Genomic DNA, 55,667 nt, shown 5'->3' with positions numbered 1-55,667 from the left:
AGTTGCTGAAGGTGAAGCGCTTCTCCACAGGGCCGGTTTCCGTCTCCGTCTGGATACACCGCTCCGAGAGGATGTAGTACTTGCCCACTTTTGTATACAGATCCTCGAATTGGCTGCGCCCGCCCTTTTGCTGGCCCGTTTGGGGATCGTGATAGACGGAATCGTAGCGGTGGGAAAGATAGCCTTCGCCGGTATCGTGGCTGCTGAAGGTGTGGATGGTAACCACCACTCCGTGGATATGCCGATGCACCATGGTAACCTGGTTATCGCGCACGTGGTAGCGATCCCCTTCTGCTTTGCCCCCCACCAGGATCTCCACTGTGCCATCGGGCAGGGTTTGGCCGTAACGGAAGGTGTTGTTCCCATGGGTCTCGTCGAAGCTGCGGCGCACTCGGTGAATGGCAATCTCCCAAAGTTGGTTGTGAATGGCTTTTCGAGCTTCCTCATCTTCTACGCCCGTAACGGTGGCCTTTAGGTCTGCCCCCACTCGCACCTGCCCAACGAATGTGCGCTCCCCATCCCAATAGCTGACCTCGGCGCTGTAGCCTGGGAAAGCGGGATCCCAGGTGTAGCGGTTTTCATAGGCGGCCCGAAACAACTCTTGGGCAGAGACTTGAGTGGCAATCATCGGCTGTCTCCTTCCTGTTTTCCTTGCAAGCACTTCCCCTGAGCATCCATCATACCGCCCCCTGCTGTTGGGCTGCCCCCCAGTTGCCTTCGCTGAGAACCTGCATCTGGTGAACTGGCCTAGCCGCTCCCCTGTCCGCTGCTGCAGGATAGAAGCACAGCCATGGGAACTTCTTCCTCACACCCAATTTGGCTTGCGAGTTTAGCCGCTGCTGTGATCCCCAGAGTATTCTCTGAGAAGGGTTCGCCTATTTTTTGTGGGTGAGGAGGGAGATTGAAAGGTTTTGACAATCGCGTCAGCGGGGCGGATCCCCTAGAGCCTGGCCTGACGCCGCCCCAGACCGGCATGGCAACCGCGCCAGAGATGATGGGGCCAGTGCTGAAAATCATTGGCAAGCAGACCCTGAGTGGCCACATCCCCATTGGCGGGGCAAAAAACTCTGCCTTGGCGCTGATGGCCGGGGCCATCTTGGCTCCTGAGGCCTGTCGAATTCACAACGTGCCGCGTCTGCTGGACATTGAACGCATGGGACAGATCCTGGCCACGCTGGGAGTTAAGGTTTCCCATGTTGGCAATACCCTCGACCTGGATGCCAGCTCCCTGAAAACCTCTCAAGCTCCCTATGAATTGGTCAGCCAGTTGCGGGCCAGCTTTTTCATCATAGGGCCTCTGTTGGCGCGGCTGGGGGTGGCCAGAGTTCCCTTGCCCGGCGGCTGTGCGATCGGGTCTCGTCCTGTGGATCTGCATGTGCGGGGTCTACAAGCCTTGGGGGCGACGGTACAAATCGAGCATGGGGTGGTTCATGCCTATGCCCGTAAATTGTTGGGAACCCGTATTTACCTGGACTATCCCAGCGTCGGTGCCACCGAGACCTTGATGATGGCCGCTACGCTGGCGGATGGAGAAACGGTGATCGAGAACGCCGCCCAAGAGCCGGAGGTGGCGGATCTAGCCCGTTTTTGTCAAGCCATGGGGGCCCGCATTCGCGGTGTCGGCACCAATACGGTTGTGGTGGTAGGGGTGCCCCGCTTGCATGGAACAGAGTACACGGTCATTCCCGACCGCATCGAGGCCAGCACCTATCTCATTGCCGGGGCCATTACCCGCTCTCACCTCACGGTTGGCCCTGTTATTCCCGATCATCTGCGGGCGGTGATCGCCAAGTTGCAAGCGATGGGGCTGCGGGTGGAAGAGGAAGGCCCAAACCGGCTGCGCATTGCCCCGGCTCAACTGAGCTCAGGCTGGCTGTGTCAGGCAACCGATATTCAAACGCTGCCCTATCCCGGTTTCCCCACCGATGTGCAGGCGCCGATCATGGCCTTGGCCGCCTTGAGCGAGGGCAGTTGCACCATTGAGGAGACGGTGTTTGAAAACCGCATGCACCACATTCCCGAGCTGAATCGCATGGGAGCCGATATTCGCCTGAAGAACCGAGTGGCCCTGATCCGAGGGGTGCCGTCCCTTTCCGGCGCTCCGGTGGTGGCTACCGACCTGCGGGCGGGTGCGGCCCTGGTGTTGGCCGGTCTGGCGGCTGAAGGCTGCTCCACGATCCACGGATTGCACTACATCGACCGTGGCTATGAAGCCATTGACGAAAAGCTGCGCAGTGTCGGGGCCAAGGTGTACCGCAGTGAAAGCCCGACAACGCAATTGGGGAAATGAGCCGTTTCACCGCCGTTTGAAGTTTGAAGAAATCGTTGCATCTCTCCCTGCCTATCGCCTGGCCCCAATGCTCGGTGACCGCTTGCCAGGTGAGCTTTCCAGCCGTTTCGCAAGTATCGAGTTGTCTGGTGACTCAACGCAGTCAGGTTGGGTATCGTAGGTCAGAGGTGGTGGGGAGGCAAAGCATGGGGATCCTGACAGGCAGCAAACGACGCTGGATAAGATGGGCTGCCGGTGTGCTGGCAGCGGGAGCAGCTCTGGGTGGGGCCGTCTGGGGCTTCTACACCTCATCCTGGGCAGAAACCGCGGAGGTGGCCTCTGCACCAGAAGACAGGGATCCGACGCAACTGCCCCAAACTTCCACAACGGCCTTTCTGCGGGCCTACGCAGCGCTGCAAGCCGGCCAAGCGCAATCTGCCTTGAAGGATTTGCAAGGGCTGGAAGAGAGCCTGCCGGTTTTGAGGGAAGAGATTTGGAAGCTCAGGGCCCAAGCCTATGAACAGTTGCAGGATAAGGAAACAGCCCAAGGGATCTGGTGGCCCCAGATTTTGCAGGAATATCCCCACAGTCCTGTGGCCGCCTACGCCCTCTGGGGGATGGGCCAGGTGGATCGGCTGCGGCAGCAATTTCCCACCCACCCGCTGACTGGACGTGCCCTCAAGCATTTGCTGGAGCTGGATCCCGACCGCTATGACCTGCTGCGGGATTTGGCCCAACATCACCCGCAAACCCCTGGGCTAACGCCGTTGCTGGATCGCTGGCGGCAGGCTCAAGAGGGATCCCTCACGGCTTCCGACTGGCAGATCCTCGCCGATGCCTACTGGGAGCAACGGGAGTACGGCAAAGCTGCCCGGGCCTATGGGCGTGCCCCCGCCACCTCTCAGAACCTCTACCGCTGGGGCCGCAGCCACCAGATCTCGCGGGAGTTTCCCCAGGCCAAAGCGGCTTACCAAGCGCTGCTGGCACAGTTTCCCGATGGGCCAGAGGCTTCTCTCACCCGCCGCCGTTTGGCGGAACTGAGCGACCTGCCGACGGCGATCGACTTGCTTCGACAGGTGGGAGCCGGCTCAGATAAAGAAGCTCCAGAGGCGTTGCTTAGCCTCAGCCAGCTTTACGATCGCAACGCCAGCCCCCAATCGGCCCAGGCTACTCGGCAAGCCCTTTGGGATCGCTTTCCAGCCAGCGAAGCTGCAGCCAATGCCGCCTGGACAGTGGCCTGGAGCCAAGCACAAGCAGGCAATCTCAGCCAAGCCATCGCCCTGGCCCAACAGATCGGATCTGCTCAGCGGGATACAGAAATGGGGGCACAACTGCTCTACTGGGCGGGCAAATGGCGGGAACAGCAGGGGGATGTGGCTGCAGCTCGGCAGACCTATCGGCAGGTACTGCGGCAGTTTCCCCACACCTACTACGGCTGGCGGTCGGCAGTGCAACTGGGCTGGCCGGTGGGGGATTTCTACAGCGGGCGCAAAAGGGTTGAGGTGGATTTTCAGCCGGTGCGCCAACCGTTGCCAGGGGTCTCTGCAGTTACGCAAACCCTGCATTTGATGGGAGCCAGCCAACTGGCCTGGGAACGCTGGCAGGGCGAAACTCCCGTGCAGCGGGATCCCCGCCAGATGAGCGTTGCCGAGCGCTTTGTTACGGGCATTTTGCGCAACAGCGCCGGAGAGCACCTGCGGGGCATTAACCAGGTGGCTGCTTTGCGCTTTAGCGAAGAGCCGGATCCCTTGCTGGAGACGTTGAGGCAGCGCCAAGATTTCTGGCAGGCCATCTATCCGCTGCACTACTATGCCGGCCCAGACAATTCCTGGAGCGGGGATCCCTACGCCCAACCCGGCTTGGCCCACTGGTCACGGCAATTTAACCTCAATCCCTTGATGGTGGCGGCTTTGATCCGGCAGGAATCCCGCTTTGAGCCAGAGATCGTCTCGGCCTCGGGGGCTTTGGGCTTGATGCAGGTGATGCCCGCTACTGGCCGCTGGATTGCCCAGCAGATCGGCCTGGCCCAGTACAGCCTCACCAACCCCGCCGACAATCTCTACCTGGGATCCTGGTACTTCGACTACACCCACCGCACCTATCAAGACAACACCTTGCTGGCCCTGGCCAGCTACAACGGTGGCCCCGGCAACGTGGCCAGATGGCTGAACCGCTTTGGCTTCGAGGATCCGGATGTGTTTGTGGAGCAGATCCCCTTCCCCGAAACCCGGGGCTATGTGAAGTCCGTGTTTGGCAACTACTGGAACTACTGGCAGCTCTACACCCAGGAGGGGCGCACTCTGGTCAGCCAGCGACTGCATAACCCCTCGTCTTCTTCATGACTTCCGGTTTTGTCGCGGGAGTGCTGCCGTAGAGGGAGTGGGCTTTTTTCCCACAGTATTCTGGGAGAGTTACAGTTATTCCAAGATTTGGCAGTCAAGATTTGACAGTGCCGTTCGCGCCGGCAGGACGGAGTTCTATGGTCTCTGGGTCTGAACAACAGGAGAGCGTTCGCGTTAGCAGCGCGGAGCACTATCGCGTTAGCGGTGCGGAGCACTATCAGGGGGCGGCAGAAAAGCAGACTGCCCGACAGGAATTGGCCGTGGATTTTATTCGCCATGGCATAGCCGAGGAACCCCGGCCAGAAGTCGAGGATGCCTTTCGGGCCCTTACAGACGAAGGTCGCAAGCGCTGCCGCAAGATTGCCCGCCAGCTCAAGAACATGGGCTGGAGGTGGGATCTCCTGCTCACCAGTCCCTTGGTGAGGGCTCGGCAGACGGCTGAGATCTTTTTGGACGAGAACCTGGCCGAAGCTGTGGAGGTGTTTGAGCCGCTGGCTCCGGGGGGCAGTTTTGCTGACCTGGTGCGCTGGCAAGCAGAGCGGGAACCTCTGGCGTCTTTGGCTCTGGTCGGTCACCAGCCGGATCTGAGCCTGTGGGTACAAGCGGCTGTTGGTCTAAACCCGGCCAACGCCCACGCGATCACCCTCAAAAAAGCGGGCCTAGCCCAAGTGCGCTTTGCCGAAGGCCGGATTGACTACCGCCAGGGATCCCTGACTTTGTTGCTCTCCCCCAAGGTGGTGCTGCGCTGAGAAGAAGCTGGCTCATCATGATAAACGCCCAACGAGTCGGCCAGAGGTTGTGCCCCTAGGTTCAGCGCTGAGAGGAGGTCAGCCGCTCTCCCAGCAATTGCACACAATAGGCCGCCAGCCCCAACCCCACCATGGCAAACATGAAGGCAATCAGGGAAACGGAACCGACCAGCAGGTAGCGCACCAGAATGCTGATTCCGCGGGCCAACGATCCAATCTCCACCTCAATTGGCGGCAACTTGGCCAACATCGAGAGCAGCAGTTGAAAGAACCCGTAGCCCAAACTGACGGCGATGGCGGCCCCCAAGAGGGCACTGAAAGGGTTGGGGGATCCCTGGGGCGAGGCGGAAGACATGGGGCAGCACCGGAAAACTCACCTTTATTCTAGGCTGCAGGTACAATGTGGAAGTTTCTTTTCTTTCCGGCAAGCCTAGGGGTTATGGAGAGCGGATCGGGAGTGGGATCCCACTACGAAGTTTTGGGCGTTTCCGTGGCGGCGACGGCGGAGGAGATCAAGTCTGCCTACCGTCGTTTGGTCAAGTATCACCATCCCGATAGCCTGCTGGCCAAAAAAGATCGGGCCACCGCTGAGCGCATCCGCCAGATCAACGCTGCCTACGCGGTGCTCAAAGATCCGCAATCTCGCCGCGACTACGACCGGCAATTGCACTCCAGCCGCACCTCACCCTGCCCTCAGCCGACGGGATCCCCCCGTGAAACCGTCAGCCACGAAGCCATCGCCCGCGCAGCCTGGATCCAACAGGTCTACACCCCCCTAAACCGAGTTTTGGGGCCCCTGCTGTCTTCCCTAGAGCCTCAGTTGCATGCTTTGGCGGCGGATCCCTTTGATCCCAACCTGTTGCAGTCTTTTGCTGACTATCTGGAAGAGTGTGCGCAGAAACTGGCCCAAGCCCAGCAGATCTTTGGCCGCCTCCCCAATCCCAGCAGCCTGGGGGGAGTGGCTTCTCGCCTCTACTACGCCCTCAACCACCTAGAGGACGCTCTAGAGGAGCTGCAGTATTTCCCCCTGAACTTCGACGACCGCCATCTGCACACCGGACAAGAGCTGTTTCGCCGGGCAGGGGGGCTGCGCCTGGAAGCTATGGAAGCTTACGCCAAGAGTTCACCCTAGGCCAGAGCGGGATCCCCCTCTGGGCAGAGCGGGGCGGGGATCATAGGGGATAGGGATGTACTGTACAGAAGGACGGCCTATGGTGGCCTGCGGGTACAAGTCCATCAGGGCATAGATTTGGGGTGGCAACTCGGTAGAAATGGGCAGGCCCAACCTTTGGGCTTCTTCGGCGGTGATGGGGTAGTCGTGGGTAACTTGTCCACTGGTTAGGTACTGGATGAGGGGCTCGATGCGTTCGGGGGCAATTTTGCGCTTGGGCACATCGTCCTTCAGGAGATCCCGCACGAAGTTCTGTACCTGTTGCATCGCTTTGCGGGCCAGATCTGCCAGGATCAAGGTTTGGTCATCGATTTCGGCAATGGGTTTATCCGCCACCACCTGCAGAATACTGGCGGCAGCATACCCCCCCAACTGTGGATCCACCGGCCCCAGGACTGCATTGGCATCCATGACGATTTCGTCGGCGGCCAGGGCCAGCATTGTCCCCCCCGACATGGCGTAGTGGGGCACAAACACTGTCACTTTGGCCGGATGGCGGATCAAGGCGCGGGCAATTTGCTCCGTGGCCAGCACCAGGCCACCGGGGGTATGCAAAATCAAATCAATCGGGGTATTGGGTGGGGTAAGGCGAATTGCCCTCAACACCTGTTCGGAGTCCTCGATGCTGATGTAGCGGGAAACCGGGATCCCCAAAAAACTAATCGACTCCTGGCGGTGAATGAGCAGAATCACCCGGCTGCCCCGCTTTTGCTCCAACTCCCGAATGGCCATCAAGCGCCGGAACTCTTGGGCACGACGGTTCAGCAGAGGTTGCAAAGAGCTGAAGATCAGGAAAATCCAGAACAGGCTGCCCCAGTCCACTTTCGCACCTCAAGTGGGATCCCTTTGCTTCCAGGATAGGGGATAGCAAACCTTTGGTGATCTCTGGGCCTCACGAGTTGGGTTCAGACGCCGCGAAAAAGCGATCCAAAGCCTGCAGCAAATCCGGTACGGAAGCTTGGTCAATCCAGGATCGAATATAAGCCTGCTGCTCCGCCAAGTTTTCAATGCGGCCCAACTTTTGCATGGCCAAGTAGCGGGTTTCTGCCACGGCGCGATTGGTTTGCAAGTCCAGCCGCTGCTCCGGGGTCAGCGGATACTCTGTTTGGGCCAACAGGTGATCGGCCACCATCATGAACAGCAGAGGCCCCGCCAATTCCACCTGGGGCTCGGCTTCTGGCTCAGAATCAGCAGCAGCGAGATCTTGGAGATCTTGAAGGAGATCCTGCCCCAGTTGCAGCAGCTCCTCTGCTGAAGCCGCCCGCAGCACCGTCTCGGCAGCAGCCTGCAGCGGCTCTGGGGAAACCCTGTGGTGGATGGCCAATTCCGCCAGAGCCTGTTCCCATTGATCCCGTTGGGCTTGCACCACAGCCCGCTCTTCTGGGGAAAAGTCCAACCGCTCCAGCACCACCTCCAGAGCCACAGCCCCCACCAACAGGGGGGGAAAGCGCAGCACCGTAGAGGCAGATCCCGCCTGCTCCAAAAAGGTTTCCAAATCCGGGCCGGATCCCCTGTCCAGCAAGTCCTGCAAGTAGGCCAGCACCTCTTGGGGCGAGGTCAACCTGAGGATCCCTCGCACCTGTGCCCGCAAGTCTGCGGGGATCCCAAGGAGCTGCACCTGGGCTTCGGCCCGCGCCTGCGCTTCTGCGATCAACTCCGGCAAATCTGCCGTTGCCCGACCGGCCTGCAGCAAAACCTGGCTAGAGTCCTGCAACAGGCTGGCCGCTTCCACAAACAGCAGCACCTGCGGGACTTGCAGCGTTGGCCAAACCATGCTAGCCAAGCTGTGGATCCGCAGGGGATCCCTCCGATTCTGGATTGGCTGGCGCAGCGGGGTGAGCTGAAGTGGGCTTGTGCCAGTGCAGACCGATCAGAGCATCGTACAAAAAGCCCCAAAACTCTCCCTTCTCCCAGATCCCCAGCGTTTGCTGGCAGTTGCGCGCGTCCAGCTCAGGTTTGGCTGCCCAGTAGGCTGCTTGGTATTTGTACCAGGGAACAGAAGGCCAGAGATGGTGGATCAGGTGATAGTTTTGCCCCAACAGCAGAATGTTGGTCAGCCATCCGGGATAGACGCGGGCATTGTACCACCGCTCTTGGGATTGAAAAGGGCGATGGGGCAGGTAGTCAAAAAACAAGCCCAGCAAGAACCCCATGATAAAGGCAGGGGGTAGCCAATAGTTCATGATGTAGTCGGTGTAGCCGAAGTAGCTGGCCAGACCAAAGGTCAGGATAACCACCAGCCGACTCAAGCCCCACTCCAGCAGATCCCAGCGACCTTTCCGCCAGAGCTGCCGCTTAAAGAAAAACACCTCATGGTAGAAAAACCGCGGCGCGATCAGCCACAGCGGCCCTCCCGTTGAGACATAGTGATCGGGATCGTCTTCAGGATGGTTGACGTGGGCGTGGTGCTGCATGTGTACCCGCTTAAAGACGGGATAGACAAAACCCTGCAACAGGGCAGAGCCGTGTCCGAGTGCCTCGTTCAGAAAGCGGTTGCGGTGGGCCGAGCCATGGGAAGCATCGTGAATCACCGTGCCCAGAACATAGAGGGCCACAAAATTGAGCCAGAACACCATCCATTTGGGCCAGTGCCAAAAGGCGTACCCGCCAAAGCAAGAGGCCGAAAGCACCACCGCAGCCAAAAACATCAGCAAGGTGGGATTCCAAAATTCCGAGGGTGGCCCCAACAGCTCACGAGGCAATGCGAAAGGTTTTTGGGCTGGTTCAGCAGTAGCAGCAACAGTCATCGGCAGCCATCCTTAGGTGCGCACAGTGCAGACAGAGAGGATGGGTCGAGGCAGCGCGTCCCAGTCATCACACCGAAAAGAGATCGAAGAGATAAGTTTGTTAACTTTCGTTAGTATACGGCAGAGACCTGCCCAGCTTCTCAGCCCAAGCCTTATTTTCCTCACAACCCCAGCCATGGGGGCACCTTCCTCTCCTGGCCAAGGATTCCTGAAGGATCCCGGCAACGGCAAACTGCCCCTGAAGCCAGAGAAAAGCCGTAGTGTGAGGTTTTGTTGCAATTCATGTGCAGATTGCGAGGGGATCCCAGCAGGAGGGGTAATCTAAGGGTCGGTTAACCTGAGCTGAGGATGGAAACCATGATGCCTGTTGTTGCGCTGTTGGCTCTGACCGCTCAAACCAGCCCCTGGTCCCCCCTGAACGCCGTGATCATTCTGCTCTGCACAGGGCTGGCTTACTTGAGCTTCAAATCCTCCTCTGGAGTGGCCTCAGAGACTGGGCCGGTACTGGGAATGACCTGGCCAGAAGTCATCGGGGTTGCCAGCTTTGGCCATTTGTTGGGAGTGGGGGTCGTTTTGGGCCTCTCTAACATTGGCGTTCTCTAGGTCGCCACTTCCTTTACATTTCTTGAACTTAGTCCGGATCCCTGCTGGATGATGTTAAGCTCTGTTTTAATTCTGAAAGAAGCAGTTTCTTCAGCCGCATTTTCCCCTGAGGTTTGTTGCTATGTCAGCGATGGTGCTCCTGGCCAGTTTGCCGGAAGGCTATGAATTGTTTGACCCGCTGATCGACATTTTGCCGATCATCCCTGTTCTGTTTTTCCTGCTGGCTTTTGTCTGGCAAGCGGCAGTGGGCTTTAAGTAAAGCCATTGCTTTTACTGAGGTCGCAAAGGTCTCAAAGGCCTGGGTGGTCTGGAGAAAACTCAAGCAAACCTAAAGGGCTTCCCCCAGCTTATCTCCCAAGTTGGGGGCTCTTTGCTTTGCCCATTTATGGTCATTTCGATTCAAACTAGGACACTGCACCCACGCCTAAAACGTTAAATGCACCGTGCCAGAAGGCCTTTCAAGGACTCCGTCCCGCTAGCGCGAACAGTAGCTCAGGTGTCTTGCCCTGAACTGGAACGACTGTAAACGACTATAAAAACAACAAGCCGTCTCGCCACTGTCCACATGACTCCCAAAGGTGGGCCAGGGATCCGGCGCTAGGGTTCGCGGTCGAGGACACCGGTAATCCAGAGAACCCCTGCCAAGCAGACAAAGTGGGCAAACGTCACGTTGATGTTGGCGGCCAGCAGCAGCACTCCTGTCACCTGGTTGGCCTGGGTGCGGGAAAACATGCGCGCCAACAGCTCGCCCACTTGGGCTTCCATACCAATCAAAGCAAGGAAGGCCCCAATGAGGCTGACATAGGTGACCAACTGCAACTGCTTGGGCAAATCCAATTGGCTTAGGGCATCAGCAGAAGCTGAGCGGCGCTCCGCGTGGAGCAAGTAGCGCCAGTTGAAAAATAGACCGGCTGCCAGGGTGAGCAATGTAAACAAGGTGAACCAGAAGGCGATGACAGCCCCCAGCGAGTCATCTCGATAGACGGTATTTTGGCCGATTAAAAAGCCAAACCACAGCAGCAGCGCCGTCGCCCCCAAGATTGCCTGGAACCAAAACCCAAAGCGACGAGTCATGCGCAAGCGAGACTTCATCCGCTCGATAGCCGCCCGTACTGACGGCGACATGGGCTCGTTCATCTTTTTCCCCCGCTCGCCTGGATGAACACCAACGTTCGCTTCCAGCCTATCTTCATTCTCCGGCCCCAGTCACCAAATTTTCGGGCTGGAGGCCCGCACCATAGCCGCAGGCTTGGTGTCGGGAGGAAAGCCCTCCTCCATATAGGTTTGCTGGTCAAAAGTCTGGATAAACTACAATAAGCCCATGAGCCAGACTATCTCTGTACGTTGCAAGCTGATAGTCCCTGTAGAGTTGCGTCAAGAAATTGACCGCACTTTGCAGGGCTTTGCGAATGCTTGCAACCAGATTCTCGACACCGCCAAACAAAAGAACTGCTGGAACACCGCCAAGCTGCACCACTTGGTCTATCGGCCGGTAAGGGCAGCAACGGGGCTGAAGGCCAACCACGTCTGTCAGGCGCTCCGTCGGGTGATTAGCAATGCCAAGGCGGTGAAGCAAGTCCACAAGTTCCGCCCCACCAGTCTGACTTTGGACGCGCGTACTTTTAAGTACCGAGAGTCCGACCAGGCCGTGGGCGTGACCCTGATGAGCGGACGGGTTTGGCTCAAGCTCAAGATCGGTGGTTACCAGATAGCGCTTCTGCGAGGCCAGGAGCCAACAAGTGCAACCCTGTCCAAGACCAAGCAAGGGGACTACTACATCAACATCGCTGTTGAGCTGGACACTCCCCCGACTGGCAAAACTCCAAAGGTAATCGGAGTTGACTTGGGCAGGCGGGATATCGCCACCGCTAGCAATGGACGCTCTTGGAGTGGAGAACACATCCAGGCCGTCCGTGACCGGTTCAGCCGTGTACGCGCCAAGGTTCAATCCAAACGCACTCGCAGCTCTAGGAGGCTGTTGAGAAGGCTCTCTGGGAGAGAACGGCGCTACCAGACATGGCTGAACCACAACATCAGCAAAACCTTGGTCAGAGATGCCCAGGCTATTGGTGCGGCACTGGCTTTTGAAGACTTGACAGGCATCAGAGATTGCTTGAATCAGAAGCCTCGGAGCAAGACTGAGCGGCGCAGGACTAACAACTGGGCGTTCTACCAGCTCAGGATGTTTGTAGCCTACAAGGCTGCCATTGCTGGAGTGCCTGTGGTGCTGGTGCCGCCTGCCTACACCAGCCAGACCTGCCATAAATGCCTGCACATCCACCCTGAGCGGGGTAAGTCCTACCGCAATGGTAAGTCGTTCAAGTGTGGACACTGCGGGTGGGAAGGGGATGCTGACTATAACGCTGCTCAAGTGATCTCTCTTCTTGGGGCGACTGTAAACTCGCCTGAAATTCCGAAACTTAGCTGCCCCCTGGGGCCGCTGGGGATTGGGATAAAGCCCGCACTCTGCGCGTAGCGCGGGTGTCGGGTAGTTTACTTTTATCGGACTGGCGGTCGGGGATCCTCGCTTTGCAGGCGGAGAATTTCGGCCTCAATGCGCTGTTGCAAAGCTTTGCCCTCTTCGGAGCGGATCAAGAGTGTAATGCGGTTGTAGTCGGGCACAGTCATACCGTGGCGAGTGATGATCTCGGTCGCGGTGCGGATGAATTCTCGCCGGATTTGATCTTTGCTGGCTGGGTCGTTTGTGGCTTGGGAGCGCTTTTGGGCCTCTTGCCGGTGGGGCTCCATCTCCAAGACGATACGGGCGTACATTGTTACCTGCTCATCGCTCAACACCACAGAGGTGGTGGGGGTTTGAGCCACGGCCAGAGAGACACTGAGCACAGGGATCCAAGTGCAAACCCAGATCAAACCCACCAGCCCTTTTTGGACCACGCTTTGGATTGGAAATGCCGTCCACCGTCTCCGACTTGCTTTGCCTGACACCGCTGATGTCTCCCCACCCGCCAACTGTTGCTCAGGTTGCCTAGAGTTTTTGTGAGCTTTCGGCCCCACGCCGGTTCAACACTCTGATGAACCCCGCGGGCTTCGATCCTATCTGCTCCTCTCTGTGAAAGCCCAGGGCGTCGTCCACGCTGACAACTGAGCTTGCTTTTCCATTTGACCGAAAACTGGTCTTTAGGTTCCAGTTCCAGTCCCTTTCCAGCCTATCTGACACCCAGAAGGGAGTGGCCTCTGGGATAATGGGGATGAATTGTTGGTTATTGCCCCTATGCATTTGGAACGTCGCCCGGTTTTCCCGTTTACGGCCATCGTCGGCCAAGAGGAGATGAAATTGGCCTTGCTCCTCAACGTGATCGACCCGCGCATTGGCGGGGTGCTGATCATGGGGGATCGCGGCACGGGCAAGTCCACCACCATTCGCGCTTTGGCCGACCTGCTGCCCCAGATCGAGGTGGTGAAAGGGGATCCCTTCAACAGCCACCCGCGGCAGCGGGACTTGATGAGCGATCAAGTGTGGGAGCGCCTGCAGGCGGGAGAAACGCTGGAAAGCACTTGGATCCAGGTGCCGATGGTGGATCTGCCCTTGGGGGCAACAGAAGACCGAGTGTGTGGCACTCTCGACATTGAGCGGGCCTTAGCTCAGGGGGTGAAGGCTTTTGAGCCGGGGCTGTTGGCCAAGGCCAATCGAGGCATCCTTTACGTGGATGAAGTCAACTTGCTGGATGACCACTTGGTGGATGTGTTGCTGGATGCGGCGGCCTCAGGCTGGAACACCGTGGAACGGGAGGGCATTTCCATTCGTCATCCGGCTCGGTTTGTGCTGGTGGGATCCGGCAACCCGGAAGAGGGGGAATTGCGGCCTCAACTGCTGGATCGCTTTGGCATGTTTGTCCAGATCGAAACGGTGCGAGATGCCGCCCTGCGGGTGCGGATCGTGGAGGAGCGCAGCCAGTTCGACGCCGATCCCCAGGCTTTTTTGGCCAAGTATGCCGATTCCCAGCAGCGCCTGCGGGAGCGCATCGAAAAAGCCCAACATCTTTTGCCCAACGTGGCAGTGGATCCCGATTTGCGCTTGAAGATCTCCGGAGTATGTGCGGCTTTGGAGGTGGATGGGCTGCGCGGAGACATTGTAACCAACCGGGCTGCCAAAGCCCTGGCAGCTCTAGAGGGGCGCAGTGAGGTCACCGTCGCCGATATCCGTCGGGTGATCAGCCTGTGTTTGCGTCACCGCCTGCGCAAGGATCCCTTGGAAACCATCGACTCCGGCTACAAGGTGGAAAAAGCCTTCAGCGAAGTGTTCCAGGTGAGCTTGGAGAGCGCCGCCTAGCCCTCACCCCCCAGCCCCTCTCCCAGGGGGAGAGGGGAGTAGGGTGGCTGCTAGCTTGTCGGCAATGGCGGCAATCCAGGTTTGCTCCTGCCGGCTGAAGCTGCGTGGGGTATCGCTCCCCAAAATCAAGCACCCTCGCTGGCCGATGGGCTGGCACAGCACGGCCTGGGATCCGGGAGGCAACAGGCCATCGAACTCGGCGCGGGCCGGGAACAGCTTGAGATCCACCAAATACACGGGCCGCCCCGTCTGCAAGACCCGCTGTAAAACGCTCTTGGGCTGAATGGAGGGCATCTGGCCGGGGGTGGCTAGGATCCCCCGTTGCAGGAGGGTTCGCCCACCCACCCAGATCACCACGGTGCGGGCGGCAGTGGTGCTGAGCAGGGTATGGGAGGCCCAAGCCAGCTCCAGTTTCTCGCTTTCGGAAAGATCGGGATGCCAATCACAGCCGGGGATCCCCTGCAGGGGGGCCGTTTGGGGTGGAAGAGGCTGGATCTGCTGCCACAGCAGGCCGGTCAGGATCAAAACGGCGCTGAGGAGGATCCCCAAGGCATCTGAACGGGACTGGCTGGTAAGCAATTCCGGCGTAAAGGCCAGTCGATTAATAACCAAAAGGACGCTGCCCAAAAGGCCGGTCACCAGAGGCAGCCGCCTCACCCAGCGATTGGGATCCCTGGGGGCTGGAGTGGGTTCAACCGTCAAGGCAGGCTAGGCATAACCTAGAGGAAGTAACGGGAGAGAAGGGAGAAGCTCTTTCCTCTCTGCTCCCTTGAAGATTAAAGAACTGAAGTTCAGTATAAAGCCAACTCAGAGACGGCTCCAAATGCCAAGGCGCTCCTGCTGGGCTTTTTCTTGTAGGCCACCGTAGTAGCTGTCGTACTTGATGTTGTGGCTGTAGGGGATGATGCGGGCCAGGCCATTGCGCACCAACATGGCGTTCATCTGATGGCCTTCTAGCCAGACATAAGCCTCCACCAAGCCCGTGGCATCTGCGTTGCGCAGCAGCTTATCCCCTTCCAGCTTGACGGTGCGGTAGAGGATGCGCTCTCGCATCAGTTCAATAGCTTGCTGGTAAAAGGGGTTTTCTCCCGGTCTGAGGCCCTCGATCCCGGCCAACCGGATTAGGCGCATCTTCTGTTCCCCTTCGATTTGCACCACTAGGGTGTCGCCGTTGACCACCCGCACCACAACCGCATCTGGGTAGCGATCGAAGCGGTGGTTGTCGAAGTAGAACGGGGTATCGGGAACGACCCGGGGCTCTCCAAACCCGTGGCTGGGAAGGACGGGTATGGCCAGAAGCAATCCCAATGCAGCAGAGCCGAGAGCAATACGCTGGAACATGACCTTAATCCCCCACTTTGGACGCAGCCCCCTCTTCTTTTCCCGCCGGGGAGTTTCCGGTGGCAACGCTCAAAGTGTAATGGTAGCGGCAACTCTCCAGAAAACAATCCCACCGCAGATTTGAATTGGCCAGCAGTAGATCCGCCGTTGGTTGGGTTGCCCAAGGCTCCCAGGCGACTGAGCCATTCCTGCTCGCTTTTCTTCAGCTAGAAATCGCAGGAGCCCCGCACTGTACCCGTAGGGTCAGTGCCGGGAGGAATGCGCTTTGATGAAGTACAATGAACTTATGAGCCAAGTCCTGACCGTCTCCTGTAAGCTCAAGGCATCCCAGTCGCAAGCCGCCAAATTGGACGCGACGATGGAGGCTTTTGGCCAAGCCTTGAACTGGGTCAACCAGAACACGCCGGAGAAGATCGTCAACGCGGTCAAACTGCAATCCCTTTGCTACTACGAGATTCGAGCCCGGTTCGGCTTGTCCAGTAACTTGGCTCAACAGGTGTGCAGACGGGTGGCAGGCGCTCGCAAAGTGGCGAGACAGCACAACCGTCCGGTTAAAGAGTTCAAGCGTAGGTTCGTTACCTACGACGCACGTATCTTTTCATTCCGCGAGAAAGACTGGACGGTGTCGCTGACCACGGTGGAAGGGAGAGAACGCTTTGAGCTAGCCATTGGTAACTACCAGAGGGGAATGCTGGCTGGCTCTAACCCCAAATCGGCCACCCTAGTCCAGCGGAAGGATGGCTCCTACTACATCCAGATTTGCGTAGAGAAAAAACCACCCAAGCAACAAGATACCGACAAGGTGATCGGGGTGGACTTTGGAAGGACAGATATTGCCCATACGTCAGACGGGGACAACTGGAATGGACAGCAGTTGAACAGAGTCCGAGACCACTACTCCCGGTTGAGGGCGGTACTCCAACGCAAAGCCAGTAAGGGCACACGCAGTTCGCGGCGCAGATGCAGAGAACTGTTGCAACGGCTGGCTGGCAAGGAGAGACGCTTTCAAGTGTGGGTCAATCATCGCATCTCCAAAGCTATTGTCTCTAGGGCAAAAGCTACCAACAGCGCTATCGCCCTGGAAGACCTGACAGGGATCCGGGAAAGGGTCAATCAACAGCCACGCAGCAAAGCCGAGCGGCGTAGGACCAACAGTTGGGCGTTCTACCAACTACGTCAGTTTCTGGAATACAAGGCGAGGGTTGCAGGGGTTTCTCTGATTCTTGTGCCGCCCGCCTACACGTCGCAGACCTGCCACAAGTGTTTGCATATCCATCCCGATCCTGCGCAATCCTATCGCACTGGGAAGCAGTTTAAGTGTGGACACTGTGGATGGGAAGGGGATGCGGATTTGAATGGTGCGAATGTGATTGCGCTCTTGGGGGCTGTCGTAAACCAGCCTAGAGGTCCGGGCTTGTTTTGTTCTCTGGTAGAGCAGAACAGGCTCAGGGCTACTGAAAGCCCGCTCCGTACCGCTTAGCGGTCGGAGCCGGGTAGTTTACAAGACAGAGCAAGGGGGCGATTGAGTCCCTTTGGTCACACTCAAGGCTCATATCCATGCTGGCTTACAAGCTGAGGCAGTTTTGAGGGACGCTCTGTAGCTGCTGTCAACCTGCCGTGAACCTAGGACCGCTGAGATAAACGATGATAAAAACAGCAGCTGCTGTTAACCCTCCGGAGTTCGAAGCCTAGGGATCCCCTCCATGACTTCCCAGATTCAGCCCTGCACACGCGAACAGATCTTGAATGGAATGGGCATCACCACCCTGTTTTCGGCTCTCATTGTGGGTCTCTGGATCTGGCTGGGATCCTCCTTTCCCGTGCCGTTTCGCTGGGATCCCCTAGCCTTGGCGTGGGGGGCAGGGCTGGGACTGGGGGTGGCTCTGCTCAGCGGCGGGGTTTACCGGCTCTGGCCAGCCTATCGTCGGGCAGCCACTGCCTACTTACACTGGGTGGCGGATCCCTTGCAGTGGGGAGACATCCTTTGGGTGGGCCTGCTGCCGGGCTGGAGCGAGGAATGGCTGTTTCGCGGCGTGTTGATGTCCCTGCTGGTGGCCAGCCCCTTAGGGTGGACAGGCGGGATCCTGCTGAGCGGCCTCTTGTTTGGCGCCTTGCATTGGCTGGGATGGCAAGGCTGGCCTTATGCCGTCTGGGCCGGTGGGGTTGGTATCCTCATGGGGATTGGCTTGTGGCTGTCGGGAAACCTGTTGGTCACCATTGTCGCCCACACCCTTGTCAACTGGATTGGGGTTTGTGCCTGGAAATGCTTTTTCTCTCAAGCGGAGCCCTGAAGGCCCTCTCCCCCTGTGGGAAAGAAGTTGAGGGTGGTCGGTAAGCAGCGCAGAACCTCAGGGAAGTCCCCCAAATTGAGGTGACCGTAACTTATGGTCGCTTCAGGTTAGGGTGAGATACCTAGGCTATTGAGAAAAGCCTTTGGTCGCATGTATTATTGCTCCGCAATGCTGACACGACGACGCGACCAACGTTTTGGGTGTGAGCGCATTGTCCTGGTTTGAATTGAAATGACCGTATTTGTCGATGCCTTCTCGTCAATGCCAATCCGAGACCTCTTGCAATTTCCAGTTTTGGGATCCTTCTCGTGGCTGCGCGTGGGGCGATCTTTGCTGCTCGTCGGGCTGGTGGTGTACGGCTACCTGCTCTGGCTGGGCTGGTTTCAATCGGAGCGAATGATCTTTTTGCCTCGTCCCGCCAGCTATCGAGATGGGGACGCCATTCTCAAGCTCACGACCTCTGATGGGCTGCAGATTTCAGCGGTATATCTGCCCAATCCGGCTGCTGCTTATACCCTCCTCTATAGCCATGGCAACGCTGAAGACTTGGGGGATATCCTGCCCCGCTTGGTGCACCTGCAGCAGGCTGGGTTTGCCGTCTTGGCCTACGACTACCGCGGTTACGGCACCAGCGAAGGGATCCCTTCCGAGGCCGGCGCTTACAAAGATATCGAGGCCGCTTACACTTACCTAGTTGCCCAAGGGATCCTGCCGGAGCAGATTTTGGTTTATGGGCGCTCGGTGGGGGGTGGGCCATCGGTTTATTTGGCAGCCCAAAAGCCGGTGGGGGGCGTGATCCTGGAATCCACCTTCGTCACAGCCTTTCGCGTCTTAACCCGCATCCCGCTGCTGCCCTTCGATCGCTTCGATAACCTCAGCCGCATTGCCAAGATCGATTGCCCGCTGCTGATTTTGCACGGTACCCAGGATCGTCTAATCCCCTTCTGGCATGCTGAAGCCCTTTACCAAGCAGCACGGGATCCCAAACGCTTGGTGCCTATCGAAGGAGCCGATCACAACAACTTGCTGCAGGTGGCCGGAGAGCGCTATGTCCCCATCCTGCACCAATTCGTGGCCGAGCTGGTGGATCCCCATGTCGTCTTCCCTCAGTAGCGGCTTGGGTGAGGACAATCTTAAAATCACCTGCAATCCGCTCGGAAAAGTGGAGTTATGTGGCAAGATCGGGAGGGATCGGGTCGAAGGATCCGGATCCCTGTCTCACCGGATTGAACCCTTTTACGGAGGATCAAGAGCGTATGTCTCTCCGACTTGGCGATACTGCTCCCAATTTCACGCAAAAGTCTACCCACGGCGAAATCGATTTCTACTCTTGGGCCGGGGATAGCTGGGTGGTGTTGTTCTCTCACCCCGCCGACTACACGCCGGTCTGCACCACGGAGCTAGGCACTGTTGCGAAGCTGATGCCCGAATTTGAAAAGCGGGGTGTGAAGGTGATCGCCCTCAGTGTGGACGATGTGGAGTCCCACGTGGGCTGGGTGAAAGACATCGAGGAAACCCAGAACGCCACTTTGACCTATCCCATCTTGGCGGATGCAGACCGCAAGGTTTCTCAGCTCTACGACATGTTGGATCAAACCAACATCAACCAAGAAGGGCTGCCCCTGACGGTGCGCTCGGTGTTCATCATCGATCCCAACAAGAAGATCCGCCTCATTCTTACCTACCCGGCCAGCACAGGCCGCAACTTCGACGAGCTCCTGCGGGTGATCGATGCCCTGCAGTTGACGGATAAGTATAACGTTGTCACTCCCGCCGACTGGAAAGACGGTGACGATGTCATCATTCCGCCTTCGCTGAAAGATCCGGAAGTGCTGAAAGAGAAGTTCCCAAAAGGCTACAAGGAAATTAAGCCCTATTTGCGGGTCGCCCCTCAGCCCAACAAGTAGAAGTCTCAGCAATCGAACCTACTTTCGGCTGATCCCTTCTCTGCCGAAGCTGCGCTCCCCTCGATTTGGATCCCCGACCAGGGGATCCTTTTTTATTTCAAGCCAGATTGAGACACTTTCCCTTTGGGAGAGAGGAGTTAGGGATCCCTCATTTTGCAGTTGGGGAAAGTTTATTCTTCAAAGTTTATTCTTCGGGGAAAGAAGCCGCCTCTGTTGCTTTTTTGGCCAGCTCATCTACCATGAAGTAGCGATGAAACTTATCGGTCACCCGCAACCAGGGGGAACGGCTGCCTTCTTTGCGATAGCGGGTAACGAAGCCTTTTTCTACCAGCTCTGCCACGTGCTGATAAGCACCTTGGCCGCGCAACTCCACCAACTCCGCCTGCGAGAGCGGGCCACGCAGAATGATTGTAGCCAGGGTACGGGTAGCACCCACCCCAATTTCAGGGGGTAAAAGCTGGTTGGCCAGCTCCAAAAACGGCTCCCGCAACTGCAGGGCAAACCCCTCCTCCACCTGTAAGACCTCCAAGGCAGAATCTCGATGGGCATAGTCTTCCATTAATTCCAGCAGCGCATCGTAGGCTTCGTCGCGACTGCAATGGGCCAACTGGGCCAGGGCGGATAGCTCCAGGGGCTGCCCTTTTAAGTAGAGGATCGCTTCGATCTGATTTTTCAGGGCCAAGACACGCTCCCTCTGACCTTGCCTTTCCGCCAACAAGGGATCCGAAATCGACGTAAGACGACGCGGGGCCATTGCAACAAGGGATCCGCTCAACTTGCTCCGTAGCATAGCAGCAGTTCTAGGCTGAGGGATCCCTTGGCCAAGCGGGCCGGATCCATCCTCGCCTTCGAGCTAGAACCCTACCCCTGATGCCACCACCATCACCACCACCGCTGCAAAGATAATCAAAGCGTAAAACTGGGCCTTGCCGCTCTCCAGGTATTTCATCGCCTCGCCGCTCACCATGGTCACCAAGCCCGTCAGGTTGACCACACCATCCACGATGCGGCTGTCCACCTCCAGCGCCTCCCGTGCCACGAAGCGGGTGCCCTGCACAAAGACTCGCTCATAGAGGTCGTCAATGTACCACTTGTTGAGGGAGAAGTAGTAGAGCGGTTGCAGGCTTTGGGGGAAGGTGCCCGGGTCGATGCGCTTTTGCCAGTAGATCAAGCTGGCCAAGGTGATGCCGATCAGCCCAATGCCCACGGAGCTACCCGCCATGATTAGAAACTCTGCCCAATCGAAATGGCCCGCCAGCACCTCCTGCCACTCTGCTGCCACCAGCGGCAAAATCGAGCCTGCCTCTGCCACAGACTCAGTCGGTGGGTGGATGAAAGCTTCAAAGAAGTTGGCAAAAGGGGTACCCACCAGGCCAATCAGCACAGAAGGGACGGCCAGAGCCAACAGCGGGAAGGTCATCGACCAAGGGGACTCATGGGGCTCTGAGGCATGGGCATCTCCGTCGTGCAGGTTTTCGTGGGCTTCAGGATGGCTGCTGGGCTGGGGTTTTTCTTGAATGTTCATGGCTCCAGGGCCAAAGGCCGGTTGTTTCCCCGCAAAAACGTAGGCAAAAGCTGGCACAGGACGGCCCTGGCTGATGGCCACCTCCTGCCGCAGTCTCAGGTTGGTGCCGCGAAACTCCCCTTCAAAGGTGAGGAAATAGATGCGAAACATGTAGAAGGCAGTGATGCCGGCGGTGAGGAAGCCCACCCCCCACAGAGCTGGGTTCCGTTCGAAAACAGCGCCCAAGATCTCGTCTTTAGACCAAAAGCCGGCGAAGGGCGGGATCCCACAAATGGCCAACGTGCCGATCAAAAACGTGATGGCCGTAACCGGCATGTATTTGCGCAACCCCCCCATCAGGCGCATATCTTGGGCCAAAACCGGGTCATGGCCGACCACCGCTTCCATGCCGTGGATAACTGAGCCAGAGCACAAAAAGAGCATCGCCTTAAAGTAGGCGTGGGTCATCAGGTGAAACAGGCCCGCCCCATAGGCGCCGCACCCCATGGCCATGACCATGTAGCCCAGCTGGGAAATGGTGGAGTAGGCCAAGCCTTTTTTGATGTCGTTTTGGGTGATGGCAATGGTGGCCCCCAAGAAGGCTGTGCCCGCCCCTGTCCAGGCGATGATGTCCATGGCCGCCGGGATCCCTTCCAGCACCGGGAACATGCGGGCCAAGAGGAATACCCCAGCCGCCACCATCGTGGCTGCGTGGATGAGAGCCGAGATAGGCGTGGGACCTTCCATAGCATCCGGCAACCACACATGCAGCGGGAACTGGGCCGACTTGGCCACCGGCCCCAAGAACACCAACACCGCAAACAGGGCAATCAAGCTGCTGCTCACCGCTCCGGCAGCCAACATCTCCTGCAAGTTGCGCCCGATCTCGTCAAACGCGAAGGTACCGGAAATCCAGTAAAAACCTAAGATGCCCAACAGCAGGCCGAAATCTCCCACCCGGTTGACCACAAACGCCTTTTGCGCTGCTTCTGCCGCTGCCTGCCGGTCGTGCCAAAAGCCAATGAGCAGGTAGGAGCACATCCCCACCAGCTCCCAGAAGATGTAGATCTGCACCAGGTTGGGGCTGACCACCAAGCCCAGCATCGAGGAGCTAAATAAGCTCAGGTAGGCGTAGAAACGCACATAGCCGGGATCGTGGGCCATGTAGCCATCGGAGTAGATCTGCACCAGAAAGGCCACCGTGGTCACCACCACCAGCATCATGGCGCTCAGGTGATCCACGACAAAGCCCATATCCACCGAGAAGGATCCCGCCTGGGCCCAGGTGATGGTTCTGAGGACGGCTTCGTGCCCCTGCACCTGGCTGACCAAAAGGGCAAAGGCATGAACCATCGCCGTCCCGGTCGCGAACACGCTCAAAAAGGCAGCCAAAGAGCGGTTGGCCCTTGTCCAGGCGTTGAACATCAGGATACCTAAGCCGAGGAGAAAGGCTGCCACCAAAGGATAGACGGGGATCAACCAGGCGTACGTGTAGATGAATTCCATGGGAAATGCTTCTGAATGCGTCCTCTCACAGCAACGAACCTGCTCTGCTAGCCCTGCAATTGGCCGGTGGGAGTGTCTGGTGGGCTGGCATTTGCTCAACTGCTTCTGCCATTGTAAACTTTTGCGACAGAGTGCGGAGCCGGATCCCGAGCATCAAGTCCATCACAGCAGAGGCTTTTCCCAGAGATCAATCGGGATCCCCGCAGCTAAATCTGTAAATATCCTAAAGAATCGGCTCTGAGCCCAAGCTGACGGTCGCAAGCCAAAAGATGACAGGGATCCCTTGCGAGCGCTACAACAAAGGCTAGATTTACTGGCGGTCTGGAGAAGCTGCCCATGAGCTTGAACCTGGTGACCTTGGTGGGGCGAGCCGGCATGGATCCGGAGGTGCGCTACTTTGAGTCAGGCAAGGTGGTCTGTACTTTTAGCTTGGCGGTCAACCGATTCCGCAAAGGGGAAGACAAGCCCGATTGGTTCAGCCTAGAGTTGTGGGGCCGCACTGCCGAGGTGGCGGGAGAGTATGTGCGCAAAGGCAGCCTCATCGGGGTAACGGGCAGCCTCAAGTTCAATCGCTGGACAGACAAATCCACCGGAGAAGAGCGCCAGAGGCCCATCATCGCTGTAGATCGCCTAGAACTGCTGGGATCCCGTCAAGACCGCGACTCCAACCTGCCCCCCGAAGAGCCGTTTTGACTTGTCTGGCCGGAGCCGGGCAACCTCAAGGTTTGGCTCTGCCCAAGCATCGCCTGCATTCCTGCACCACCTCTGTCAAATCCTGGCTGCACCAGGGATAGTCCAACGGGGGTCGCCGGATCACCCACAGAGGGATCCCCAGGGTTTTGGCCACTGCCTGTTTGATCCCCAGCCCACCTGCTTCCCCAGAAGCTTTGCTGATCACCACCTGAGGGCTGAACCGCTGCCAAAGCTGCAGTTCTTGCTCAAAGCTGAGGGGCAAGCGCATCCCGATCACCCGCTCGGCAGGGATCCCGGCTTGCACCGCTTGGGGAACCGATTCCGGCAGCACCCGTGCCCACAGTTGGCAGCGATCTTGCCAAGGTACAAACAGGGGCAGGGCCTTCACTCCCACCGTCAGCAGCACCCGCCGCCCCGCCAGCACCGCCTCTGTGAGCACCCCCTGCCAGTCCGGCACCACCTGGACCCAGGGATCCAGCTCCAGAGGAGGGCGTTCGTAGCGCAGGTAGGGGATCCTCAGTTGAGCCGTCACCTGGATGGCCAGTTGCGAGATTTGCTGGGCAAAAGGATGAGAGGCATCCACCACTACGCGGATCCGGCACTCTTGCAGGAATTGTTCCAGAGATGGCGGCGAAAATCGGGTGACCACCACCTGACCGGGCAAATCCTGATACAGTCTTCTGGCCCCTTCGGTGGTGACGGTTGCCACCCAAGGGATCCCTTGGCGGCTGAGGGCGTCGGCCAAGCTGCGGCTCTCGCTAGTGCCCCCGATCAAAGCCACTTCAACTGGACTACCAACTGAGCTCATGGTGTGTTGCCAAACTTTGACGCCCGTAGATACGATCAAGATCACCGGCTGGAGGCAATTGCTCATGATCGAGATGCATGTGGCTGGGATTGCGGTCGATGCCGTCAACCAAAACCCCATTGTCATCCTGCGCGATGGCAGTGAGCGTCGTGCCCTGCCCATTTGGGTGGGAAAAGCAGAGGCCAACGCCATTTTGCAGGCCCTGGACGACCAAAAGCCACTGCGCCCCATGACCCATGATCTCATCCTCAACTCCTGGAAGACGTGGGGGATCAAGCTGGAGCGAGTCATCATTCACGCGTTGCTGGATAACACCTTCTACGCGGTGCTCGTCACCGTGAATGGTGACAAAAAACAAGAGATCGACTGCCGCCCCAGCGACGCCATTGCCCTCGCTCTGCGGGCCCATGTTCCCATCTGGACGGTGGAAGAGGTCATTGCGGAAGCCTCGATCCCCATGAACCAAGATGCCGACGAAGCAGAGCGGGAGGCCTTTCGCAAGTTTGTAGAAAATGTAACCCCCAGAGACTTTATCCGCAGCTACCCCATGACCGACCATCCCACCGAAGCCGACAGTTAAGCAATTCAGGCGGAGCCCGGCAGACAGGCCATGCCCCAGGTTGCCAGGTTAACGGTCTATCCCATCAAGTCCCTGGATGGGATCCCTCTGTCTGAGGTGAGGCTGACGGCAGGGGGGACTTTGGAGGGGGATCGGCGCTACGCCCTGGTGGATGCGGAGGGGAAGCGGGTGAACGGCAAACGCCATGCTGCAGTCCACCGCCTGCGGGCCCGGTTTGATCCCCAGTTGGGCCAGGTGCAGTTGTGGGGGGATGGCAAGGCGGCTCAGTTTGACCTGCAGCAGCAGCGGGATGCTTTGCAGACTTGGCTCAGCGATTGGTTCGGTTTTCCGGTGCAACTGCTGGAGGAGCCTCTCAGGGGGTTTCCAGACGATCCCTATGCCGACGGCCCCACCCTGATCAGCACAGCCACTCTGGAGACGGTGGCCGGTTGGTTCCCCAACTTGACCCTGGAAGCGGTTCGGCAGCGCTTTCGCATGAATATCGAGCTGTCGGAATGTCTGCCCTTTTGGGAGGATCGGCTCTTTGCCCAGGCAGATCAAGGGGTGCGCTTTCGCATTGGGGAAGTGGAGCTCCTGGGCCTCAACCCCTGCGCCCGCTGTGTGGTGCCCACCCGGGATCCCCTGAGCGGAGAGGCCTATCCCGGTTTTCAAAAGCACTTCGTGGCGCAACGGCAGAAAACCTTGCCACCCTGGGCCGAAGCCAGCCGCTTTGACCATTTCTATCGCCTTGGGATCAATACGTGGATCCCGAGAACGGAGGCGGGCAAGCACCTGAGGGTTGGGGATCCCGTCGAAATCCTCGGGGTTGAACCCCTCAGCCTCTACCCTGAGCTGAGTCGAACCCCAGGTTAGTTTCCGACCTACAATCAAGCTAGAGCAGCTCTTTTGGCTTGACCAAGCTATGCAAACCCTGGATCGGCCCAACGCCCCCACCCAGCAGCCCTACCCAGAACCGGTCTATCCCCGTCGCCCCACCCGTACGGTGGCCGTAGCCGATGTGTTGATCGGCAGCCAGCACCCGGTGGTGGTACAGTCCATGATCAACGAGGACACCCTCGACATCGACGCAGCAGTAGCCGGGATCCGCCGTCTGCACGAGGCAGGCTCAGAGATTGTGCGGGTTACCGTTCCCAGCATGGCCCATGCCAAGGCGATGGAGGCAATTCGGGAGAAGCTGATCCAAACCTACAAGCCCGTGCCTTTGGTAGCCGATGTCCATCACAACGGCATCAAGATCGCCCTGGAGGTGGCCAAATACGTGGACAAGGTGCGCATCAATCCAGGGTTGTTCGTCTTTGAAAAACCTCAGCCCGGTCGCACAGAATATACCCAGGCGGAATTTGAGGCCATCCGTAACAAAATCCGGGAAACCTTCACCCCCCTTGTCCAGACCCTCAAAGCCCAGAACAAAGCCCTGCGCATCGGGGTCAATCATGGATCCCTGGCAGAGCGGATGCTCTTCACCTACGGGGATACGCCTGAGGGCATGGTGGAGTCGGCCCTGGAATTTGCCCAAATCTGCGCCGAGCAAGACTTTCACAATGTGGTGCTTTCCTTCAAGGCCTCCCGCCCGCAGGTCATGTTGGCGGCCTACCGGCTGGCAGCCCGTCGCTTCGATGCCCTGGGCCTAAACTATCCCTTCCACTTAGGTGTCACCGAGGCGGGCGATGGAGAATATGGGCGCATCAAGTCGGCGGTGGGGATCGGAACCCTCTTGGCTGAAGGGATCGGCGACACGATTCGGGTTTCTCTTACGGAAGCGCCGGAAAAGGAGATCCCGGTGGCCTACGGCATTTTGCAAGCTCTGAACCTGCGCAAAACCATGGTGGAGTATGTGGCCTGCCCTTCCTGTGGCCGCACCCTCTTCAATTTGGAGGAGGTGCTGCAGAAGGTGCGCGCCGCAACCCAGCACCTGGTGGGGCTAGACATTGCCGTCATGGGCTGCATTGTCAATGGGCCGGGAGAAATGGCCGACGCCGACTACGGCTACGTGGGCAAGACGCCGGGGGTGATCTCCCTCTACCGCGGCAAAGAGGAAGTGAAAAGGGTGCCGGAATCGGAAGGCGTGCAGGCGCTGATCGATCTGATCAAAGCCGATGGGCGCTGGGTGGATCCCCCTTCTTCCCATTAACTCTGCTTCCCCCTCAAGAGGCGACCTGCCCAGCCATCCTGCCGCGCTCTTGCTTCGCTCAGAAACTGGCTAGTGGCGTTTGCCACGCAGGGCTTTGGCGCGGTTGTTCACCTGTCTTACAAATAGAGGCAGCAGGTGCGCCCGGATATATTCAAACGCTGCTTGTAGACCTTCTTTTTCGTAAATCAGGCCGATTTCCGCCTCAACCTGCGTGGGATCCCTGAAGGCCGACAAAAATTGATTGGAGGTCAGCCAAGTGAAGAGTTCTGCGCGATTCAGGTCACAACTGGGCGGGGAAGGCACTTGCCAGTCTTGAGGTGGCCCAAGCAGCCACTGCCGGGCAAACAAGCTCAACACCGCATCCCCCAGCCAAGCCTTGTCGCGACGGGATCCCTCGTCCAACTGGGCCACCTGCTGTCTGATGGTCTGGCCGGTTGGGGAGAGATGGGATCCTGTCGGCATGGAAGTGGCAAGTGCGCAAGGACTGGCAGCAGACAAGCCCGGCGGCAAAGCGCCCCTGCCTCATTTTAAGATAGGGTCTGGCCCGTTGCAGATGGAGTGTGGCATTGTGAGGATCCTTGGAGCATGTTGTTGGAGCTAACCCCAGAAGAATGCGAATCGGTGATTCCGGTGGTGCCAACGCGCCTTCAGTATGCCGCTTACTGGAGCGATGCCCTCAAGAGCACGGGCCGCATCATCACGGCCATTTTGGTGGGCGTGGCGTTGCTGGTTCTTTCCCGCGCTTTCGGCGAGGGATCCTTTCTGGGGGCAATCGCCTTCCTGGTCGGGATTCTCTCGTTGCTCTATCCCTTCCTGTGGGGGCCGCTCTATACCATCTCCCGCCGTCAGCTAGCCTTTCGCGAGATTCCCTATGGGGGATTGTTTTTTGGGCAGGTGTTGCGCACTCGCCGCTACGAGGTGGTGGTGGAAGAGCGAGAAAAGCTGGATGAAGATGGCAACTTCTACATTGAAGAGGTGCGGGAGCGCCAGTTTGAGATGGAAATTGGCGATGAGACCGGAGTCGTCTATCGTGTGCGGGCCAAGGACGATCCCCGCTACAGGCGAATTGTCAAAAAGCAATCGGTGCTCGGGTTGGTGAAAGCCTATTCCCGCGATTTGCAGCGCCGGCCCACCTTGAGCGAGGTCTATGTGGTCAAGCTGGGGGAGTGGGTGGGAGATGTCTCCTATCTGGATCGGGAGGCTTTTTTGGATATGGCAGATGAGCTGTTGGAGCTACAGGCCCAAGGACAAGCTTGATCCCCTGGATCCCTGGTGTTCTCTGGGATGGAGGGGAAGGGATCCCTGCCTTTTTATTCTGAAACCTAAACGGCTGCCTATCCGGGAGCGCCGCTTTTAACGCTGGGTTAGCCGCATTATTGTACTGGCCAGGGGTAGGGTTGGGTAGTTTACTGTGGACTGGCGGGAGCTTTAAACTGAGGGCTGTAAGCTAAAAACAACTGCCATGGGCGATCCTCTCACCCCCCAAGTTAGCGAGCGCATCTGCAAGCACATGAACGAAGATCATGCCGATGCAATAGCCCTCTACGCCAGGGTCTTTGGCCAGGTGGAAGGAGTTACCCAAGCCCGCATGCAGGCCATTGACCCGGAAGGGATGGACTTGCGGGTGCAGGTCGACGGGGCCGTACAAACGCTGCGGATCCGCTTCGACCACCCCCTGCGGGACTCCGAGGACGCCCATCAAACCTTAATTGCCATGGTGAAGCAGGCTCGCGCTCAAGTTAAACAGGCTACAAAGTGATGAGAGATACAGTTGAGGCTTAGCTGGCCTGCTGTAGGAGCAGATCCAACTGGCCGCGAGCCTCTAGCGCGTAAAGATCGTCGCAGCCGCCGATATGCTGGTCGTTGATGAAAATTTGCGGCACCGAACGGCGGCCGTTGGCCCGCTTGGCCATTTCCGCCCGTGCTGCCTCGTCTCCATCGATGGCGTACTCGATATACTTCACGCCTTTGCGATCCAGCAGTTGCTTAGCCCGGATGCAAAAGGGACAAAAACGCCAGGTGTAAATCTCAACAGTCATAAGTAAAGTAACAAACGCTTTTACACACACTAACATTTCCGTGCGGTTGGGATCCCTTTCCTTGCAAACCTGGGGTTTTCTGCCTCCCATGGTCTAGTTGGCTTCCTTCCAATTGTGGCCAATTTGGATATCCACCACCAGCGGTATGGAGAGGGGCACTGCTCCTTCCATTTCCCTTTGGATCAGCGGTTTTAGGGCCTGCCATTCCGAGGGATCCACCTCAAACACCAGCTCATCATGCACTTGCAGGAGCAAGCGGGAACGAAAGTTCTGCAGCTTTTGCCGCAGGCGCACCATTGCTACTTTGATAATGTCCGAGGCGGATCCCTGAATGGGAGCATTCACAGCTGCCCGCAATTCCGCTTGTTTGCGATGGCCTGTCAGACGAGACAAATTGGGAAAATAGCGACGGCGACCCAAGATCGTTTCCACATAGCCATGCTTTTCCACAAAGGCTTCAGTGGAGCGCAGATAGGCAAAAATGCCGGCGTAGCGCTCGTTAAATCGCTGTAAAAATTGCTTGGCTTCCGACAAAGAAACCCCCGCAGTGCGGGCAAAGCGCTGCGCTCCCATGCCGTAGATCACCCCATAGTTAATCGTCTTGGCCAGGCGACGTTCTTCGCTGGTTATTTCTTGTTTTTCCAGGAGCAGGCGGGCGGTTAGGGTGTGCACATCTTCTCCTGAGCGAAAACCTTCCACCAGGGCAGGTTCTTGGCTGAGATGGGCCAAAATACGCAGCTCAATTTGAGAGTAATCTGCTGCCGCCAATAGCCATCCCTCTTGGGGAATAAAAGCTTGTCGAATCCGGCGACTGAACTCGGTGCGAATGGGAATATTTTGCAAGTTGGGGTTTGAGGAGCTGAGCCTGCCGGTGGCAGTAACGGTTTGGTTAAAGTCGGTGTGGACTCTGCCGGTATCGCTTCTTACCAGGGCAGGCAGAGCATCCACATAGGTCGATTTCAGCTTGGCCAAGGTGCGGTATTGCACGATGGTTTCGATGAGAGGATGATCCCCCTCTAGCTTTTCTAAAACTGAGGCATCAGTGGAATAGCCAGTAGCCGTTTTGCGGGTTTTGCGAATGTCCAATTTCAGCTTTTCAAAGAGCAGGGATCCCAGTTGCTTGGGAGAATTGAGGTTAAAGGTTTCTCCAGCCTGGGCATAAGCTTTCTGCTCCAAACTTTGCAGCTCTTGTTCCAGCTCTTGGGAAAATTGCCTCAGAAACTCGGTATCAACGCGAATTCCGATCCACTCCATCTCTTCCAAAACTTGGGCCAAGGGCAGCTCGACTTGAATAAAAAGATCCCACAGGCGTGGATCGGTTTTCTGCAGCTTTTCGGTGAGGATTGGCACCAGACGATAGGCACAATAGGCGTCGGTTCCACAGTATTCTGCAACTTTGGAAATCGGGATATCGGCAATGGACTGTTCCTTGCCCAGCAACTTTTTGTAGCTGGTGGTCGGCAAACCCAAATGGGTAGCTGCCAAATCGGCCAAGTTGTGGCTGGCTTCTGGATCCAAAACGTAGCTGGCCAACATGGGATCAAATCGGATCCCTTGCAGGCGGATCCCATGGGCGCGGAAAATGCTCAGGTCGTACTTACAGTTTTGTAGGCTTTTGGGTCGGTTGGGATCTTCCCAAAGGGGTTGCAGGCTTTGTTTAACCAGCTCCCAATCCAGGTTGGATCCCTGGCGGTGGCCGATGGGCAAGTAGGCGATATCTCCCTCTGACCAACAACAGCCGATCCCCACCAATTGGGCATCCCGTGGATCTAGACTGGTGGTTTCAGTATCCCAAGCTACAATCCCTGGGCAGGCCAACAGCTCTTGCCGCAACAGCTCCAGTTGCTCCGGCGTATCGATGATGCGCACCGCCGGCAGAGAAGGGACGGGATCGAGGGCAAAATCAAACCACAGGGCTTCGTCAGGAGCGTTTGCGGGATCCCCGGTGGGATTAAAAGCGCCAACCACCTCTGCCTCGGTTGGGATCCCCCCCAAAGCCGTTTGTATTTTGCGCACTTGGGCGATGAAGCTGTGAAACTCCAATTTTTCCAGCAGCGGCAGCAATTCTGCTTGATCAAACCCGGTTAATTTCATGCTCTCCCAGTCGGGAGAAAGAGGAACGTCGCATTTGATCCGAGCCATAAATTGCGAGTGATGGGCCGCCGGGATCCCTTCTTTGAGGTATTGCTGGACTTTTCCTTGGATCTCGTCCAGGTGGTCGAAAATTTCATCCAAACTGCCGTAGCGCTCCAGCAGCTCCACAGCTCGCTTGGGGCCGATCCCTTTCACCCCGGGAATGTTGTCAGAAGGGTCACCACAGAGGGCCTTATAATCCACCACCTGCCAAGGCCAGATGCCCAATTTTTCTTTCACTTGTTTGGGGCCAAACTCGCTGATGCGATCTTTGCTGTTGAGGTGCAAAACCCGAACTCTTCCATCGGTATCGATCAACTGGAACAGATCTTGATCGCCACTTAAGATCTGCACCCGGTAATCTTGGGGGGCTAGCCTACTGAGGGTGCCCAAAATGTCATCGGCTTCAAAACCAGGCACCACCAAAATCGGGATGCGTAGTGCCGTCAACACCTGCTTCAGGTTCTCCACATCTTCGATAAACTCCGGTGGCGTTTCCGGGCGGCCTGATTTGTAGGTTTCGTCGGCCTCGTGGCGAAAAGTGGGCTGCCGTGTATCAAAGGCAACGGCTACATGGGTAGGGGTGTATTTGTCCAAGACTTCTAACAGCGATTTCAAAAAGCCAAAGCTGACGCTGGTGGGGATCCCAGTGGAAGTGCGCAACCCCCCCTCGCGGCTGTAGGCAAAGGCGTAGAAGGAGCGATAGGCCAGAGAGTGACCATCCACCAGCAGCAGTGTTGGAGTTTGCCAAGCCATCAGCTGATACCTTGAGGGTGAATCTAGCCTATCGGATCTGGGCTATGGGCAGAAGGGATCCCACATCCGTCTCAAGAACTCGAGCGGCGGGCTGCTGCCGACACCCAATGGCAACTTCTGTAATCACAATCTGTAGGCACAATCTGTAATCACAACTGGCTAGGACGAGATCCAAAAGCCCATCGACGGGCCCGCCAACCCTGATTTCCGTTTTGCGGGCTACAATGCTCATGCCCATTTTTTCAGTTGGTTGGCTCAATCAGCAATACCTAAATTTGTTACCCAGTTGATCACCCAAAGCATTGCCCTCTGGTTCTGGACAAAATACAGCCCACCACAATGCTCTTCTCTTCTCAGCAAATCCTGCCCCCATCTCTCTACCCACCCCTGCATTGGGGCCTCAAGACCCTCTTTCCCGACGGCCTGTGGGAGTTGCCGGCAGATCCCCATACCCAGCGGGTGGCTCTGACCTTTGACGATGGCCCTCACCCTGAGTACACCCCTGCTTTGTTGCAGGTTTTGATGGATTTTCAGGTGCCGGCCACGTTTTTTGTGTTGGGAGAACGGGTGCAGCGCTGGCCCCACCTGGCCCGTCAGATCCGCCAACAAGGCCACCGCATTGGCCTTCACGGCTGGCAGCATCGCTCCTTCACCCAGCTTGCCCCTGACGAACTTCAACAGAGCCTGAAGCGCAGCCAAACCACCCTCGTGGCTGCCTGTGGCGGGATCCCTGACGATTATCGGGCTGTGCGCCCGCCCAATGGCTTGTTTTGGCCGCAGACGCTTGCGGATTTGCGCCGTTGGGGCTTTTGTCCGGTGATGTGGAGCGTGGTGCCTGAGGATTGGCTGATCCCACCGGTATCGGTGGTAGTGGAGCGGGTGCTGGCCCAGGTGCGGCCTGGCTCCTTAATCGTGCTGCACGATGGGGTACAAGGAGGAGCCCAAGTGGTTGAGGTAACGCGGCAGTTGATCCCAACTTTGAAGAAGCGGGGATTTGAATTTGTCCACTTGCCGGATCCCTGAGATCTTTCCAGTTGGGGAGAAATTAAATACAGTAGAGGCACGCACAAGCAGGAGGGTCAGGCCATGGGCGCACGCAAGATTATCTACGGCATTTTTGGGCAACGGGCCGGCAGCGTCATCGTCGGAACTTGGAACTGGCTGTGGGGGATCCCGGTGGAGAAAGGCGGCACAGGAGCGGTGATGGTGGCGGAAGAATCCCTACGCACCATGCAGGAGACGGTTCAGCGTCTCACGGAAGCCGTTGCCACCCAAGTGGCTGCCTATCAGCGGGCTGAGCAGAAGTACATGCAAAAGGTGCGGGAGTACCAGGCCCTGGAGAACAAGGCTCGCCTGGCCGCCCAACGAGGCGATCAAGAGGCTGCCCGCCTGGCTATGTCCCAAGCGCTGCAAATTGAGGCCATTCTCGGCCCCCTTAAGGAGAACGTGGAAACTGCCGAGCGCTACGTCAACGCCGCCAAGCAAAAGCTGGCCCGCGAGAAAGAACGACTGGCCGCTTACAAGAGCGAGCTGAGCAACCTCAAAGACATCAACGAGGTGAACCAAGCTCTGGAGCAGATGACCCGCGTCAACAACTCCTACAACATCGACTCGGCCAAGTCCCAATTTGAGGCGGCAAAGAATGCTATCCAGGCTCGCCAGCTCAAATCCCGAGCCATGAGCGAACTCTCGGAAGATCGCAGCGAGCAGATTGCTGCCCAACTGGATGAAATGGCCATGGACGACGAAATCTCCCGCCGCTTGGCAATGCTCACCGGCCAAGGAGGTGCCCAGGCCAACTTGCCGATGCCGGATTTGGATTTCGAGAAGCGGCTCCCTCAATAGCGGCAGTTGCTTCCAAGCTTGGGGATCCCTCGCTTTTCAACCCACGTCGGCAACCCCGCTGCTAAGTTGCAGGGGGAGTTTTCCGTTGGGAATTGACGGTCAACGGGCTAGAGGGAGTGCGCTCGTACTAGGATGATAAAGGAACAATAGGCAACCCATCTGAGGAGAGGATCCCAGCAATGTCAGCAGCACGAGGCGCGCATTCTGCCCGATCAGGCCTGTGGCCCACTTACGCAACCAGCCTGTGGCTGTCTAGGGCGTTGTTGCTGCTCTGTGTTTGCCTCAGCTTGGTGGTTTGTGCCTGTTCCGCGGGCTCTAACCTGCGGGCCTACAGGGATCCCAGCGGAGCCTTTGCTTTTGCCTACCCCAACGGCATGGTGGCGGTCAATCTTGGGCCGGGGAAAGGGCCGGTGGTTCTCCTGCGCGACCTGGTGTACGAGACCGAGAACGTCAGCTTGATGATCGCCCCATTTGACAAAGGGGAGACGATTGCCGATCTGGGCAGCCCGGCTGAGGTGGGGCAGTTGGTGGCGGAGAAGATCATTGCTCCTGAGGGATCCGGTCGCTCGGCCAAGCTGTTGGCTGCCGAAGCCTTTGAGCGGCAGGAGCACCCCTATTACCTGCTGGAATACCAAACCGATATGGGATCCCAGCTTCGTCATGAGGTGGTGACGGTAACCGTTCGGCACCATCGCCTCTACACGCTGACAGCCTCTACCCAAGAATCCCGCTGGCCTCAGGTGCAAGCTGCCTTTAGGAACGTGGGCCGCTCTCTGAATGTTTCCTAAAGCTTTTCCTGAGAGGATTTTCTCAAGGGATTGAACCGGGTTGACGGACTTGGGTAGGTTAAGGTTGAGCCCTTTAGGGCTGAGTTATGGTCATTTTAGGTTGGGGGCGAGACGCCTGGGCTACTGAGAAAAGCCTTGTGGTTCTGGGGATTATTGCTCCGCAACGCTGACGCGAAGACGCGACCAACGTTTTGGGTGTGGGTGCAGTGTCCTAGCTTGAATCGAAATGACCCTACCTACGGGTTCCAGCCGGGCCATCTGGTGTTAAAACGTAAAACGGTAGTGTTTTAAACCTGCGGAGATGGGATCCCACCCTCTTGGGCCTGCTCTATGACCGTATACGTGGTTCAGATCAGCGACCTGCATCTGTTTGCCAAGCCCCATCACCGGCTGCTGGGGGTGGACACGGAAGCCTCTTTCCTGCAGGTGCAAAAGGCCATTGCCGCTCTGGATCCCTTGCCGGATCTGCTGCTGCTTACCGGAGATCTCTCTCAAGATGGCAGTGCGGCATCTTACGCCCGTTTGAGAGCCCATTTGCAGGCTCTCCCCATCGATACTTACTGGTTGGCAGGCAACCACGATCGCCTGCACACCATGAACCAAGAGCTCCACGCCGAGCGGCTATTTGGGGACAAGAGCTTCAGCCGGGAAAATTGGAGCTTTATTTTGTTGAACTCCCTCGTGCCCGGCAAAGATAGCGGTTACCTGACGGAGCGCACGCTGCTGTGGCTGAGACAGGAATTGCAGCGGAGCAAAGCTGCCCAACACCATGTTTTGTTGGCCCTGCACCATCCCCCTTTTTCGGTGGATTCTGCCTGGCTAGATCAAAGTGCCCTGCAGCAGCCGGAGCGGTTGTTTGGGGTTCTGGACGAGTTCGACCACATCCGCCTCGTTGTATTCGGCCATATTCACCAAGACCTGCACCGCCGGCGGGAGGGGGTTGATTACCTGGCTTGTCCCTCAACCTGTGTGCAATTTCGTCCCAAGAGCCCTCAGTTTGGCCTGGAGGTGATTCCCCCTGCCCTGAGGCAGATATGGCTGGAGCGAGATGGCAGCTTCAAAACTCAGGTTCAACGGGTGGGAGCTGCTCTGCAACGGCCCAACCTGGCCCTGAAGGGATATTAGCTCTCTTCCTCTTGAGCCTCTGCGGGGGGTAGCCCGATGGCCTGCCCCAAGCAAACGCTGGCCCCCAGCAAGGCCAACCACCCCGGCACCACTGACAGGAGGGCCACCACGGCCACCAAGGTGTTGTTTCCCCCTTGCAAAAGGCTGTAGAGCAGCATCGGCAGCGTGAGAACCCGCCCACCGCCGACAAAGAAGGTGAGCAAAAATTCGTTCCAGGAGATCAAAAAGGCAAATACCGCCCCAATGGCTGCCCCAGGGGCAATGAGGGGCAACGTTACCTGCCACCACACCTGCCAGGGATCCGCCCCCAAACAGCGGGCCTGCGCCTCGTAGCCGCGGTCGAAACGGGCGAACACACTGCCCATCACCAGAGCCATGTAGGGAATGGTGGGGATCAGATGCACCAGCACCACCCCCAGCAGGGCACCGTCTAGCCGCAGGCGAATCAGCACCCCTTGGATCCCCATCAGCACAGCCAGAGGAGAGGTGATGACGGGCAACAGCAACAGCAGGCGCAGCCAAGCGGGCACAGGATGGGTGCCCAAAACTCGTCCCGCCGGGATCCCCACCCCCAGGGCCAGCAGGGTGGTGAACAGGGCAATTTGCAAGCTCTGGCCGAAGGCTGCCCGGAACTGGGATCCCCAGCTCAGCAGTTGCTGCCAACCGGCTATGCTCCATGCCCGGGGCAGGGCATCGGGAAAATACCAGGCCCGCGTGAAGGCCCAAAGGGCCAGCACCCCAAAGGGCAAAGCCCAAAGGAGGGCCACTCCGGCCACCCCAAGGCGGAGCAGGGATCCCCCAATCCATCTGCGTCCTTTCACGGCTTTCTCCAAGGACTCCGTCCCGCTGAGCCAAACGGCAGCTGCAGAAAGGATACTCTGGCTGCAAACAGCCCTCCGATTAGGCTGACCACCGCTGCCGAGACAGCCAGCAGGATGATCCCCAGCGCCACCGCCTGCTGCCGCTGCTCCAGGTTGATGTGGGTGAAGCGCTGGTAGATCAGAACGGGCAAGGTGCGCGGGTAGGTGGGCCCTAAGAGCAAGGGAACCTCAAAGGCGCTGAAGACAAAGCCGAAGATGAGAATCCCGGTGGCCAGCAGCCCCGGCCTCAGCAAGGGCAGCGTTACATACCAAAACGTCTGGGCGGCAGAAGCCCCCAACAGACGAGCCTGTTGCTCCAGCTCGGATCCCATCCCGCGCAGCAGCGTCAGCGCCACCAGAGCGGCAAACGGGATCTCCTTCCAAAGCCAATAGAGCAACACCCCCACATAGCCGCGGTCGTTCACCCACAAGGGAAAATCCTGATCCGAGGCAATCCAGCCCAGTTGGAAGGCCAGCCGCGCCAGCCAACCGCTGGGCCCCAGCAGCAGCAGCATCCCCGCCACCCCCACCAAATGAGGAATCGGCAGCGTCAACTGGCCAAGCCAGATGGCCCACCCCCCCACCCCCCGCAACAGCAGCGCCAGCCCCAGCCCCAAAAGCAGCGCCAACCCCGTTGCCAACAGAGCGATTCTGAGGCTGAGCAACAGGGATCCCCCGACTTCCGCATCCCGCAGCAGCTCCCCATACCCCTGCAGGGTAAACCCCCTCTCGCCCAGGCCGTAGAGGCCCACACTCTGGGCCAGAGCCAGCAGCAGCCCCCCGCCGTAGAGCAGGCCCACCAACCCCAACGCCGGCAAAAGCGGCCCATACTGCCGGATCCCCTTAAGCCCCACCGGCCCAGATCCCCGTCCATTTAAGCTATTCATTGAGCCAGTCCCAAGAGCTGCCTCACGAGAGAATTCAAGATGGGAGCGGATCCCTCGACGATCAAGCGATCAAGACTGCCTAGTGCTCCACACCGCCAACGCGACCAACCATTGCGATCTTTACATCCCATGGAGAGAACCCTAGACCAGATTAACCAACGCATTGCCAAAGGCCAGGTGCGGGTGTGGACGGCCCTGGAAGCCAAAGCCAAGCTGGCCACCTTGGGGATCCAGGAAGCCTTTGAGCAGGTGGATGTGATCACCACCGGCACCTTTGAGCCAATGGAGTCTTCAGGAGCCATTGTGAACCTGGGCCATACGGATCCGCCCATCAAGATTCGCCAAGCTTGGCTGAACGGGGTACCGGCCTATGCCGGATTTGGCGCGGTGGATCTTTACCTGGGGGCAGCCCAACCCAGCGAGCAAGCGGATCAAGCCTATGGGGGCGGCCATGTCATTGCCGACCTGGTGGCGGGCAAGCGCGTCCATTTGCGGGCCATCGGCCAAGTGACCGATTGTTACCCCCGCGCCGACTACGAGACCACCCTGACTCGGGATCAGCTCAACCAGTTTTACCTGTTCAACCCCCGCAATGCCTACCAAAACTTCATCGTCGGGGTGAACGGCGGGGATCGGCCTTTGTACACCTACTTGGGTCTGTTGGAACCGCATCTGGGCAATGCCGTCTATTCCAACCCGGGAGAGCTATCCCCCTTGTTGAACGATCCCCTGTTGCGCCGGGTGGGGATCGGCAGCCGCATCTTTTTGGGGGGCGGCATCGGCTACGTCGCCTGGGAGGGTACCCAGCACTTTCCATTGCAAAAGCGATTGCCCAACCAAACTCCCATCGGCCCGGCGGCCACCCTGGCCCTGATTGGAGATGCCAAGCAAATGCAGGCGGAATGGGTGAGGGGCTGCTACTTCCGCAACTACGGTCCCAGCTTGATGTTGGGGGTCGGGATCCCCATCCCCATCCTCGCTCCTGCGGATTTGGAGGCCATTGCCATTCGGGATGAGGAGTTGGTTGCCCCCGTGATTGACTTTTCCATTCCCCGCCGGGTGCGGCCCACCTTTGGCTTAGTGAGCTATGCCCAACTCAAATCTGGCCAGATCACCCTCAATGGCCGCAAGATTCGCACCGCTCCCCTGGCCAGCTTGCGCCGCTCCATACAAATTGCCGAAATCCTCAAGCAGTGGATAGAAAGCGGCCAATTTACCCTCACCCAACCTGTCGCCCCCCTGCCCCTGGATCGGGAGTTTCTCCCCCAAAACCCTCTCAGGTGACGTCCTCCCCTCAATGAATTGGGGGCCTCCTCAAGCGGATGCACGCAGCGCTTTGGTTGGGGACACCGTGCCTCCCTACTTTTGGGGTAAAGCGGCTCTCCAGAAGAACCGCTACCGGAATTCGCTGGCAGCAACTTCTCCAGGCAACCCCATCAACCCCACTTCAGGTGCTGTCTCAACAACTGAGCGTGCTGAGCCGATTGCCTCGCCCACAGGTCAGCTTGGGCAGGGCTGAGAGCTAGGCCCTCTGAGTAGCAGGCCAGCCAAGCTTGGTGTAAGGCTTCAGGATCGGTGGGCATCTCCTGCAGATCCCAGCCAGGCATGCCCAATTCCTGGAGCAGCGTTTTCACCTTGGGATCGTAGCTGAGACCAAAACAGGCGCAGCCCTCTGCCGCCGCCATCACCAATCCGTGGTAGCGCATGGTGATCGCCAGCCTGACACCCCGAAAGACTCCTTTCAATAGACAGGGATCCCGAATTTCCAGCACTTGGCTACGGTGGGGTAGGCGCTGCTGAAGCTGCTGAGCCAAGTGGTAGTCTGGCCCAAGGTCAGGGGATCCGGGAGGAGCCAGCTGAAAGGGCACGAAGAGAAGGTATGCCCCCGTGGAAGCCTGGAGACGCTGTAAACCCTGGCTCAAAGCTTCTAGACAGGCTCCAGTCAGTTGCGGATGCGGACGCAAGACCACAGCAATACGGGGCTGAGGCCACATTTCCCATTCCGGCAAGGTTTTGGACGGCAAACTCCAGACGGGATCCGGAGCCACCTGGTGAGGGATCCCCCACTCTTGCAGCCATTGGGAGGCAACCCCATCCCGCACACTGATGGCCGTGCAACCTGCCAACGAGCGACGGGCTAGTGCGCGAATCCACCCCCGCTGCAGCGGCCCGATCCCTTGGGCCCAGGCAACGGTTCTTAGCCCCCATCGCTGGGCTAGGCCCATCACCCCCAGGTAGTAGAGAGGGCTGCGCCAACTGGTGCGATCCTGCAGCAGGCCACCTCCACCCCAGATGAAAGCCTGGGCCTCCTGGAGACAGCGCCGTAAAGCCAAACTGTTGAAGCGCGGATAGGCCAGCACCCCATAGGTGGCAGCCGTTTCGGCAGGGCGACGGGAGAGCACCACCGGCTGTACGGGGCTGGGCAACTGCTCTAGCTCTCGTAAGAGAGCCAGCAACAACGCCTCATCGCCGGCATTGCCGTAGCCGTAGTAGCCACAGATCAAAACCTGTGGCCGTTTCATCGAGTCCATCTGAGTAACAGGGATCCTAACTCACCCACAGAGTCCTGTGAGGTTGGAAAAGGCCGCGACGGCAAACCCTAGTTGGATGATGACTCCCTGAGCCATTGGATCAAATCGGCCAGGGTTTGGAAGTCCAACAGCGCTTCCGCCAAAGCCTCCAGTTGCTCGGTAGGTAAGAGGCGGATGGTTTCAGACAGGTCTTCCGGCAAAGATCCCAGCTTGCGCCGCAGTTGACTCAGAGTCAGTCGAGCTGCTTCTTGCTGCAGACCTTGCTGCAGACCTTGTTGCAGACCTTGCTCTAGGCCTTGTTTCAGGCCCTCCTCTCGCCCTTCTTTGAGGGCTTCTGCCCGCCACATCTGATAGATGGTCGATTCCCGCACAGCCAGACCTCCCAGTACCCTGCTAATTTCCTCTGGCGTCCATGTTAATCCTGCCAAAACAGCAGTGGCCGCTTTCACCTCTTGCCGTAGTTTTGGATCCTCTATCTCTGCTATTGCTCTGGCCACTTGGCGGAGTCGCGGCTCCGGGTTTTCCGGATCTGCCAACACGGCTAAAGGCAGGAGTCCTGGATATTGAGATAGCACCTCCGGATCTTGTTCCCACAGGCGCAAGACCTCAAAGCGATGGGACAGGGATCCCCGTTGAAAAGAAGTCTGGTACACCCGTTCTGACTGGGTTTTTCTTAGGTAGATGACAATCTGCCGCACCTCCTGGTCGGGATAGCGACGGAACAGGCGCAGGCAGTAGTCGGCCATGCGCAAGGGAATGTCGGGATCCGGATCGGTTTGAAACTCCAGATGCAAAATCAGGTTTTGGGCCCGCAGCAGGATAAGAGAGTCCGCTCGGATGGGCTCGGTGGACAGCTCCGTCGGCTGTAGCTGAGCCAAGGAAACAGGGGATCCCAGCAGCCACCGGGCAAAGGACTCGGGGAACCATTCCACCAAGTACTTGCAGACGTTATCGTAGGCCACAGGATCCCTTTCCTACAAAAGCCGATTCTCCCGATGGCCCCTCTGCCGAGATCAGCCGTAGTACCCTTGGTTGATGCGGTTTTCCAGTTGGTTAGCCCCTTCCTGATACTCGCCAAACACGAAGTTCTCGGCGTTGGCTTTGATCAGGGCCTTTTGCTGCTCTGTCAGGCCTGAGATCTGCAACATGTCTTCCAGGCTCTTGTAGGGGGCATTTTTCACCAGGATGCGAGCTAGGGTGGGATAGAAGCCGGGCAGTTGGCGGTAGTTGCGCAAGATGGTGTTGTTCACGTCAATCGGAGTGTCCAAGTGCTTTACCGGGGGAAGCTCTGCGGCCCTGGCCACAACAGGGATCCCCAAAGGAGCGAAGCACAGACAGAGCACTAACACCACACGAACCAAGATGGACAGCAGCCAGCGCATAGCATCACTTCTCCAAGCAGAATCCAAAAGGCTCATCTGTATAGGTTGCTAACATTCTCCGACCATCTAGTGTCTCATCCCCTCCACCCCGAATCGAAGGCCAAGACAGGATTTGGATCCCGACAGAAACAATTTTTAACAACTATGATCAGGAGACAGTCTTTCTTGCTCTCCCTTTCTCGGCTATCGCACCATGTCCGACTTGGCCCTTCTCCACTCGACTCGACTTGACCCCCCCAGCCGGGATCCATCTCCAGGGATCCCAGAACCCACCCCTTCTCCGGAGCTGGAGTTGCTGGAGCAGACCGAACTCTTTCTCAGGCGGCACATTGGGCCGGATGCCCGGCAAATCGGGCAGATGTTGCAAGTGTTAGGGCTGAGTTCGCTGCGGGAGCTGGTGGAAAAAGCGGTGCCGCCGGCCATTCGCAGCAGCCGGCCTTTGCAATTGGGATCCCCTTGCCCTGAGCAGCAGGTGTTGGCGGAACTGCAGGCAATGGCGGCCCAGAACCAGGTGTGGCGCTCCTTTTTGGGCATGGGCTATTCCAACACCCTGACGCCACCGGTGATTCAGCGCAACATCCTGGAAAACCCTGCCTGGTACACCCCCTACACCCCCTACCAAGCTGAGATTGCCCAGGGACGGTTGGAAGCCCTGCTCAACTTCCAGACGATGGTGATCGACCTGACGGGGATGGAGATCGCCAATGCTTCCCTGCTGGACGAAGCCACGGCAGCCGCAGAAGCCATGGCTCTTGCCTACACCTTGGCGGGCAAGGGATCCCCAGTTTTCTGGGTGGATCGGGGCTGTCATCCCCAGACGATTGCAGTGGTGCAGACGCGGGCGGAACCATTGGGAATCCAGGTGCGCATAGCCGATCCAACAGAACTCTCCCTGGAAAAGGGCTTTGGATTACTCCTGCAGTATCCCAGCACCTATGGGGAAATCCGGGACTACCGGCAGTTGGTGGAGCAGGCTCACCAAAAGGGGATGGTGGTGGCGGTGGCTGCCGACCTGCTCAGCTTGACCCTATTGCAACCGCCGGGAGAGTGGGGAGCGGACATCGTGGTGGGATCCACCCAGCGCTTCGGCGTGCCTTTGGGCTATGGCGGCCCCCATGCGGCTTACTTCGCCACCCGCGAGGCCCACAAGCGGCTGCTGCCAGGACGGCTGGTGGGGATTTCTCAGGATGCTCAAGGCAAGCCAGCCCTGCGCTTGGCGTTGCAGACCCGCGAGCAGCACATACGGCGGGACAAGGCCACCAGCAACATCTGCACTGCCCAGGTGCTTTTGGCGGTGATGGCTTCTATGTATGCCGTCTACCACGGCCCCCGCGGCTTGCGACACATAGCCGAGCGCATCCACCGCCAGGCCCATCACTTGGCCACTGGGATCTGCCAGTTGGGTTATGAGGTGGGGCCCGAGCATTTCTTCGATACCTTCTGGGTCAAGGTAGCTTCTCCAGAGCAGGTGCAGGCGATCCAGGCCGGCGCTGCCCAGCGACAGATCAACCTCCGCCAGATCGATGACCGGACGCTGGGGATCAGCTTGGATGAGGCCACCACCACTCAGGATCTGCGGGATCTGTGGGAGATCTTTGCCGGAACCCTTCCCCGCAGCGGAGCGGAGTCCTTACCGCCAGCTTGGGATCCCGACAGCCCAGAGCTGGACTTGGGCCAGAGCCTGCCGCCCCAGCTCCTGCGCACCACCCCCTACCTCACCCATCCGGTCTTTAACCGTTACCACTCGGAAACTGAGCTGCTGCGCTATATCCACCGCCTGCAAAGCCGGGATCTGGCTCTCACCCATTCCATGATCCCCTTGGGCTCTTGCACCATGAAGCTGAATGCCACGGTGGAGATGATGCCGGTCACCTGGCCGGAGTTTGCCCAGCTCCATCCTTTTGTGCCCCTAGAGCAGGCCCGTGGCTATCAAGCCCTTTTTGCCCAGTTGGAAAAGATGCTGGCGGAGATCACCGGTTTTGCCGGAGTTTCTCTGCAGCCCAATGCCGGATCTCAGGGGGAATATGCCGGCCTGTTGGCTATCCGCCGCTACCACCAAGCCAGAGGGGAAAGCCGGCGGCAGGTGTGCTTGATCCCCACCTCGGCCCACGGAACCAACCCGGCCAGCGCCGTGATGGCGGGGATGCAGGTGGTGAGCGTAGCTTGTGATGAAGCCGGCAATATCGACATTGAGGATCTGCGGGCCAAGGTGGAGCAGCACGGGGAGCGGCTGGCCGCCTTGATGATCACCTACCCTTCTACCCACGGTGTGTTTGAGGAAGGGATCCGCGAGATTTGCCAGATAATCCACGAGGCGGGGGGACAGGTGTACATGGATGGGGCCAACCTCAACGCTCAGGTGGGCCTCTGCCGTCCTGCCGAGCTGGGGGCCGATGTCTGCCACCTCAACCTGCACAAGACCTTCTGCATTCCCCATGGGGGAGGTGGGCCGGGGGTAGGGCCCATTGCCGTGGCCCGCCACCTTGTGCCCTATTTGCCTGGCCATCCTGTTTTGCTCGGCTGTAACGGCCCCGTCAGCGCTGCCCCGTGGGGCAGTGCCAGCATTTTGCCCATCTCCTGGGCCTACATTCGCCTTATGGGATCCGCCGGCCTCACCCTGGCCAGCCAAGTGGCCATCCTCAACGCCAACTACATCGCCAAGCGGTTGGATCCCTACTACCCAGTGCTCTACAAGGGGCCGGGGGGGTGGGTGGCCCACGAGTGTATTTTGGATTTGCGCCCCCTGAAAAAAAGCGCCGGCATCGAGGTGGAAGATGTGGCCAAGCGCCTGATGGACTATGGCTTCCACGCCCCCACCATCTCCTGGCCGGTGCCGGGGACAATGATGGTGGAGCCCACCGAGAGCGAATCTCTGGAGGAGCTAGATCGCTTCTGCGAGGCGATGATTGCCATCCGCCAGGAGATTGCCGCCATTGAGCGAGGCGAGATGGATCCGGTGCGCAATCCCCTCAAGCTGGCCCCCCACACCGCCGAGGTGGTGGCTGCCGACCACTGGGATCGCCCCTATCCTCGCTCGCTGGCCGCCTACCCGCTCCCTTGGGTCAAGGCCCACAAGTTCTGGCCCAGCGTCAGCCGCATCGACAACGCCTACGGGGATCGCCACCTGGTGTGCAGTTGTCAGCCCTGGCTCGACGAATGATGGCTGCTCTGGAACTTGGCCCAGAAAGGAAGATTGGTTGTATCCAAAGGCGGGATCCACTATAACCAGTCAGGGATCCCTGGCCAACGGATGAGAAAAACGGATGAGAAAAAATCCCCGTCTTGAGCGGTTCACGTCAGTGGGGCCAGGTTCTTTGCCTATTCTTACTCGGCTAACCCTGGGGCTGTTGGCGGGATCCCTCGTGGCCTGCCGCAAGATGCCTGATCCGGTTGCTCAAGAAGTGGATCAGGATCCCGTGCGGCGTCACATCGGCAAAGATGGCACGCATTTTGAGGCTTCCCTGGGGGATACCCGCGCCCTTCCCCCTCAGTTTCCCCCTCACTTGCAGTTGCCCAACGCTTCCATCATCTCTTCGGGACAGATTCGGGATCGAGAGGGGGGCCTTGCTTCCCTGATCTTGCAGACCTCTCAGCCTCTGGAGGCGATTGCCGCCTACTACCGCCGCACCCTGTGGGGCCGGGGCTGGGACATCCTCTCGGACATCGAGCAGGCCAACGGGATCCGCACCTTGGTGTTCGAGTCTCCCCCCCACCCCAAAAAGCCTCTCCAACAGGCGGTGGTGCAAGTGGGATCCCCTCGTCGCGGGCCGGATCAGGTGGAATATCGCGATATCTTGATTTTGCTGAGCACCGTATCCCCCTCTGCCACGGCAGAAGACCTCTCTGCGGCCAAGCTCGCTCCCCCAACTTCCCCCTGAGGATGCCCATCTATACCCAGTCGATTCCGATTGCGGCCAGCGTGGCCCAGGTGGATCGCTGCCTCACCGACCTGGAGTTGATGAAGCGCTGGCTCAACCCGCTGTTGGGCTGCGAGGCGGTGGGATCCCCTCTGGCGGAATTGGGCAGCCGCTACCGCTTTTTCCTTCGCTTGCCGTTTGTATCCCCCAGCTTGGATTGCGTGATTACAGAGCGGGCAGAAGGCTTGGTGCAGTGGCAGTTTGAGGGGTTTTTTGAAGGAACCGACCGCTGGGAGTGCCATCCCCAGCCGGGGGGTACCCTTCTAGTCAATTGCTTCAACTTCCGCATCCCCAGTCCCTGGGTGGCGGCAGGGTTTTACCTGTTGGCAGCAGGGCCGACCCAGCAGGATATGCGGGCCCAGCTCCGACGGCTGAAGGCGGTGGCCGAGGCTTTGGGTTAGGCTGGTGGCAAGTAGTAAAGAAACGTAAAAAACTGCAATGACCAGCAACAGCGGACTGTTTAACCGTCGCTTTGCCGACAACTTCATCCCCCAACCAGCCAACACTTCTCTGGAAATCGGCCAGATTGCCCCCGATTTTGAGCTGCCGCGCGTGCAAGGGGATCCCGTGCGGCTATCGGACTACCGCGGCCAAAAGCCGGTGGTTCTGGCTTTTACTCGTATCTTCACCGAAAAGCTTTTTTGCCCTTTTTGCTACCCCCACATCCAAGAGCTGAAAGCCCGCTACGGCGAGATCCAAGCCTTGGGGGCCGAGCTGCTGATGGTCACCAGCACCGATCCGGTTCAAAGCCAGCAGATTCAAGCAGACCTGCAGCTGCCTTACCCGCTGCTGGTGGATCCCGAGTGCAAAACCTTCCGCCTCTATGGGGTTGGCCAAGCTTTGGGAGCACCCCTGCCGGCCCAGTTCGTTGTGGATCGGGAGGGCAAACTGCGCTTCAAGCATGTTTTCTCCTTTGCCCAGCCCAATGCCGATACCGATGAGGTGCTGCGGGTGTTGCGGGAGGGGCTGCAAACCGGCTGGGATGGAACCCGTAGGGTGGCCCCTATCCCCTTTTTCTAGGGATCGGGCTTCTCTGCCATTGGACTTCCAGGGAGAGAGACTGCGATGTTTGCCCGTCTGGCCCAGAGTGGGGCGCGTCAGGCCGAGATCCTGGAGGTGGTTTTGCGCCACGGTTGGGACTACATGCGCCGCTTGCTCTCTTTTGGCAAGGCTGGGGAACCCCAACTGCCCCCCCCAATGGTGCTGCGCAACATTTTGGTGGATCTGGGGCCGGTCTATGTCAAGCTGGGCCAACTGCTGAGCACCCGTCCGGACCTGTTGCCGCGAGAGTACATCGAGGCCCTCAGCACTTTGCAGGCCGACGTACCTGATACATTTACGCTGAACATTGCTGAACATCACTGTTCAACTATGCAGCGATAGCATTCTGTTTGTTTCCAACCAGAATGGCGGTATCCCGCAAAGCTTTGAGTAGAATACCCAAAGCGCAGTTTCCGTGTCGTCTTACTACCAATTTTCTGCTTTGCTTTGGCTACCATGTTGGCAGACTCGAAAGTAAACAGAAAGATCAACTGGTAGTAATCCGTACTGAGCATATTATACATTATTTTCAGTATAGTTGAGCTTATTATTGACTAGAGTCATGCTCTTTTCTGAGATCCTGCAGGCGGCCCGGCGCAACCAGATCCGCATTCCCGGCAATTTGGGCCTCTGTGCCAAGGCGCTGGCCAATTTGGAAGGGATCGCCCGCCAGCTCACCCCCGACTACAACCTGCCGGAGCAGCTTCGCCCCCTGATGGCGGATGTGTTTCGGGCGCAATTGCTGGGGGAGGCCCCTCTGCCTTCGCTGCTGCGCACGGCTTTGGATTTGAAAAATCTCTCTCTGCAATCGCCGCGCCAGATGGAGCTGCTGCTCAGCCGCATCACGTCGGAAACCCAGCGCTGGAACTTGACCATCCAAGAGCTGGACGGGATCCGCAGCAGCCTGGATCAGTCGGCCAACCGCCTCTCCTACAGCATTGTGGTCGGCTCTCTAATCGTCGGGGCCGCCATCATCTCGGCTCAGACGCAGCGGTTTCAGGTCTTTGGGCTGAGCGAACTCCTGTTCGGGGCGGCCAGCCTGTTGGGGCTGTGGCTTGTCATCAGCATCCTGCGCTCCGGTCGCCTGCGCGGCTAGATTGGCTGTTGGCTCATCAGTGGACTCAGGGCCCTACTGCCCTTGTCTGGATCTCGATGTTTCCAAAAGAACACCAAAACGGTATCAACGCCTCCGCGAGCGATCCGCCAAAAGCCGCAAAGGCCGATTCTTTCGTTCGATCCCTCGACGCCTTGCGCCACAAGGCTTTCCGGCCCCAAAACCCCCTCGCCAAAACTCTTTTTGCCGACTTTTTTCCGGATCCCTCGCAAATGGGCCTTGCATTCCTTGCCCTGCTTGGGTTTAATAGGGGTGGAGTTCCCCCTTCGGGGGGATCCCTAGAAATTGGAAACTCTGATTGATGGCGTTATTGCACCCAAGCAAGTAAAGTTCCCCCTTCGGGGGGATCCCTAGAAATTGGAAACACAATTTAGTTTCCATGATTAACCTCCAAGGCAGGGAAGTTCCCCCTTCGGGGGGATCCCTAGAAATTGGAAACGTCGACACCCGAGGTCGATTTTTTAACTTTTTAAAGGTTCCCCCTTCGGGGGGATCCCTAGAAATTGGAAACTATGAACCTGGGTGCCTTGTTGGGGGAGGTTATTCAAGTTCCCCCTTCGGGGGGATCCCTAGAAATTGGAAACACACCCTACATTGGCGGGTGGTTAATCCTAGAGGATCGTTCCCCCTTCGGGGGGATCCCTAGAAATTGGAAACAGTTTCCTGGAGAACGTATAAACGTATCCAGGTTCAAGTTCCCCCTTCGGGGGGATCCCTAGAAATTGGAAACCGTGGCCTCACAGAAGCACGAAGTCGAGCTGACAATCAGTTCCCCCTTCGGGGGGATCCCTAGAAATTGGAAACTGCACATTCATCTATCAATAAGACCCGCTTTCCTCCTGTTCCCCCTTCGGGGGGATCCCTAGAAATTGGAAACTTAAAGCTTCTTGATACCGTCGAATAGCTTCTGGATCGTTCCCCCTTCGGGGGGATCCCTAGAAATTGGAAACAAATCGACATGCAGAACCCCGGGAAAGACGAATCCCATGTTCCCCCTTCGGGGGGATCCCTAGAAATTGGAAACAGCTATGTAAGTGCTGGTTCATTCTAAAATAAAAGGGTTCCCCCTTCGGGGGGATCCCTAGAAATTGGAAACTTCTACGAAGGGGCTGAACAACGTTACGTTGTGGTGTTCCCCCTTCGGGGGGATCCCTAGAAATTGGAAACTTGAACATCCAGGGGCCCAGTAGTTTGATCATCATGTTCCCCCTTCGGGGGGATCCCTAGAAATTGGAAACCCCTCCGTCCTCTGACGGATGTGGTGAGGGAGGTCATGTTCCCCCTTCGGGGGGATCCCTAGAAATTGGAAACGCTTATCTACTGCCCAAAGTTGAGCTGCACTAGTGGTCGTTCCCCCTTCGGGGGGATCCCTAGAAATTGGAAACACCTAGAACAGAACTGCATGCCCCTCAAAACGCGGAGGTTCCCCCTTCGGGGGGATCCCTAGAAATTGGAAACAGCAGGTTATTGTGATTCACCTGCTGAGATAGGAGGTGTTCCCCCTTCGGGGGGATCCCTAGAAATTGGAAACTTGCTATTGCTAGCTCTAAGTTATCCCTATCCTTGAGATGTTCCCCCTTCGGGGGGATCCCTAGAAATTGGAAACTTCAATCTCTAGTGGATGATCAGGATTTACTTATTGTTCCCCCTTCGGGGGGATCCCTAGAAATTGGAAACACCGCAGGAATTCACCTTGTCGGATTACTTCCACGCAGTTCCCCCTTCGGGGGGATCCCTAGAAATTGGAAACAGTAATGAACTGGATGATCACCACAACTTGAATTCCGTTCCCCCTTCGGGGGGATCCCTAGAAATTGGAAACCGCAATGGTTGGGTGGTGTTGGAAGAAAGTCACGAGTTCCCCCTTCGGGGGGATCCCTAGAAATTGGAAACACTTGGAATCCCTCGTAGATAGTCGAGAATGGCGCATGTTCCCCCTTCGGGGGGATCCCTAGAAATTGGAAACTTTCAGGAGCGTTGCCCAGTGTGACCCCAACTTGGGGTTCCCCCTTCGGGGGGATCCCTAGAAATTGGAAACTATTACAAGTATGGACAACGGCTAGTCAACCTCTTCCAGGTTCCCCCTTCGGGGGGATCCCTAGAAATTGGAAACCGTCTCGGTATTGATGTTCCCGATTTAAATGTTGTTGTTCCCCCTTCGGGGGGATCCCTAGAAATTGGAAACTTTAAAGTGCAACTTGCTAAATACTCTCCGAAATTCGAAGTTCCCCCTTCGGGGGGATCCCTAGAAATTGGAAACAGGATTCTATGTTGATTCGCTACTATGCTTATCAAATGTTCCCCCTTCGGGGGGATCCCTAGAAATTGGAAACCAGTAAAGCAGATACTCATCTACATCCCGGAAGGTAGTTCCCCCTTCGGGGGGATCCCTAGAAATTGGAAACATGCGTTGTATCTTCGTAATCGAAGATAGAAATAATTGAAGTTCCCCCTTCGGGGGGATCCCTAGAAATTGGAAACACCAGTTGATCACCCAGTGCCCCTTGCCCCAGTAGATCGTTCCCCCTTCGGGGGGATTCCTAGAAATTGGAAACTTCGAACGCGCACCGCAGCATCACCTGGCCTCCGCAAGGGTTCCCCCTTCGGGGGGATCCCTAGAAATTGGAAACGCATATCTGTAGGATAATCTGCTACATCACGATAAACTGTTCCCCCTTCGGGGGGATCCCTAGAAATTGGAAACGCCAATACGAACCCGCTCCTATTTCTCTTGTTACCCACACGTTCCCCCTTCGGGGGGATCCCTAGAAATTGGAAACTGTTAAGCTTCTTGGCCTTTGCGGCAGCGTTCTTGCGAACCTTGTTCCCCCTTCGGGGGGATCCCTAGAAATTGGAAACAACTTGTTGGATCCCTTGCCACCTTGGGGTGTATTTGTTGAGTCAGTTTCCCTGCAGTGAGGGATCCCTAGGGATGGGGAAAGGACTCAACAGCTTGCGCTGGCTGGCGCGTCAGTATGCGCTTCGAGTTCTGGATGCTGCCGGTATAACCCTCAATGGCTCACAGCCCTGGGATATTCAAGTTCACGACGAGCGGCTCTACCTGCGCTGCCTGCTCTATGGATCCCTGGGCTTTGGCGAGGCCTACATGGAGGGCTGGTGGGATTGCGAGGCCATTGATGAGTTAGTTTGTCGTCTCCTAACTGCCCAGGCACCGCAGCAGGTGGGTTGGCTAATTCAGCCCCTACTTGGGCTGGACAGTCGCCTCATCAACCGCCAGCGGGGCAAGGGGGCATTCGTCATTGGCCAGCGCCACTACGACATTGGCAACGATCTCTATGAGGCCATGCTGGATCGCCGCATGATCTACAGCTGTGCCTATTGGGATGGGGGCGCGCAAACTCTGGATGAAGCCCAAGAAGCTAAGCTTGACCTCATTGCCCGCAAGCTGGAACTCCAACCCGGCATGCGGGTGCTCGACATCGGCTGTGGCTGGGGCGGCACAGCCCAGTACCTGGCCGAACGCTACGGGGTGCAGGTTGTGGGGATTACTGTTTCCAAAGAGCAAGCCAAACTGGCCAGCGAACGCTGCCGCGGCCTGCCGGTCGAGATTCGGTTAGAAGACTATCGCCAGACCCAGGGAAAGTTTGATCGCATCCTTTCTGTCGGCATGTTTGAACATGTTGGCTACCGAAACTACCGAACGTTTATGCAGGTAGCCCGCCGCTTGTTGAACGACAATGGCTTGTTTCTTCTGCACACCATCGGCAGCAACGTGGCCTACCAGGGGCGGGATCCCTGGATTGAGCGCTACATTTTCCCCAACTCGATGCTGCCCTCGCCTCATCTGATTACTGCAGCCTTTGAGGGCTTATTTGTGCTGGAAGACTGGCACAATTTTGGGATCAATTACGTGGCCACCTTAAAAGCCTGGCACGCCAATTTTGAGCAGGCATGGCCAAAATTAGCCGACCGCTACGATGAGCGCTTTCGCCGCATGTGGCGGCTCTATCTCCTGATGAGTGCCGGTAGCTTCAAGGCCCGGGCCAGCCAACTTTGGCAACTGGTCCTCTCACCACGGGGAGTAAGTGGCGGCTATCGCTCGCTTCGGTAACGACAGTCCCAAAAGTTTGCAGGTGCCCCTGCGCCCTCGCTGAGTGGGGGTGTTATGATGAGTTTGATTATCATTCTCACTCTAGACAAGCTGAGGGATGCCCGCAGCTCTGCAGCAAATTGTCAATCGCTTCCAGAAGGCCAAGACCTCGCGGCAGAAGTATGAGCTTCTCCTAGCCTATGCCAAGCGCCTGCCACCCTTTCCCGAAGCGGAGAGGAAGGAGGAGAACCTAGTCAGAGGTTGCGCTTCGCGGGTGTGGCTGGCCACCGAGTTTAGGGAGGGCAAGGTCTACATCCAAGGGGATGCCGATGCTCAGTTGGTCAAGGGTTTGGTGGCCATTGTGGTGGAGGGGCTAAGTGGCCTAGCGCCGGAAGAGATTTTGGGGGTTTCCCCAGAGTTTGTGCGGGAGATGGGCCTCAATTTCAGCCTTAGCCCTTCCAGGAGCAACGGTCTGGTGAGCATGTTTTCGATGCTGCGGCAGAGGGCCTTGGCTTTTGGGAAGTCAGTTGCTTCCAGCTCTGCTGTCTCTGTTGTCTTGTGAGGTATTCAGGCTCATGACTGATCAAGCTAACTCTATCCGTTCGGCTCGACCGGTGCGATCGCTGGTATCTCTGGTGGCCGCCCTCTCGGTCGGGATCCTGGGAGGCCTGCAGATGCGCCAAGAAGAGTCCCGGGCCCAGCAGGGATCCAGCCCCCCAAAGGTGGTGACCACGATTTTGCCGATAACGCAATTTACCCGTGCTGTGGCCGGGGATCGGGCAGAAGTCACGCCACTCCTTCCCCCTCAGATGGGGCCCCACGACTTTCAGGCTCGACCTGAGGAGGTTCGTTTGCTGGCTCAGGCGGATGTGTTGGTAATCAATGGGCTGGGAATGGAAACTTTCCTGGAGGGGTTGATCGCCAATGCCGCAAATCCCCAATTGCTGACCATCGACAGCAGCGAAGGGATCCCAACTTTGCGGGCTGAGGAGCCAGAGCATGGGCACTCCCACGGTCACGGCCATGGACACTCTCATGGACACAGTCACGGCCATTCTCACGGGCATGGCCATGGCCACTCTCATGGGCACAGCCACGGCGAGTTTAACCCCCACATTTGGCTGGATCCCAGGCGGGCCATTCAGCAGGTGGAAAATATTCGTGATGGCCTCATCTCTGTAGATCCGGCGGGGGCAGAGATCTACCAGGCCAATGCGGCTGCTTTTATCGAGAAGCTCAAGGCTTTGGATGAGGAGATCGAGCAGCGCTTGGCTCCCTTTGCCGGCAGAAAGTTTGTAGTTTTCCACAACTTTGCCCCCTACTTTGCCGAGCGCTACAACCTCAAAGCCGAGTTCTTGGTGGAGATCCCTGAAGCCAGCCCCTCCCCCGAAGATGTGCGGCGGGTGATGGAGACGGTGCGGGAGTCGGGCCTGAAGACCATCTTGGTGGAACCTCAGGTGGGAGACAACAACCCCTTCCAGATCTTGGCCAGGGATTTGGGGGTGGAAGTGCGGGTTTTCGATCCCATCGAGACTGCCGGCCCTGAGGGGATCGAGCCGGAATATTACCTGACCATCCTGCGGCAAAACGTGGAGAACCTGGTCTCCGCCTTTGAGAAGGAGACGGCCTTCCTGCCCCTGCAATTGCCGCTGCTGGGCCAAGCTGCCCTCGAACACCTGCTGGCGAGGGGGCGGTGATCTCCTGCTCCGGCGAGGTTGTCCTGCGCGTCGAGGGGCTGACGGTCTATCGGGGATCCCAGTTGGCGGTGCAAAATGTGTCGTTTGAGCTGAGGGCGGGATCCCATACGGCCATTGTCGGCCCCAATGGAGCTGGCAAAAGTACCTTGGTGCAGGCCATCTTGGGGATCCTGCCGCGGCAGTGCGGCTCGGTTTGGATTCTGGGAGAGCCGGTGTGCCTGTCCGGTTATTTGCCCCCCTCGGTGCGGCAGCAGGTGGCTTACGTGCCCCAACGTTTTCAGTTCAATCCTGGGATCCCCATGGTGGTGGAGGAGTTTGTGGCTTTGGGTTGGGGGGCATTGCAACCCTGTTGGCCTTGGCAGCAGCGCTCTGCTCGGCAGCAGGCGGTGAAAGAGGCGTTGGAACGGGTCGGCGCATCCCACCTGTCCTCTAAGGCTTTGGGCCAGCTCAGCGGCGGGGAGCTGAAACGGGTGCTGTTGGCCTATTGCTTGGCTTGGCCGCGGCGGTTGCTTATCCTCGACGAGGCACCGGCAGGCTTAGATACGCTCAGCGAGGGGGAGTTTTACCGGCTCTTGGAAGAGCTGCGCCAATCTCTGGGCTGGGCCATTTTGCAGATCTCCCATGATCTGGAAATGGTGTCTTGCTATTGCGACCGCGTGCTGTGCCTCAACCAATCCCTCATCTGCCAGGGATCCCCCCAGGTGGCTTTGGCACCAGAAGTGCTGAGCCGGGTTTATGGGCCTGTTCGCGACAGCGGTGCGGAGCACCATTTTGTCCGCTACATCCACCGTCACTGAGGGGAAGGCGATGTTGGAGGGCTGGGTGCGGGTAGTGGAGCTGTTGCAGTTGCCCTTTATGCAGCGGGCCATGCTGGGTGGGATCCTCACCGGCATGACAGGTGGGCTGCTGGGCAGTTTTGTTATTCTGCGGCAACTGTCGTTTTTTAGCGATGCCCTGGGGCATTCGGCTCTGCTGGGGATTGTTTTGGGAGTGCTGCTGGGGCTGAATCCCACCGTGGTGTTGATGGTGTTTGGGGTGGGATTTGCTTTGGGCGTCACCTTTGTCTTGGAGCGCACTCAACTGTCGGCGGATGCGGTGCTGAACATCATCTACTCTTCCTCTTTGGCGCTGGCCGTTATCGCCCTCAGCTTGCTGCCCGGCTATCGGGGCAACCTCAACCAGTTGTTGTTTGGGGAGATTTTGGGGATCAGCCCGGCAGCCCTGTGGACGAGCGGGATCCTCTTGCTGATCAGCTCGGCCTATGTGGGATTGACTTTGCCCTCCCAAATGTTGCTGACCCTGGATGAGCCGCTGGCGCGGGCGCGGGGGGTTCAGGTGGGCTGGCAGAAGCTGGCTTTTGTGGTGTTGCTGGCTTTGGTGGTGGCCCTGGCGATTCGCTCGGTGGGGGTGTTGCTGGTGAGCGCTTTTGTGGTCATCCCAGCCTCGACGGCAAGGCTTTTGGGATCCCGGTTCACGACTTATGTGATGCTGGCCATAGGCATTGGGGGACTGAGCGCGGTGTTGGGGATGATCGCCTCGGCAACCTTCAACCTGCCCTCCGGCCCCAGCATTGTCGCCACCCAGTTGCTGTTCTTCCTGCTGGCCATGGGATGGCGGGGAGCGCAAAAGATCCTGAGAACTTAGAACAGCTTGCGTTCGCTTTCGGGAAAGACTTGCCCGATCAAGGTGGGCTGCTCGTAGACGCGCTTGAGGGTGTTGAGATCCCGCTTGGTAATGTTGGGCACCCGCAACACCCGCCGATTGCCGGTAGCCGCCGCATGGTGTCCGCCATACATCAGATCCCGCAGGTTCGGGCTATGGCCCCACAACCCCAGCCCATGCCCGATCTCGTGTCGGGCCACCGCCGTTATTTCGGCCAACCCCTGTCCTTCTGCAATGACGATGCGCACCCGCTGCTGCAAAGAGCCATCGGAGGCGAAGAAAAACTCCGGGCGGGCCGCCCCAGCCACCCCGCCGCCAATAGGAGGAACGCGGTAAATGCTCATCCCGTAGAAAGCCTCCTCCTCTTTGGCCACCACCTTGAGCGGGATGTAGGCCGACCACTCCTTCACCGCTTGCTCCACGGAGGCCTTCCACTGGGGGTGATCCCCTTGGATGTAGATAGGGACGGGATAGAAGGCCCACTGGGCATAGGCTCCACCTGGCAAAAGCGGCTCGATTTCCTCAAAGTAGTCTCCCACCGCCTTGTCGTAGGCGTAGCGATCCAGGCCGGGGGGGAGTTTGAGCCGCATCGGCTGCGGCAGTTCTCCGGCTTGAGTTTGAGCCTGGGCTTGCAGGGCTTCAATGCCAAAAAAGTGGGGAACCAGCAGGGATCCCCTGCCCCCCACTGCCAGGACGAGGAGCATCGTCCAGCCGAGGATGCAAAGCTGTAGAATGCGCCGCCGCATCAAAGCCGCCCTTTCGCCCTTGTCTTTCTACAAGGTTAGTGGCTCAGAAAGCAAGTGTCGTTCGTTTGACATCCTCCCCGGCCTTTAGGCCGGAGATTCCTACCACGCTGCGCATGGATGGCTCCTTGCGCAGTCGTCTCGGCGGGTTCCTGCTTCCGAC

The 55,667-nt window shown here is 58.1% G+C and carries 56 protein-coding genes and 1 CRISPR repeat array (1 of these 57 running past the window's edge); of the genes, 34 read left to right on the top strand and 22 right to left on the bottom strand.

The window, feature by feature from the left end; genetic code table 11:
- Positions 1-628: the 5' portion of a DUF3386 domain-containing protein gene (locus tag ACVWXW_RS03455; RefSeq protein ID WP_457402791.1), read on the bottom strand. 26 nt of this gene lie to the left of the window's left edge; 628 of the gene's 654 nt are visible here — the first part of the coding sequence; the start codon lies at positions 626-628; the stop codon falls past the left edge of the window.
- Positions 629-973: 345 nt separating this feature from the next.
- Between ACVWXW_RS03455 and murA the strand changes: the two genes are divergently transcribed.
- From murA to sixA, 3 genes are all read left to right on the top strand, one after another.
- Entirely contained in the window at positions 974-2,290 is a 1,317-nt protein-coding gene (gene murA / locus ACVWXW_RS03450; RefSeq protein WP_457402852.1) for a UDP-N-acetylglucosamine 1-carboxyvinyltransferase, read from the top strand.
- A 185-nt stretch (positions 2,291-2,475) separates the two neighbouring features.
- Positions 2,476-4,611 carry a lytic transglycosylase domain-containing protein gene (locus tag ACVWXW_RS03445; RefSeq protein WP_457402789.1) on the top strand — a complete coding sequence of 712 codons (2,136 nt, stop codon included), beginning with the start codon at positions 2,476-2,478 and terminating at the stop codon, positions 4,609-4,611.
- Positions 4,612-4,748: 137 nt separating this feature from the next.
- Positions 4,749-5,360: a phosphohistidine phosphatase SixA gene (sixA, locus tag ACVWXW_RS03440; protein ID WP_457396261.1), complete on the top strand. Its 612-nt coding sequence runs from the start codon at positions 4,749-4,751 to the stop codon at positions 5,358-5,360.
- A 61-nt stretch (positions 5,361-5,421) separates the two neighbouring features.
- Here the strand turns inward: sixA and ACVWXW_RS03435 are convergent, their stop codons facing one another.
- Positions 5,422-5,715: a DUF3082 domain-containing protein gene (locus ACVWXW_RS03435; RefSeq protein ID WP_414406596.1), complete on the bottom strand. Its 294-nt coding sequence runs from the start codon at positions 5,713-5,715 to the stop codon at positions 5,422-5,424.
- 84 nt (positions 5,716-5,799) lie between these two features.
- On the opposite strand from ACVWXW_RS03435, the gene ACVWXW_RS03430 reads away from it, so the two are divergent.
- Positions 5,800-6,492 carry a J domain-containing protein gene (locus ACVWXW_RS03430; protein WP_457402787.1) on the top strand — a complete coding sequence of 231 codons (693 nt, stop codon included), beginning with the start codon at positions 5,800-5,802 and terminating at the stop codon, positions 6,490-6,492.
- Here the strand turns inward: ACVWXW_RS03430 and ACVWXW_RS03425 are convergent.
- The 3 genes from ACVWXW_RS03425 to ACVWXW_RS03415 all read right to left on the bottom strand — a co-directional run bounded on the left by ACVWXW_RS03425 (position 6,484) and on the right by ACVWXW_RS03415 (position 9,278).
- Complete coding sequence (locus ACVWXW_RS03425; protein WP_414342647.1) at positions 6,484-7,353, bottom strand: SDH family Clp fold serine proteinase; 870 nt, start codon at positions 7,351-7,353, stop codon at positions 6,484-6,486. The genes ACVWXW_RS03430 and ACVWXW_RS03425 overlap by 9 nt on opposite strands.
- 70 nt (positions 7,354-7,423) lie before the next feature.
- Positions 7,424-8,305 carry a hypothetical protein gene (locus ACVWXW_RS03420; protein WP_457402850.1) on the bottom strand — a complete coding sequence of 294 codons (882 nt, stop codon included), beginning with the start codon at positions 8,303-8,305 and terminating at the stop codon, positions 7,424-7,426.
- Position 8,306: 1 nt separating this feature from the next.
- Entirely contained in the window at positions 8,307-9,278 is a 972-nt protein-coding gene (locus ACVWXW_RS03415) for a fatty acid desaturase (RefSeq protein ID WP_011431774.1), read from the bottom strand.
- Positions 9,279-9,635: 357 nt separating this feature from the next.
- Here ACVWXW_RS03415 and psaK point away from each other — a divergent pair, with 357 nt between their 5' ends.
- A complete protein-coding gene (psaK, locus tag ACVWXW_RS03410) occupies positions 9,636-9,881 on the top strand; it encodes a photosystem I reaction center subunit PsaK (RefSeq protein ID WP_011431775.1) in 246 nt (81 codons plus the stop codon).
- Between the two features lie 121 nt (positions 9,882-10,002).
- Positions 10,003-10,140, top strand: coding sequence for a photosystem II reaction center protein K (locus ACVWXW_RS03405; RefSeq protein ID WP_414332566.1), 138 nt, complete (start codon positions 10,003-10,005; stop codon positions 10,138-10,140).
- A gap of 338 nt (positions 10,141-10,478) precedes the next feature.
- On the opposite strand, the gene ACVWXW_RS03400 is transcribed toward ACVWXW_RS03405, so the two are convergent.
- Positions 10,479-11,018 carry a DUF3611 family protein gene (locus ACVWXW_RS03400; RefSeq protein WP_414332564.1) on the bottom strand — a complete coding sequence of 180 codons (540 nt, stop codon included), beginning with the start codon at positions 11,016-11,018 and terminating at the stop codon, positions 10,479-10,481.
- A gap of 184 nt (positions 11,019-11,202) precedes the next feature.
- Here ACVWXW_RS03400 and ACVWXW_RS03395 point away from each other — a divergent pair, with 184 nt between their 5' ends.
- Positions 11,203-12,357: an RNA-guided endonuclease InsQ/TnpB family protein gene (locus ACVWXW_RS03395; protein WP_457402784.1), complete on the top strand. Its 1,155-nt coding sequence runs from the start codon at positions 11,203-11,205 to the stop codon at positions 12,355-12,357.
- Positions 12,358-12,380: 23 nt separating this feature from the next.
- Here the strand turns inward: ACVWXW_RS03395 and ACVWXW_RS03390 are convergent, their stop codons facing one another.
- Positions 12,381-12,725 carry a DUF4168 domain-containing protein gene (locus tag ACVWXW_RS03390; RefSeq protein ID WP_457402782.1) on the bottom strand — a complete coding sequence of 115 codons (345 nt, stop codon included), beginning with the start codon at positions 12,723-12,725 and terminating at the stop codon, positions 12,381-12,383.
- A gap of 388 nt (positions 12,726-13,113) precedes the next feature.
- Here ACVWXW_RS03390 and bchI point away from each other — a divergent pair, with 388 nt between their 5' ends.
- On the top strand, positions 13,114-14,172 hold the full coding sequence (bchI, locus tag ACVWXW_RS03385; protein ID WP_011431779.1) for a magnesium chelatase ATPase subunit I: 1,059 nt from the start codon (positions 13,114-13,116) through the stop codon (positions 14,170-14,172).
- 3 nt (positions 14,173-14,175) lie between these two features.
- Here the strand turns inward: bchI and ACVWXW_RS03380 are convergent, their stop codons facing one another.
- Positions 14,176-14,874 carry a cofactor assembly of complex C subunit B gene (locus ACVWXW_RS03380; RefSeq protein WP_414355440.1) on the bottom strand — a complete coding sequence of 233 codons (699 nt, stop codon included), beginning with the start codon at positions 14,872-14,874 and terminating at the stop codon, positions 14,176-14,178.
- A 105-nt stretch (positions 14,875-14,979) separates the two neighbouring features.
- Positions 14,980-15,513, bottom strand: coding sequence for a thermonuclease family protein (locus ACVWXW_RS03375; protein ID WP_457402780.1), 534 nt, complete (start codon positions 15,511-15,513; stop codon positions 14,980-14,982).
- Positions 15,514-15,799: 286 nt separating this feature from the next.
- Between ACVWXW_RS03375 and ACVWXW_RS03370 the strand changes: the two genes are divergently transcribed.
- From ACVWXW_RS03370 to ACVWXW_RS03355, 4 genes are all read left to right on the top strand, one after another.
- A complete protein-coding gene (locus tag ACVWXW_RS03370) occupies positions 15,800-16,993 on the top strand; it encodes an RNA-guided endonuclease InsQ/TnpB family protein (protein WP_457402778.1) in 1,194 nt (397 codons plus the stop codon).
- A 223-nt stretch (positions 16,994-17,216) separates the two neighbouring features.
- A complete protein-coding gene (locus ACVWXW_RS03365; protein WP_011431783.1) occupies positions 17,217-17,804 on the top strand; it encodes a CPBP family intramembrane glutamic endopeptidase in 588 nt (195 codons plus the stop codon).
- Between the two features lie 231 nt (positions 17,805-18,035).
- On the top strand, positions 18,036-18,917 hold the full coding sequence (locus ACVWXW_RS03360) for an alpha/beta hydrolase (RefSeq protein WP_457402776.1): 882 nt from the start codon (positions 18,036-18,038) through the stop codon (positions 18,915-18,917).
- Positions 18,918-19,060: 143 nt separating this feature from the next.
- The gene (locus ACVWXW_RS03355) at positions 19,061-19,711 is read left to right on the top strand and encodes a peroxiredoxin (RefSeq protein WP_457402775.1); all 651 of its coding nucleotides are present in this window, start codon (positions 19,061-19,063) and stop codon (positions 19,709-19,711) included.
- A 184-nt stretch (positions 19,712-19,895) separates the two neighbouring features.
- On the opposite strand, the gene scpB is transcribed toward ACVWXW_RS03355, so the two are convergent.
- Together scpB and ACVWXW_RS03345 are read right to left on the bottom strand one after the other, a co-directional pair.
- On the bottom strand, positions 19,896-20,465 hold the full coding sequence (gene scpB, locus ACVWXW_RS03350) for an SMC-Scp complex subunit ScpB (RefSeq protein ID WP_011431786.1): 570 nt from the start codon (positions 20,463-20,465) through the stop codon (positions 19,896-19,898).
- Between the two features lie 99 nt (positions 20,466-20,564).
- Complete coding sequence (locus tag ACVWXW_RS03345; RefSeq protein WP_011431787.1) at positions 20,565-22,721, bottom strand: NAD(P)H-quinone oxidoreductase subunit 5; 2,157 nt, start codon at positions 22,719-22,721, stop codon at positions 20,565-20,567.
- A gap of 336 nt (positions 22,722-23,057) precedes the next feature.
- On the opposite strand from ACVWXW_RS03345, the gene ACVWXW_RS03340 reads away from it, so the two are divergent.
- Positions 23,058-23,414, top strand: coding sequence for a single-stranded DNA-binding protein (locus ACVWXW_RS03340; protein WP_011431789.1), 357 nt, complete (start codon positions 23,058-23,060; stop codon positions 23,412-23,414).
- A 25-nt stretch (positions 23,415-23,439) separates the two neighbouring features.
- Here ACVWXW_RS03340 and ACVWXW_RS03335 read toward each other — a convergent pair whose 3' ends face one another.
- Positions 23,440-24,288 (bottom strand): cobalt-precorrin-6A reductase, encoded by an 849-nt coding sequence (locus tag ACVWXW_RS03335; protein ID WP_202943704.1) that lies wholly within the window; start codon positions 24,286-24,288, stop codon positions 23,440-23,442.
- On the opposite strand from ACVWXW_RS03335, the gene ACVWXW_RS03330 reads away from it, so the two are divergent.
- From ACVWXW_RS03330 to ispG, 3 genes are read left to right on the top strand one after another with little or no spacing between them, the layout of a single operon-like run.
- Positions 24,287-24,802, top strand: coding sequence for a bifunctional nuclease family protein (locus tag ACVWXW_RS03330; protein WP_011431791.1), 516 nt, complete (start codon positions 24,287-24,289; stop codon positions 24,800-24,802). The genes ACVWXW_RS03335 and ACVWXW_RS03330 overlap by 2 nt on opposite strands.
- A gap of 30 nt (positions 24,803-24,832) precedes the next feature.
- Complete coding sequence (locus tag ACVWXW_RS03325) at positions 24,833-25,654, top strand: MOSC domain-containing protein (protein ID WP_457402772.1); 822 nt, start codon at positions 24,833-24,835, stop codon at positions 25,652-25,654.
- 49 nt (positions 25,655-25,703) lie between these two features.
- Entirely contained in the window at positions 25,704-26,933 is a 1,230-nt protein-coding gene (gene ispG / locus ACVWXW_RS03320) for a (E)-4-hydroxy-3-methylbut-2-enyl-diphosphate synthase (RefSeq protein WP_414343922.1), read from the top strand.
- 69 nt (positions 26,934-27,002) lie between these two features.
- On the opposite strand, the gene ACVWXW_RS03315 is transcribed toward ispG, so the two are convergent.
- On the bottom strand, positions 27,003-27,395 hold the full coding sequence (locus tag ACVWXW_RS03315) for a hypothetical protein (protein ID WP_457402770.1): 393 nt from the start codon (positions 27,393-27,395) through the stop codon (positions 27,003-27,005).
- A gap of 123 nt (positions 27,396-27,518) precedes the next feature.
- Between ACVWXW_RS03315 and ACVWXW_RS03310 the strand changes: the two genes are divergently transcribed.
- Positions 27,519-28,190 carry a hypothetical protein gene (locus ACVWXW_RS03310; RefSeq protein ID WP_414355425.1) on the top strand — a complete coding sequence of 224 codons (672 nt, stop codon included), beginning with the start codon at positions 27,519-27,521 and terminating at the stop codon, positions 28,188-28,190.
- Between the two features lie 205 nt (positions 28,191-28,395).
- Positions 28,396-28,692 (top strand): DUF2470 domain-containing protein, encoded by a 297-nt coding sequence (locus tag ACVWXW_RS03305; RefSeq protein ID WP_011431796.1) that lies wholly within the window; start codon positions 28,396-28,398, stop codon positions 28,690-28,692.
- Positions 28,693-28,711: 19 nt separating this feature from the next.
- Here the strand turns inward: ACVWXW_RS03305 and grxC are convergent, their stop codons facing one another.
- From grxC to ACVWXW_RS03290, 3 genes are all read right to left on the bottom strand, one after another.
- The gene (grxC, locus tag ACVWXW_RS03300; RefSeq protein WP_011431797.1) at positions 28,712-28,972 is read right to left on the bottom strand and encodes a glutaredoxin 3; all 261 of its coding nucleotides are present in this window, start codon (positions 28,970-28,972) and stop codon (positions 28,712-28,714) included.
- Between the two features lie 93 nt (positions 28,973-29,065).
- Positions 29,066-31,861, bottom strand: coding sequence for a DNA polymerase I (gene polA, locus ACVWXW_RS03295; RefSeq protein ID WP_457402768.1), 2,796 nt, complete (start codon positions 31,859-31,861; stop codon positions 29,066-29,068).
- 28 nt (positions 31,862-31,889) lie between these two features.
- Positions 31,890-32,120: a hypothetical protein gene (locus tag ACVWXW_RS03290; RefSeq protein ID WP_414400770.1), complete on the bottom strand. Its 231-nt coding sequence runs from the start codon at positions 32,118-32,120 to the stop codon at positions 31,890-31,892.
- Between the two features lie 80 nt (positions 32,121-32,200).
- Here ACVWXW_RS03290 and ACVWXW_RS03285 point away from each other — a divergent pair, with 80 nt between their 5' ends.
- The 4 genes from ACVWXW_RS03285 (at position 32,201) to cpdA (ending at position 35,619) form a co-directional block, all read left to right on the top strand.
- Entirely contained in the window at positions 32,201-32,884 is a 684-nt protein-coding gene (locus ACVWXW_RS03285) for a polysaccharide deacetylase family protein (protein WP_457402767.1), read from the top strand.
- Between the two features lie 63 nt (positions 32,885-32,947).
- Entirely contained in the window at positions 32,948-33,706 is a 759-nt protein-coding gene (locus ACVWXW_RS03280; RefSeq protein WP_011431800.1) for a PspA/IM30 family protein, read from the top strand.
- A 179-nt stretch (positions 33,707-33,885) separates the two neighbouring features.
- Positions 33,886-34,494 carry a photosystem II reaction center PsbP gene (gene psbP, locus ACVWXW_RS03275; RefSeq protein ID WP_457402766.1) on the top strand — a complete coding sequence of 203 codons (609 nt, stop codon included), beginning with the start codon at positions 33,886-33,888 and terminating at the stop codon, positions 34,492-34,494.
- 330 nt (positions 34,495-34,824) lie between these two features.
- Positions 34,825-35,619, top strand: coding sequence for a 3',5'-cyclic-AMP phosphodiesterase (cpdA, locus tag ACVWXW_RS03270; RefSeq protein WP_011431802.1), 795 nt, complete (start codon positions 34,825-34,827; stop codon positions 35,617-35,619).
- Here the strand turns inward: cpdA and ACVWXW_RS03265 are convergent.
- Both ACVWXW_RS03265 and ACVWXW_RS03260 read right to left on the bottom strand, forming a co-directional pair.
- A complete protein-coding gene (locus ACVWXW_RS03265) occupies positions 35,616-36,440 on the bottom strand; it encodes an ABC transporter permease (protein ID WP_457402765.1) in 825 nt (274 codons plus the stop codon). The genes cpdA and ACVWXW_RS03265 overlap by 4 nt on opposite strands.
- Complete coding sequence (locus ACVWXW_RS03260; protein ID WP_011431804.1) at positions 36,437-37,366, bottom strand: ABC transporter permease; 930 nt, start codon at positions 37,364-37,366, stop codon at positions 36,437-36,439. The genes ACVWXW_RS03265 and ACVWXW_RS03260 overlap by 4 nt, the downstream gene beginning before the upstream one ends.
- A 129-nt stretch (positions 37,367-37,495) precedes the next feature.
- Here ACVWXW_RS03260 and ACVWXW_RS03255 point away from each other — a divergent pair, with 129 nt between their 5' ends.
- The gene (locus tag ACVWXW_RS03255) at positions 37,496-38,650 is read left to right on the top strand and encodes a homocysteine biosynthesis protein (RefSeq protein WP_414329883.1); all 1,155 of its coding nucleotides are present in this window, start codon (positions 37,496-37,498) and stop codon (positions 38,648-38,650) included.
- A 152-nt stretch (positions 38,651-38,802) separates the two neighbouring features.
- On the opposite strand, the gene csaB is transcribed toward ACVWXW_RS03255, so the two are convergent.
- The 3 genes from csaB to psbU all read right to left on the bottom strand — a co-directional run bounded on the left by csaB (position 38,803) and on the right by psbU (position 41,279).
- On the bottom strand, positions 38,803-39,888 hold the full coding sequence (gene csaB, locus ACVWXW_RS03250; RefSeq protein WP_457402763.1) for a polysaccharide pyruvyl transferase CsaB: 1,086 nt from the start codon (positions 39,886-39,888) through the stop codon (positions 38,803-38,805).
- A gap of 77 nt (positions 39,889-39,965) precedes the next feature.
- Entirely contained in the window at positions 39,966-40,859 is an 894-nt protein-coding gene (locus tag ACVWXW_RS03245) for a DUF4351 domain-containing protein (protein WP_011431807.1), read from the bottom strand.
- A gap of 51 nt (positions 40,860-40,910) precedes the next feature.
- Positions 40,911-41,279 (bottom strand): photosystem II complex extrinsic protein PsbU, encoded by a 369-nt coding sequence (gene psbU, locus ACVWXW_RS03240; RefSeq protein WP_041436072.1) that lies wholly within the window; start codon positions 41,277-41,279, stop codon positions 40,911-40,913.
- 193 nt (positions 41,280-41,472) lie between these two features.
- Between psbU and gcvP the strand changes: the two genes are divergently transcribed.
- From gcvP to ACVWXW_RS03185, 11 genes are all read left to right on the top strand, one after another.
- Entirely contained in the window at positions 41,473-44,439 is a 2,967-nt protein-coding gene (gene gcvP, locus ACVWXW_RS03235; protein WP_457402762.1) for an aminomethyl-transferring glycine dehydrogenase, read from the top strand.
- Between the two features lie 154 nt (positions 44,440-44,593).
- Complete coding sequence (locus ACVWXW_RS03230) at positions 44,594-45,157, top strand: hypothetical protein (protein ID WP_414406845.1); 564 nt, start codon at positions 44,594-44,596, stop codon at positions 45,155-45,157.
- 2 nt (positions 45,158-45,159) lie between these two features.
- A complete protein-coding gene (locus ACVWXW_RS03225; RefSeq protein WP_457402760.1) occupies positions 45,160-45,597 on the top strand; it encodes an SRPBCC family protein in 438 nt (145 codons plus the stop codon).
- 37 nt (positions 45,598-45,634) lie between these two features.
- A complete protein-coding gene (locus tag ACVWXW_RS03220) occupies positions 45,635-46,216 on the top strand; it encodes a peroxiredoxin family protein (RefSeq protein ID WP_011431812.1) in 582 nt (193 codons plus the stop codon).
- 45 nt (positions 46,217-46,261) lie between these two features.
- Positions 46,262-46,579, top strand: a complete 318-nt coding sequence (locus ACVWXW_RS03215) for a hypothetical protein (RefSeq protein ID WP_457402757.1) — start codon at positions 46,262-46,264, stop codon at positions 46,577-46,579.
- Between the two features lie 220 nt (positions 46,580-46,799).
- Positions 46,800-47,333, top strand: coding sequence for a hypothetical protein (locus tag ACVWXW_RS03210; RefSeq protein ID WP_457402756.1), 534 nt, complete (start codon positions 46,800-46,802; stop codon positions 47,331-47,333).
- A 275-nt stretch (positions 47,334-47,608) separates the two neighbouring features.
- Positions 47,609-50,210: a CRISPR direct-repeat array (repeat unit 36 nt; unit sequence GTTCCCCCTTCGGGGGGATCCCTAGAAATTGGAAAC).
- A gap of 73 nt (positions 50,211-50,283) precedes the next feature.
- Complete coding sequence (cfa, locus tag ACVWXW_RS03205; protein ID WP_457402848.1) at positions 50,284-51,423, top strand: cyclopropane fatty acyl phospholipid synthase; 1,140 nt, start codon at positions 50,284-50,286, stop codon at positions 51,421-51,423.
- A 97-nt stretch (positions 51,424-51,520) separates the two neighbouring features.
- On the top strand, positions 51,521-51,964 hold the full coding sequence (locus ACVWXW_RS03200) for a SufE family protein (RefSeq protein ID WP_414329195.1): 444 nt from the start codon (positions 51,521-51,523) through the stop codon (positions 51,962-51,964).
- Positions 51,965-51,977: 13 nt separating this feature from the next.
- Complete coding sequence (locus tag ACVWXW_RS03195; RefSeq protein ID WP_457402753.1) at positions 51,978-53,099, top strand: metal ABC transporter solute-binding protein, Zn/Mn family; 1,122 nt, start codon at positions 51,978-51,980, stop codon at positions 53,097-53,099.
- Positions 53,096-53,896, top strand: a complete 801-nt coding sequence (locus ACVWXW_RS03190) for a metal ABC transporter ATP-binding protein (protein ID WP_457402751.1) — start codon at positions 53,096-53,098, stop codon at positions 53,894-53,896. Before ACVWXW_RS03195 ends, ACVWXW_RS03190 begins: the two co-directional genes overlap by 4 nt.
- 10 nt (positions 53,897-53,906) lie before the next feature.
- Positions 53,907-54,743 carry a metal ABC transporter permease gene (locus tag ACVWXW_RS03185; RefSeq protein ID WP_457402846.1) on the top strand — a complete coding sequence of 279 codons (837 nt, stop codon included), beginning with the start codon at positions 53,907-53,909 and terminating at the stop codon, positions 54,741-54,743.
- On the opposite strand, the gene ACVWXW_RS03180 is transcribed toward ACVWXW_RS03185, so the two are convergent.
- The gene (locus ACVWXW_RS03180; RefSeq protein ID WP_457402749.1) at positions 54,740-55,507 is read right to left on the bottom strand and encodes a hypothetical protein; all 768 of its coding nucleotides are present in this window, start codon (positions 55,505-55,507) and stop codon (positions 54,740-54,742) included. The two genes, ACVWXW_RS03185 and ACVWXW_RS03180, sit on opposite strands and share 4 nt — an antisense overlap.
- Positions 55,508-55,667: the final 160 nt, after the last annotated feature.

The sequence above is a fragment of the Thermostichus sp. MS-CIW-30 genome (genome assembly GCF_054058015.1).
This window is presented reverse-complemented; position numbering and strand designations above follow the sequence as displayed.

Coding starts and splice junctions, on each gene's coding strand:
- murA (WP_457402852.1), top strand. CDS start 974: ATGGCAACCGCGCCAGAGATGATGGGGCCAGTGCTGAAAATCATTGGC.
- ACVWXW_RS03445 (WP_457402789.1), top strand. CDS start 2,476: ATGGGGATCCTGACAGGCAGCAAACGACGCTGGATAAGATGGGCTGCC.
- sixA (WP_457396261.1), top strand. CDS start 4,749: ATGGTCTCTGGGTCTGAACAACAGGAGAGCGTTCGCGTTAGCAGCGCG.
- ACVWXW_RS03435 (WP_414406596.1), bottom strand. CDS start 5,715: ATGTCTTCCGCCTCGCCCCAGGGATCCCCCAACCCTTTCAGTGCCCTC.
- ACVWXW_RS03430 (WP_457402787.1), top strand. CDS start 5,800: ATGGAGAGCGGATCGGGAGTGGGATCCCACTACGAAGTTTTGGGCGTT.
- ACVWXW_RS03420 (WP_457402850.1), bottom strand. CDS start 8,305: ATGGTTTGGCCAACGCTGCAAGTCCCGCAGGTGCTGCTGTTTGTGGAA.
- ACVWXW_RS03415 (WP_011431774.1), bottom strand. CDS start 9,278: ATGACTGTTGCTGCTACTGCTGAACCAGCCCAAAAACCTTTCGCATTG.
- psaK (WP_011431775.1), top strand. CDS start 9,636: ATGATGCCTGTTGTTGCGCTGTTGGCTCTGACCGCTCAAACCAGCCCC.
- ACVWXW_RS03405 (WP_414332566.1), top strand. CDS start 10,003: ATGTCAGCGATGGTGCTCCTGGCCAGTTTGCCGGAAGGCTATGAATTG.
- ACVWXW_RS03400 (WP_414332564.1), bottom strand. CDS start 11,018: ATGAACGAGCCCATGTCGCCGTCAGTACGGGCGGCTATCGAGCGGATG.
- ACVWXW_RS03395 (WP_457402784.1), top strand. CDS start 11,203: ATGAGCCAGACTATCTCTGTACGTTGCAAGCTGATAGTCCCTGTAGAG.
- bchI (WP_011431779.1), top strand. CDS start 13,114: ATGCATTTGGAACGTCGCCCGGTTTTCCCGTTTACGGCCATCGTCGGC.
- ACVWXW_RS03375 (WP_457402780.1), bottom strand. CDS start 15,513: ATGTTCCAGCGTATTGCTCTCGGCTCTGCTGCATTGGGATTGCTTCTG.
- ACVWXW_RS03370 (WP_457402778.1), top strand. CDS start 15,800: ATGAGCCAAGTCCTGACCGTCTCCTGTAAGCTCAAGGCATCCCAGTCG.
- ACVWXW_RS03365 (WP_011431783.1), top strand. CDS start 17,217: ATGACTTCCCAGATTCAGCCCTGCACACGCGAACAGATCTTGAATGGA.
- ACVWXW_RS03360 (WP_457402776.1), top strand. CDS start 18,036: ATGACCGTATTTGTCGATGCCTTCTCGTCAATGCCAATCCGAGACCTC.
- ACVWXW_RS03355 (WP_457402775.1), top strand. CDS start 19,061: ATGTCTCTCCGACTTGGCGATACTGCTCCCAATTTCACGCAAAAGTCT.
- scpB (WP_011431786.1), bottom strand. CDS start 20,465: ATGGCCCCGCGTCGTCTTACGTCGATTTCGGATCCCTTGTTGGCGGAA.
- ACVWXW_RS03345 (WP_011431787.1), bottom strand. CDS start 22,721: ATGGAATTCATCTACACGTACGCCTGGTTGATCCCCGTCTATCCTTTG.
- ACVWXW_RS03340 (WP_011431789.1), top strand. CDS start 23,058: ATGAGCTTGAACCTGGTGACCTTGGTGGGGCGAGCCGGCATGGATCCG.
- ACVWXW_RS03330 (WP_011431791.1), top strand. CDS start 24,287: ATGATCGAGATGCATGTGGCTGGGATTGCGGTCGATGCCGTCAACCAA.
- ACVWXW_RS03335 (WP_202943704.1), bottom strand. CDS start 24,288: ATGAGCAATTGCCTCCAGCCGGTGATCTTGATCGTATCTACGGGCGTC.
- ACVWXW_RS03325 (WP_457402772.1), top strand. CDS start 24,833: ATGCCCCAGGTTGCCAGGTTAACGGTCTATCCCATCAAGTCCCTGGAT.
- ispG (WP_414343922.1), top strand. CDS start 25,704: ATGCAAACCCTGGATCGGCCCAACGCCCCCACCCAGCAGCCCTACCCA.
- ACVWXW_RS03315 (WP_457402770.1), bottom strand. CDS start 27,395: ATGCCGACAGGATCCCATCTCTCCCCAACCGGCCAGACCATCAGACAG.
- ACVWXW_RS03310 (WP_414355425.1), top strand. CDS start 27,519: ATGTTGTTGGAGCTAACCCCAGAAGAATGCGAATCGGTGATTCCGGTG.
- ACVWXW_RS03305 (WP_011431796.1), top strand. CDS start 28,396: ATGGGCGATCCTCTCACCCCCCAAGTTAGCGAGCGCATCTGCAAGCAC.
- grxC (WP_011431797.1), bottom strand. CDS start 28,972: ATGACTGTTGAGATTTACACCTGGCGTTTTTGTCCCTTTTGCATCCGG.
- polA (WP_457402768.1), bottom strand. CDS start 31,861: ATGGCTTGGCAAACTCCAACACTGCTGCTGGTGGATGGTCACTCTCTG.
- ACVWXW_RS03285 (WP_457402767.1), top strand. CDS start 32,201: ATGCTCTTCTCTTCTCAGCAAATCCTGCCCCCATCTCTCTACCCACCC.
- ACVWXW_RS03280 (WP_011431800.1), top strand. CDS start 32,948: ATGGGCGCACGCAAGATTATCTACGGCATTTTTGGGCAACGGGCCGGC.
- psbP (WP_457402766.1), top strand. CDS start 33,886: ATGTCAGCAGCACGAGGCGCGCATTCTGCCCGATCAGGCCTGTGGCCC.
- cpdA (WP_011431802.1), top strand. CDS start 34,825: ATGACCGTATACGTGGTTCAGATCAGCGACCTGCATCTGTTTGCCAAG.
- ACVWXW_RS03260 (WP_011431804.1), bottom strand. CDS start 37,366: ATGAATAGCTTAAATGGACGGGGATCTGGGCCGGTGGGGCTTAAGGGG.
- ACVWXW_RS03255 (WP_414329883.1), top strand. CDS start 37,496: ATGGAGAGAACCCTAGACCAGATTAACCAACGCATTGCCAAAGGCCAG.
- csaB (WP_457402763.1), bottom strand. CDS start 39,888: ATGAAACGGCCACAGGTTTTGATCTGTGGCTACTACGGCTACGGCAAT.
- psbU (WP_041436072.1), bottom strand. CDS start 41,279: ATGCGCTGGCTGCTGTCCATCTTGGTTCGTGTGGTGTTAGTGCTCTGT.
- gcvP (WP_457402762.1), top strand. CDS start 41,473: ATGTCCGACTTGGCCCTTCTCCACTCGACTCGACTTGACCCCCCCAGC.
- ACVWXW_RS03225 (WP_457402760.1), top strand. CDS start 45,160: ATGCCCATCTATACCCAGTCGATTCCGATTGCGGCCAGCGTGGCCCAG.
- ACVWXW_RS03220 (WP_011431812.1), top strand. CDS start 45,635: ATGACCAGCAACAGCGGACTGTTTAACCGTCGCTTTGCCGACAACTTC.
- ACVWXW_RS03215 (WP_457402757.1), top strand. CDS start 46,262: ATGTTTGCCCGTCTGGCCCAGAGTGGGGCGCGTCAGGCCGAGATCCTG.
- ACVWXW_RS03210 (WP_457402756.1), top strand. CDS start 46,800: ATGCTCTTTTCTGAGATCCTGCAGGCGGCCCGGCGCAACCAGATCCGC.
- cfa (WP_457402848.1), top strand. CDS start 50,284: ATGGGGAAAGGACTCAACAGCTTGCGCTGGCTGGCGCGTCAGTATGCG.
- ACVWXW_RS03200 (WP_414329195.1), top strand. CDS start 51,521: ATGCCCGCAGCTCTGCAGCAAATTGTCAATCGCTTCCAGAAGGCCAAG.
- ACVWXW_RS03195 (WP_457402753.1), top strand. CDS start 51,978: ATGACTGATCAAGCTAACTCTATCCGTTCGGCTCGACCGGTGCGATCG.
- ACVWXW_RS03185 (WP_457402846.1), top strand. CDS start 53,907: ATGTTGGAGGGCTGGGTGCGGGTAGTGGAGCTGTTGCAGTTGCCCTTT.
- ACVWXW_RS03180 (WP_457402749.1), bottom strand. CDS start 55,507: ATGCGGCGGCGCATTCTACAGCTTTGCATCCTCGGCTGGACGATGCTC.